Source organism: Enterobacter cloacae complex sp. P42RS (assembly GCF_014930595.1).
In the GTDB taxonomy this organism is placed as follows: domain Bacteria; phylum Pseudomonadota; class Gammaproteobacteria; order Enterobacterales; family Enterobacteriaceae; genus Enterobacter; species Enterobacter bugandensis.
Genome location: NZ_JADBRK010000005.1, coordinates 397,159 through 454,829, shown reverse-complemented (window position 1 = coordinate 454,829; position 57,671 = coordinate 397,159). Strand labels below are relative to the sequence as shown.

The following is a 57,671-nucleotide window of genomic DNA, read 5'->3' as shown; positions in this document are numbered from 1 at the left end:
GCATCACTTTTTCGAGCATCGGTGCCAGGCTTGGCATCTGCTGCGCGGTTGCTGCCGACGACGCGGTCTCGGCTGCAGTAGCAGTCAGAGGAGACAGCGCTAAACCTAAACTCAGAGCCAGTGCACTCATTGCTAATGTGGTTTTTTTCATGTTTCTCAATCTCGATTTACAGGTAACGCAAAATTGCTGTGTAACTCAGATTCATTTTATACCGCTTAGTTCCGGCCATAAGTTTATGGAAAAGGTAAAAATTTATTGGCCTTCTTTACAAAACTCCGGAATTATTCCACGGCCATGAGCTTGCGGTATTCATCCCAGGCATACAAATCGGTCATGCCGCTGATATAGTCCTGGATTAGACGGCAGCGATAATAATATTCCATCACCGGCCATTCCAGAGCGTGGCGATCCAGCTTACCCATCGCTTCGACATACGCCAGCCGATGGCGGGTAGAAAGTTTCTGATAAAGCCGGGATTCGATAGGAATTCGCCGCACGCGTTCTTTTTCCACCAGCTCGCTAAACTCCTCGACGGAGAGTTGAAGCAACGGGGAATAAATTTCCAGTAATCCACTGATTACACGGTATCCCTGCAGTTCCAGCTGCTCGACATCAGGATGGCTGAACACATGCCGCATCGCCACATGTTTATAAAGCTCAAGCAGTTGGCTGAAACTGCTGTCATCTTCAAGCAGCGCATGATTGAATTCCCCGCTAAAGATTTGCGGCAAATTATCAATAAAGCGCGAGGCGGCATACGGCACCATTTTATTTAATGTATTGACCCGCAAATACATAAAGAACTGATCTTCCGTACTGCGGCTCAACGTATTTGAGCGCGATTTTTCCCAGGCATTTTCGACAACCTGCGCAAACAGCGATCCTTTTTCATGGGTTCCCCATGCCGCATAAAGATGCTGATAAAGCTCCTCGACGCTGAATATTCTTTTCTCAACGGCATCTTCCAGGTCAGCCACGCAATAGGAAATATCGTCGGCGGCTTCCATAATCCACGTCAATGGGAATCGGCCGTTTGGCGTCAGGGAAAGTTCTTTACGCAGCCGTTCTATATAGGCCTCTTCGGAAAGGTAATAGCCCGGTTTTTTCATTAAATAGCTATGGGATGCGGGCGTCTCCCCCATCCACCACGCGGGACGCGTATATTTCAAAATGCAGCCAACCTGCGCCCAGGTCAGGTTCATGCGCATCAGGGAGTGCACCAGCCGGATCCCCTGCGCGTTGCCCTCAAAGTGACAGAGATCCTGGCGCACTTTGCGGCGCAGATCGTTCAGCCCTTCTTCGCCTTCACGCAGGCGTAAATCGCGCACGATGCAGCGGTCATCGCTGAGTGGCTGGCTTGCCGCATCCGACGGATAAAGCCGTTGTTTAAACCAGTCATTAATAGCCGCCTCGCCAAAATGGCCAAAAGGCGGGTTGCCGATGTCGTGCATCAGGCAGGCCATCTCAACGATGCTCTCGAAAGGCCCCGTCAGCTCATCCAGGCCATAGGTTTCCAGTAAACGCTGCTCTTTGAGGCGGCTTAAAATCTCTTTGGCAATATAACGCCCGACCTGCTGCACTTCCATGGAGTGGGTTAAGCGCGTGCGCACCGCGGCGTTACGCTCCAGCGGGAATACCTGGGTCTTTTGCTGCAGACGCCGGATGGCGGGCGAGTTAATAATCCTGCCGCGATCGCTTTCGAAGATACGCAGGATCTCATGTTCGCTCTTTTCGCCCTGCGGCGAACGGAAACGTCGGTGCCAGTTAATTTTGGTACGAAAATCGATTGGTGACATGTGCTCCCCCGCGTGAGAATGCGTTTCCCCTTAACCGCATGATAGACTATGCCTCTTAACAAGGCACATCGCGAGTAAATCTATGAAAATCGGCATTATTGGTGCAATGGAAGAAGAAGTTACGCTCCTGCGTGACAAAATTGAGAACCGTCAGACCCTCTCTCTCGGGGGTTGTGAGATCTACACCGGGCAGTTGAACGGTGTTGAGGTGGCTCTGCTGAAATCAGGCATCGGTAAAGTGGCTGCTGCGCTGGGTGCGACCCTGCTGCTTGAGCGCTGCAAGCCGGACGTCATCATTAACACGGGCTCAGCAGGCGGTCTGGCACCGACGCTGAAAGTGGGCGATATCGTTGTCTCCGACGAAGCGCGTTACCACGATGCTGACGTCACCGCGTTCGGCTACGAGTATGGCCAGCTTCCGGGCTGCCCGGCAGGGTTTAAAGCTGACGATAAACTGATTGCGGCGGCTGAAGCCTGCATTGCTGAGCTCAATCTCAACGCGGTACGCGGCCTGATTGTCAGCGGTGATGCGTTCATCAATGGCTCCGTCGGTCTGGCGAAAATCCGTCATAACTTCCCGCAGGCGGTTGCCGTAGAGATGGAAGCGACCGCGATTGCGCACGTTTGCCACAATTTCAGCGTACCGTTCGTGGTGGTTCGCGCCATCTCTGACGTGGCAGACCAGCAGTCTCACATCAGCTTCGACGAGTTCCTGGCCGTTGCGGCAAAACAGTCCACCGTGATGGTGGAACGCCTGGTGCAGAACCTGGCGCGTGGCTAAACGGTCTATCAGGGCGCTGGCCGCCCTGCTGCTGCTTGCACCGGCGTGGCTGTTCGCCGCGCCGCGTGTGATTACCCTCTCTCCCGCTAACACCGAACTGGCGTTTGCCGCCGGGATCACCCCCGTTGGCGTCAGCAGCTTTTCAGATTACCCCCCACAGGCGGCCGGCATTGAGCAAGTGGCAACCTGGCAAGGGATGAACCTTGAGCGCATTGTGGCGCTTAAGCCGGATCTCGTGCTGGCCTGGCGCGGCGGTAACGCCGAGCGGCAGGTTAACCAGCTCACCTCGCTTGGCATCAAGGTCATGTGGGTTGACGCGGTAAGTATTGAGCAGGTCGCTCAGGCTCTGCGCGCCCTGGCCCCTTATAGCCCTGCGCCTCAAAAAGCCGAGAGAGCGGCGAACCAGATGCTCAGCGACTATGCCGCGCTGAAAGCCCAATACGATACGCCTGTTAAAAAGCGCATCTTCCTGCAGTTCGGCAGCCAGCCGCTGTTTACCACCGGAAAAGGCTCGATTCAGAACCAGGTGCTGGAAGTGTGCGGCGGTGAAAATATCTTTGCTGCCAGCCGGGTACCGTGGCCTCAGGTCAGCCGTGAGCAGGTTCTGGCGCGCCAGCCACAGGCCATCGTCGTGGTCGGAAATGCGAGCGAGATTCCTAAAATTAAACAATTCTGGCAGAGCCAGCTAAAAATTCCGGTGATCCCACTCAACGGTGACTGGTTTGAACGCGCCAGCCCGCGTATTATCCTCGCCGCAAAACAGCTCTGTGCCGCCCTGGCAGAGGGTCATTAACATACGTTCGAGGATTTAACGATGCTCGTTTATTGGCTGGATATTCTTGGTACAGCCGTTTTTGCTATCTCCGGCGTCCTGCTCGCCGGAAAACTACGCATGGATCCGTTTGGCGTGCTTGTGCTTGGCGTGGTGACTGCCGTTGGCGGCGGGACAATCCGCGATATGGCGCTGGCAAATGGCCCGGTGTTTTGGGTGAAAGATCCTACAGACCTGGTCGTGGCGATGGTGACCTGTCTGTTGACCATTGTGCTGGTTCGCCAGCCCCGCCGATTACCCAAATGGATATTGCCGGTACTGGATGCCGTCGGTCTGGCCGTGTTTGTCGGTATTGGCGTCAATAAGGCGTTTAATGCGGGCACCGGCCCGATGGTGGCGATCTGCATGGGCGTGTTAACCGGCGTGGGCGGCGGCATCATTCGCGACATTCTGGCGCGTGAGGTGCCGATGATCCTGCGTACTGAAATTTACGCAACGGCCTGTATTGCGGGCGGCATTGTCCACGCGACCGCATACTACACGTTTGCACTTCCGCTGGAAAACGCCGCGATGCTGGGGATGGTCGTTACGCTGGTGATACGTTTAGCGGCGATACGCTGGCACCTGAAGCTGCCGACGTTTGCGCTGGATGAAACGTCAAGATAGGCGTCGTTTATAAGCCCGGTGGCGCTTCGCTTACCGGGCCTACAATCCGCATTCAGGCTTAAATGCTGAACGAAGAACCACACCCGCAGGTGCTTGTTGCGTTCGGGTTGGTCACCACAAAACGCGAACCTTCCAGACCTTCGGTGTAATCCACCGAACCGCCCACCAGATACTGCAGGCTCATCGGGTCAACTACCAGCGCGACGCCCTGCTTCTCGATGGTCATATCGCCGTCGTTCACCTGATCGTCAAAGGTAAAACCGTACTGGAAGCCGCTGCAGCCACCACCAGTAATATAGACACGCAGTTTCAGATCCGGATTGTCTTCGTCGGCAATCAGGGTTTTCACTTTGTTGGCTGCTGCTTCGGTAAACTCCAGCGGCACAGCTACGTCATCACTCATCTTATGCTCCCATGAATACTGCTATTGGGTAAAATTCACCCAATTCTTTTCGTCATTATCTAATACCCTGGTAATTCATTCAAGTATTCTGCGTGGCGGCCCGCTCCGCCTCTTGTTTTGCCAGGGTACGCGCGAGGATGGTGGAGTATAGCGGTTTTCCACCCAGGAATTGGGCTAATAGTGTCGCGCCGAGACAGGTAATGATCATTGGCAAAATGAGCTGGTAATTATCCGTCATCTCCAGCACCAGCACGATGCCGGTTAACGGCGCGCGCAGGGAGGCGGCCAGCAGCGCCCCCATTCCGGCCACTGCAAAGGTGCCGGCGTCCAGGTGGTAAGCGGGGAAACCTGCCTCAGCCGCCATACCAAACGCGGTGCCGAGCAGCGTTCCCAGCGCCAGCATCGGGGCAAAAATCCCGCCGGGCGCGCCGGAGGAGAAGCACAGTACCGTCGTAATGACCCTGGAGAAAAACATAAACAGCAGCAAACCCACGCTGAAATTCCCGGCTGCGGCAATGGGAATCAGCCCGAAACCGCCGCCCGCGGCATTCGGTTCAATAAAGCCGAGCACGCCACAAATGCCGCCCAGCAGGCCGCCCATCAGCACCCATTTCGTGGTATTGCCGCCGTGAACGCGCTGGAACATATCCTGAGCGCGTAAGATAAAGGTGTTAAACAGCGGGCCCACCACACCAAAAATCATGCCGAGGATCAGGTATAGCCACAGGGTGTTAACCGGTGCGTTGGTCAGTTTACCGACTTCAATCACCGCCCCTTCGCCATTAAAGATGCGAAAGACGATGCTCGACATAATGACGCCGGTAAACACCGCTTTAATGGAGATCAGGTTGTAGCGGAACTGCGCGCGCATCTCTTCGATGATGAACAAAATACCGGCCAGCGGCGCGTTAAACGCCGCAGAAAGCCCCGCCGCTGCACCGGTGGCCAGCAGCGTATGGCGCGCCTCGGCGCTGCGCATGCGGAACAGATCGCCCACCATGCGGCCGACGTTCCCCCCCAGTTGCACCGTTGGCCCTTCCCGGCCGAGCACCATCCCTGCGCCCAGCGTCCCCATGCCGCCAATAAACTTAACCGGGATCACCCGCCACCAGCGCACCGGGCGCAGCTCTTCCAGCGCGCCTTCAATTTCCGGGATGCCAGACCCGCCCGCCTCCGGGGCGAATTTACGCACCAGAAAATACCCCACCATGGCAAACAGCGCAGACAGGCCGAATGCCGCTACCCAGACCAGCCATTCGCGATCGGCAAAACCGGCTACGGTACCGACTCGCCAGTTGAGTACGGCATTAACCGCTTTTTCAAACGCCACGCCAACCAGCCCTGCAAGGGTACCCACCACGGCAGCGGCCAGCAGGATCGCCAGCGGCGTTTTATCGCGATTGAGCAGCCGCCGAATGCTGATTCGGTGCTGGGCGCGCGTAAACTGTTGTTCTTCGAAAGACGGGGAATCTGATTTCATGTCCTGTTCTTATTCGTCATACAAAAAGCCGCGAAGATTTTACCAGAGACCTTCCCTGCGACGCCTGAAAAATACTTAACAAATCTTAAAGCATTAACAGGCTAAAAATTTCATAACCTTCTGCGGATCACTTAGAATAGTGTGCTTAATCATTTTATACGAACCAGGAACGACGCCATGAGCAAGTCTGAAAACCTCTACAGTGCAGCCCGCGAGCTAATCCCCGGTGGCGTGAACTCGCCAGTACGCGCCTTTACCGGCGTGGGCGGCACGCCGCTGTTTATTGAACGTGCTGACGGCGCGTATCTGTATGATGTCGATGGCAAAGCCTATATCGATTACGTCGGTTCCTGGGGGCCGATGGTTCTCGGACATAACCATCCTGCCATTCGTAACGCGGTCATCGAAGCCGCGCAGCGCGGCCTGAGCTTCGGTGCGCCGACCGAGATGGAAGTGAAAATGGCGGAGCTGGTTACCGAACTGGTGCCGACCATGGACATGGTGCGTATGGTGAACTCCGGTACCGAAGCCACCATGAGTGCCATCCGTCTGGCGCGCGGCTTTACCGGTCGCGACAAAATCATCAAATTCGAAGGCTGCTACCACGGCCATGCGGACTGCCTGCTGGTGAAAGCGGGCTCCGGCGCGCTGACCCTCGGCCAGCCAAACTCGCCTGGCGTACCTGCTGATTTCGCGAAGCACACCCTGACCTGCACCTACAACGATCTAAACACCGTTCGCGCGGCGTTCGAGCAGTATCCGCAGGAGATCGCCTGCATTATCGTTGAACCGGTTGCGGGCAACATGAACTGCATCCCTCCGCAGCCTGACTTCCTGCCGGGCCTGCGCGCGCTGTGCGATGAGTTCGGCGCGCTGCTGATCATCGATGAAGTGATGACCGGCTTCCGCGTGGCACTGGCGGGCGCCCAGTCTTATTATGAGGTTGAGCCGGACCTGACCTGCCTCGGCAAAATCATCGGCGGCGGCATGCCGGTCGGTGCTTTCGGCGGTCGTAAGGACGTGATGGAAGCCCTGGCGCCAACCGGACCGGTTTACCAGGCGGGCACGCTATCCGGTAACCCAATTGCCATGGCTGCAGGCTTCGCCTGTCTGACCGAAGTGGCGCAGCCGGGTATTCATGAAACCCTGACGGACCGTACCACGCAGCTGGCAAACGGTCTGCTGGAAGCCGCAGAAGAAGCGGGAATTCCGCTGGTTGTTAACCACGTGGGCGGCATGTTCGGGATTTTCTTCACCGATGCGAAAACCGTGACCCGCTATCAGGACGTGGTGAAGTGCGACGTTGAACGCTTCAAGCGCTTCTTCCACCTGATGCTGGAAGAAGGCGTGTACCTGGCACCGTCCGCGTTCGAAGCGGGCTTTATGTCCGTGGCGCACAGCGAAGAAGATATCAATAACACCATCGACGCGGCGCGTAAGGTATTTGCGAAGCTGTAAGATGTGCGGCTTGATGCCCTCACCCCAACCCTCTCCCACAGGGAGAGGGAGCAAACACTAAAACGGCAATCTAAAGATTGCCGTTTGCTTTTATTACCGACTCTGCTTTCTCAACAGATAGATAAAGTAAGGCGCACCGATAAAGGTCGACAGCAGGCCCGCCGGGATCTGATACGGGAACAGCACCATCCTTCCACACCAGTCGGCAAACACCAGAATGACCCCGCCCGTCAGGGCCGACATCACAATATGTGGCATCGTCCGTCGGAAACCCATCATTCTGGCGATATGCGGCGCCATCAACCCTACAAAGCTTAGTGGACCGATGGTCATGGTGGCGGTTGCCGTCAGACACGCCGCCAGCAGAAGAAGCGCGACGCGCGTTGGCGTCAGCGCTAAGCCAACCGCACGCGCGGTTTCGCCCCCCAGCGGCAGAATGGTCATCCAGCGACGGCACAGCGGTACCATCGCCAGCAGCACGATCATAACGCTTCCTGACCAGGCAACCTGGCTGGCGGTGGCGTTGTACGTTGAGCCGGAAATCCAGGTCAGGATCTTCGCCATGCGCGGATCGCCGCTCGCCTGCAGCATCATCAGCAACATAGTAAAGGCGGTGCTGAGCGCCATACCGGCCAGCAGCATGCGGTGCGGAGAAAATCCGCCGCGGCCAGAGGCAACCAGAATAATCATCAACGTGGCCGCCGCACCGATACTCCCGGCAGGCATCAGCCAGCCAAACGCATTGCCCGGCACCAGGAAGAGCATCAGCACCACGCCAAAGGCTGCGCCGGAGCTGATCCCCAGCACTTCAGGGCTTGCCATCGGGTTACCGGTCAGACGCTGAATAATACAGCCCGCCACCGCCAGCATCACCCCGGCAATCAGCGCGGAGAGAATACGCGGCCAGCGCCACTGCAGCAGTTCGTTGAGTAAGTCACCCGTTGCCCAGTGCCAGCCTGCGGCATCGCGCCCAAACGCGAGGGCGGCAAACGAGGCGATAAGCAACACCGCCAGACCGGCAAGGCTGAACCACAGCACCGACTGACGTTCAGCGTAGACCTTATCGCCCGCGTCCATCGCTGGGGCGCTGATGCTGCGCAGACGGGGGAGCAGCCACAGCAGCAGCGGCGCCCCAATAAGCGCCGTTGCCGACCCGGTAGACACTTCCATCCAGACGCGCGCCAGCCAGATAATGATCTGATCGGAAAGCCAGAGGATCAGCGCCCCGATCAGCGGCGCCAGCAGCAGACGTGCCAGAAGGCGACGCGCCCCGAGCATTTTCGCCAGCAGCGGCGCAAAGAGGCCGATAAACCCGATGATGCCAACCGCGTTAACCAGCAGAGCGCTCAGCACAATCGCCAGCGTGAGCGCCGCCAGACGAGCCAGCGACAGCGCCAGCCCCAGGTTGCGCGCCACGCCATCATCCAGCCCCATCAGAGTGAGCGGGCGCAGCAGCAGCAGCGTGAGCACCACGCCGCCAAACAATTGTGGCCACAGGCGCTGGACGATACTCCAGTCGGTCTGGGTGAGCGTGCCGGTGCTCCACATAAACATGCTTTGCAGCTGGTCGTGGTGAAACAGCACCAGAAGCTGGTTGATCGCGCCGCAGTAGAGGCTGACGACCAGCCCGGCGAGGATCAGCGTGACCGGCGAGAGACGTTTTCCCCAGGCCACGCCAAAGACCAGCGCGCCCACGACGCAGGCGCCTGCCAGCGCGGCAAACTGCGAGGTTAATGCTCCCGGCAGCGTCCAGAGGGTGGTGATGGTGATCCCCAGCTGTGCCCCCGTCGCCACGCCCAGCGTGGTTGGCTCCGCCAGCGGGTTACGCAGCACCTGCTGGAACAGCACGCCCACCAGCCCCAGCCCCGCCCCGACCAGCAGGGAGATGCTAAGACGCGGCAGCAGGCTGTAGTGGAACAACATCTGCTGAATATTGTCGATATCCGGGGTGGCAAACGCGGCCGCCCACTGCTCGCGCGGCAGTGCCGTGGAGAGGTTGAACCCGGTTAGCGCCAGCGCCGCCAGAAAAATCAGCCCCAGCAGCAGCGCCGGGAAACGGGCAATACGCGTACTCATGCTTTGCCCCCCATCACGTTGTCCAGCACGCGGGCAAAGTGCATTGCCGACAGCGTCGCGCCGTAAAACCATACCGCAGGGGCGCGCAGGAAGCGCTGCTCGCGCACGAACGGCATCGCCTGCCAGAGCGGGGTCGCCATCAGGGTTTGCATTTCACGCTCGTTGCCGTGGTCAAAGCACAGCACGTCGACGTCGCGAAACGCCGCCAGGCGGTCGATGCCCACGGCGGTGCTTCCCCAGAACGTCATCTCGCCTTCCCAGGCGTTGCGAATGCCGAAGTTGTCGAGCACTTCCTGGAACAGGCAGTTCTTTCCAAAGACCAGCATATGGCGGGCATCCAGCAGCGTCACCATCAGCAAAGGCCGATCGCCACGGCGGGCAAAGCGCGGCTTAAGAGACTCAATCAGCGCGTCAAACTCATCGAGATGCTGTTTTGCTTCCGCTTCCCGGTTGAGGAACTGGGCCATCTCGTGGATGGAATTTTTTGCCATGGTCAGCGGCTTTTTACCGTCGCTAAAGGAAAAGCCTCGTCCCGGCGCAATCTTCGCCATGATCTCTTCCGACGGGCCATACCCCGCAGACCAGAATAAATAAGACGGTTTCATCTGCGTGAGAAGCTCAAGGTTTGGCTCCGTGCGCAGACCGATGTCGATGACCGAGTCCGGCAGTTTTGGCTCATTCACCCACAGGGTGTAGTTGGGAATGTCGGCCACGCCGTAGGGCGTGATACCCAGGGCCATCATCAGCTCGACGGGTAACCACTCCAGCGCCACGATGCGGTGCGGATCGATAGCGGCGGCGCGGGCCGGGGCCATCTTCAACAGCAGCGGCGAGAGCGCCATGGCCGTCAGCAGGCGACGGCGGCTAATGTATATTGAATCCAGCATCAGTAGACAAAGCTCACGGGAGCAGCCCCGGCCGGGTGAGGCAGAATACCCATCGGAATACCATAAATCTGTTCCAGCGTTTCGCTGCGCATCAGCTCAGACGGCGTGCCCTGAGCGATCATTTCACCGCCGCGCAGCGCGACGAGGTAGTCACAGTAGCGTGCCGCCATGTTGATATCGTGCAGGACAGCGATCACCGTCAGGCCGCGCTGCTGGCTTAAGCGATGCACCAGCGCCAGCACGTCGACCTGATGGGCGATATCCAGCGCAGAGGTCGGTTCATCCAGCAGCAGGCAGCGGCTGTCCTGCGCCACCAGCATCGCAATCCACGCCCGCTGACGTTCACCGCCGGACAGACTATCCACCAGGCGATGCGCCAGCGGTTTTAGCCCTACCAGCGCAATCGCCTCTTCTACTTTCTCCCGGTCGGCGACGCCGAAGCGGCCAAGCGCCCCGTGCCACGGATAGCGGCCAATCGCTACCAGCTCACGCACCGTCATCCCTTCCGCCTGCGGCAGCTGCTGCGGCAAGTAGGCCACCTTGCGGGCAAAGGCTTTACTGCTCCAGCCCTCCAGCGGCCGATCGTCCAGCAGAATATCCCCTTCAGAAGGTGGCTGGTGGCGTCCCAGCATCTTGAGCAGCGTGGATTTACCGGAACCGTTGTGGCCAATCAGGCCCGTCACTTTACCGGCAGGAAACGTCAGAGAGAGCGGATGCAGCAGGGTGCGCCCGGGTACGCGAAAGGAGAGATTATTGAGCGTAAAGGTGGTGTCGGATTGCGTTTTATTATCCTGCATGTCAGCCAACTTAAATAAAAAGGGCACGGCGAACCGTGCCCATAAAGAGGTTAGAAGCGGAAGGTCGCGGTGGCGACAACCTGGCGTTCAGCACCCCAGAAGCAACCGTAGGTGTTGAAGCAGCTGGCAACGTACTCACGATCGAACAGGTTGTTCACGTGAAGCGCGACGTTTGATCCGGCCATGCCTACACGCGCCAGATCGTATCTGACCAGTGCATCAACCAGTGTATAGCTTCCAACAGTGAAGCTATTCGCCGGGTCACCTTTGCTGGAGCCGGTATAACGCACACCGGTACCCAGCGTCAGGCCAGACAGTGGGCCGTCAAACATTGTGTAATCACCCCACAGGGATGCCATATGTTTTGGCACCTGCGCCGGCGTGTTGCCTTTGTAGTTGGTGTCGGTGGTGTATTCCGCATCGGTATAGGTATAAGAACCGACAACGTTCACGCTTGCAGAGAGCGCCGCTTTCGCTTCCAGCTCTACGCCACGGGCGCGGATTTCGCCACCCTCAACGGAGAAGGGTGAGCCCGCCGGGTCAGCCATCAGGTTGTTGGTTTTGGTCAGCTGATACACTGCACCGGTGATCACGATCGGACGATCGTTAGGCACGTATTTCACGCCCGCTTCGTACTGTTTGCCTTTAGACGGTGAGAATGGTTTACCTTGAGCGTCGGTCAGGGAAGCCGGTTCAAAGGATTCGCTGTAGCTGAAATAAGGAGTTACCCCGTTGTCGAACAGGTAGTTAACGCCGCCACGCCAGGTGAACTGAGTATCATCACGCTTGGCGGTGGTATTTAATACGCGGTTGTAGGACTCCTGATCGGCCCAGTCGTAACGGCCGCCCAGTGTCACCAGCACTTTATCCCATTCGATCTGATCCTGAGCGTAAACGCCGGTCTGCTTCTGCTTGTTCAGCACCTGGTAAGCACCAGACGGTCCAGGGTGTGAACCGAAATCGAAATCGCCACGATCGAGATCGTAAATATCGGATGGCGCAACGGAGCCGGCGTAGCCGAACCAGGAGTTAATATCATTACGCATGCGCATGAAATCAACGCCTGTCAGCAGAGTATGGTCGAGAGCCCCCGTCGCGAACTTGCTCTGAAGCTGCGTATCAACGGTGAAGTTTTGCAGCTTCTCGTCATCGATCACATACTGGCGAGTCAGCGTATGCCCCCATTGTGACTGAGGAATGCTCGCGCAAGGACTGGATGCCGGATTACTCGAATAGAGCGGATCGGAACACATGCCGTAGCCGTAAACGCTGTTTTGCGAGGTTTTGTTCTCGGCAAAGCGCAGATTCTGACGCACGGTGAAAGTGTCGTTGAATTCGTGGTCGAAGCTGTATCCCACCATTTTCTGGTTTCGGGAATAGGTGTTGTTCTTCGCGCCTTCATTGAAGTTCGTCGGCAGACGATCGCCGTTTGGCAGCGGGTCAACCGTCCCCTCTTTTGGCAGCCAGCCGTAGTAGCCCGTTTCAGGCTCGTTCTGGAAGTAGGAGAGGAACGTGAAGGTAGTTTTATCATCCGGACGCCAGGAGAACGATGGCGCGATAGCGTAACGCTGTTCGCCTTTACCTTCCTGCTGGGAATTGTTCGAGCGCGCAACACCCGTCAGGCGGTATGAATAGACGCCGTCATCGTCGATCGCATCGCTAAAGTCAAAGCCGGTCTGGAACAGGCTGTCCGTACCCACTTTAAACTGGATCTCTTTCAACGGCTCGGTTGTTGGGCGCTTACTTACCATGTTCAGCAGGCCGCCCGGGCTGCTTTTACCGTACAGAACGGAAACCGGACCGCGCATGATTTCAGCGCGCTCCAGCATATACGGGTCAATCACCGCGTCGTTGTAGAAGTTGCCCTGCAGCTTCATGCCGTCGAGGTAGTTATTCTGGCTCTGGCCGTCGGCCGCGAAACCGCGGATCACGAGGTAGTCATAGGTATTCGAAGCACCTCGGGTACCCACCGCAACGCCCGGCGTGTAGCTCAGGGCTTCTTTCACCGAACGTGGCTGATGCAGCGCCATCTCTTCGGCAGTTACCACAGAAATAGACTGTGGAACCTTTTGAATTGGGGTGTCTGTTTTGGTACCGGTCGCAGATTGGCGAGCGGCGATAGTCGCAGCAGGTCCCCAGGCACTTTCCTGTGCAGCAGGTGCGGCTGTAACGGTAATGGTTTCTTCTTTTTTAGGGGTTTCGGCAGCGTGAGCAAATGCAGACATGCCGGCAACCGCTGTGGCTACGACAACCGCGACTTTACGCAGCGACGTGTTAATTGGCTGAGCAGTATTGGAAAGCGCCATGTTTATCTCTGATGGAAAAGTGAATGATAACGTAAACGAGAATTATTATTATGACCGCAGAATAATATGCGAAACGCTGGTTGCATAGCAAGCAGTAAGCGCCCCTACAAGATTTAAGGGTTTAAGAATTAACCAGATGAAAAGAGAGGGTTAATGAGGTTAGCGAAATGATCGCTTAAGCCCGCCGAAACGGGCAGAGAGAATTAACGGTAAAACACCTCGAACGTGGCGACGGAGTCGACTTTGCCCGCTTTAACCTCTCCCGTTTTGACGTAGCGCGCCTTGAGGGGAATTTCGACAGGAACCTTGTCCTGCGTGCTGGTTATCGCCGTGTAGTTCCGATCAAACTGCAGCACGGTATTATTCTGGTCGAGGATCTGAATGCCAACGCCCTCGGCGGCAGAGTCTCCGCTGGCGATGCCCAAAATATTGCCGTTCGTTACGCCCGTCGAGCCCGCGCTGGTGAACTGATAATCAACCTTCGTCCCTGCCGCGCAGTCGGTGATTTCAATCTTAAAGCTACCGTCAGTGAGTACGTCGGAATATTGGCCGGTAAAATCCTGCGTATTGACCGTTCTTAGCGGCACATAGATGTTCCGGTCGACCAGATTACAGGTATTGGTCGTAATGTGGACGCTGGCAGGAGAAAAGCGCATTTCACCGATCGCCGCGTTGCCCAGGATATCCATTGACGTTAATCGCGACGTATCCAAATCCCCCTCCTGGATATCGCCCGTCACGACCAGCTGTGCAGCGGCGCGAAACGTCGATGTGCTCTGCGAATAACCATGTATCGAACCCAGATAGTGGATAGGCCGGACAATATCCTCTTCATTGTAACCGGGAAAGCGTTCGCTCGACGCAGCCGCGCGGATGCCAATACCCGGCACATTAGTCTGATAAACCCCGGGCATGACATCTTCTCGTGCATCGGTATCCGTGAGGTACAGATACCCTCGCCGTACTTGCGCATCACCGCTACAGTCCACCGTCACCGCTTTACTCTCAACGCTGGCGTCATAAATGACGGTGCCGACGGGCGTGTCGGGCGCAACAACGATCACCGGAGGAAGTTGAAACGTCACCACGGCATCCACATCAGAACTGCCGTTAAAGGTGCAGTCTGCTCTGGCTGTATGGAAAAAGGCCCCCGTCAGCACGAGCAGAACGGGTAAAAGAAAAGTGTTGACCGAACGACATAGATGCATGAAATACCTCTGTTAATAGCAGTTGACCGTGGCTTTCACGATCCCTGTCGGGCTCTGCGTGGAAATGTCCAGCGTCCCCTGGCACTGCCGATCGCGCTCTTCTCCCCACTGCACGCTAAACGTTGTTTTGCCGGACAGCCCGGTGAGGTAAACCTCGCCGTCATCCCCGACGATGGCCGTGGTGTTATCCAGCGCCACCACGGCACCAAACGGCACGGGCTTACCCGCGTAACGCAGCGTCACCAGCGCGCGTCGTCCAACGCGCGCATCGAAGGTTGCGCTCAGCGCAGCGCCTTTTGTCGGCACGAGATCCAGCGTTGCCGCGTCGATATCAATATCTTCCCGATCCTGGGTATTGACCGTGACGATGTTGTGCCGATAGGCGCTCAGGGAGGGAACAATGGCGTTACCAAAACGGTCCGTAGAGATGCCGCGTCCGTTTTGCACTTTGACGTTATCGCCATCCTTAATGTGCACAATGGCGAATGCGTCGCGGACGGGTTGTCCCAGCGTTACACCATGCTCGTGGGCAACGATTGAGCCCTGCGCGTTGTAGTTCCATTGTCGATTGTCGCCACCATAGCTGTAGCCCATTCCCACCTCACCGGAAGATCCGCGATAACGTCCTGACAGGCTGCCGCCGTAGCCCGTATCCTGGTTGGCATAGGTCTGCTGGAGGTTATAGCTCAGCTTATTGTCCTCAAGCGCGGTACCGCCGAGCCCGACCTGGTGCGAGACAAACCCGCCGCTGGCGGTGTTGGCGCTGTAGGTTGCCCATGAATCAGGCAGCCACGTTGATAACGGAATGTTGACCGTCAACGCCATTTGCCGGTCGGTATCAGCGTCCGGCGTGCGAGTCAGGTTGTAGCTTATCGACCAGGTGATATTGCGCCAGCTGGAGCTCAACCCCGCGGTGACGCTACGCTCATGACCGTCCATATCCCAGTAATCCTGCTGATACCCGTTGAGATAGGCCGAGCCCCAGTCAGAAACCCGCTGGGAAAGGTTGAGCTGCATGCGGCTACGGCGGTTATTAGTTCTGCGGTAGGTATAAATGCCGTCATCGATTTCGCTGTCACGCTGATCGATAGCTTCCTGAAAGGTATAGAACCCCGATGTGGAGTAGCGATAGCTGGCAAGCGTGATGGTGGTATCCGTGTCGGGAATATCTTTTGAATACTGCGCCCGCCAGGATAAACCGCTGGCATCGTCGCGCCCGTCATCAAACGCGGTACGAGCGGCCGTGAGGTCGACAGAGGCGGAGCCGAAATGCCCCAGATCGGCACCGAGCCCCAGCAGCAGCGCGTGATACAGTGATGAACCCAGCGCGCCGGTATACGCCGTGACGCCGTAAGGCAGACCATAGATGGCTGTGCCTTGCGCAAAGGTGGGTTCGTCTTCACCTTCATTACCGCGATAGCGCCCTGCGGCCAGCGAATACTTAAAGCCGCCTTCCCGCTGTAACACCGGCACCGACGCGCTGGCCTGGATGAAGCTATGCTCGCTGCCGTCCGCCTCTTCGACGGTCACTTCCAGATCGGCTCCGGATGTTACCTGGCTTAAATCGCGGATCTCGAACGGCCCCGGTGAGACGTTTGTCTGATAGATGGTGTAGCCGTTTTGCTTGATAGTGACTTTCGCATCGCTATTGGCAATACCGCGCACGACGGGGGCAAAGCCCTGCTGACTAACAGGCAGCATAGAAGTATCCGTTTCCAGCTTCACGCCGGTCATCTGGACGCTGTCAAAAAGTTCACCATTGGTATATGTCTGACCAATCTCAAGCTGGCTTTTCAGCGTTTTGATGTCGCGTTGTAACGTGCTGGCAATGCCCTCCCAGCCAGAAGCGTCGCTCCAGGTGCTGTTATTCCGCAGCCGCCACGCCCCAAGGTTAATCCCCGACTCCAGGCCAAGCCAGGTCGAAGAGGTTTTGCCCGAACTGTAGTGCTGCTGAGAACCGCTGAGTTGATAGCTTGTCCAGGCGGCAGGCGCGCCGTCATCCCAGAATTTTGGATGTATCGCGCCAGCGGCAGCATGGTCGCGGTACGCCTGCGGGATGACCAGCTTCAGGGTCTGGTCATCCTGATTGTATTCGTAACGGGCATTTTCAATGAAATGGGAGATATCGCGGACGTAAGCGCCGTCATCCAGATCTTTTAAGTCCGGGATCGTGTCGACTTTCACGCCGTAATCGCGCAGATCCGCTTTCGTCAGCTCCGGCAGCAGGCGCTGTTTATCGTCAGACAGCACGAAAGCGATGGGACGTTTATCCACAACGTTCCGATCCCACATAACAGTCGTAAGGTAGCTTCCGGCAAGTAGCCCGTTATCGTTAATGAAGTTTTTTAATGTAAAGGTATTTTCGAGGGGCGTATCCAGCTCAAGGATCCGCAGGTTAAATTCGTCATCAGCACAGGCAGGCTGGATCGCGGCGAGCAGCGTCAGCGCGATCCCGTACAGTACCTGTTTGTGAAGCAGAGGTGACGACATAAAATACCAACATGATGATTTAAAGAGCCTGCTTGCGCTGTGGGGTTTGCCCACCGAAATCATTGATTGCCGTCCAGGTCACCGCGCCCTTTGCTGAATTCGGTAACGCGAAACGCTGCTCGCTGAACGGAGCCACCATCATTGAAATGGCGCCTGGCGTGGTTTTGGTCTCTTTCACCGGAACACTTTTCCCACCAACGGCAAGCTCGCCAAACGAGACGTAAAACGGGGTCGGGTTGTTTGCAATTAGCGTGTCGCCCTGACGCTGGAATGTGATTTTTGCGTAGGCTTCCAGGGCATCGCTTTCCTTCAGCTGAGCCGGACGCCAGAAAAGCTTCAGGCGCGTTTTCATCGCAAATTGCAGCGTGTTTTTCTCTTTCAGCTCCGGCGAGAGTGCCGATACGGATTTAACGTTTGCCAGAAACAGAGATTCCCGGTCTGCGGGCAGGCTTTTTTTATCGCCGGTAAAAATAACGTGCAAAAGGGTTTGACGATTTTCCTGCAATTTGTAAACAGGGGGAGTAATAATAAACGGCGCTTTCGCATCATTGGGGTAACTGACCCAGCTTTGCACCAGATAACGTGTATGCGGATCTTTATTTTTAAGTGCTATCTGAACTTCTGATTTATTCGATGGATAAATAATTCGCGTACCACCGAGAACAACACTTGCCTGTACTGAACAGCAGGAAATAATTAAACAACCACATAACAATTTAAATAAAGTCTTCATACAATGTTCCAAAAAGGCAGCCGTTCAGGCTGCCCGTCATTGCTTAGCGATAGACAACCTCGAATGTTGCAGAGGAGGAGTAATGGCCCGCGGTTGGCGCGGTATCACCCACCTGAATCACTTTCGCGGTGTAGTTAAAGACAGAAGCCGTTGCCCCGGTCGCGTCGTTATTCACATCCGTACCCGCATCCGGTACTGAGCCATCGAAAACCACATCGCCTTTCGCGCCGTTCTCATTGCTGACGATGATCCCTACGTTGGTGGCATTACCTGCGCCACTAAGATCGTTCTGGAGGCGCTTATAGGCTGCATCTGTGGTCGTGCCACTGAACTTGAGGTTCAGTTTAGCGACCAGCGGGTCACATTTTTTCACTTCAATCTTAAAGGCTTTTGAGGTGCCAACCGTACCGTCAGCGCCAAAATCCGAAGGATAGGTATCTGCGAAAGTGACGGTGGAAGCGTTAGTCCCTGTGCCATCAACGTTAATTTCACAGGTATCGGCAACAATTTTTCCGGCGAAGTTCACCGTACCGGAATCGTTTGATGCAAATACAGGCAGAGACAGCGCGGCCATAACGCTTCCGGCTAAAAATGTAGCGACAATTTTTTTGTTCATGAAAAATATCCTTATATTTGACAATTGTGGCATCCATTCGCACTACAAATATTTTGAGTCGAAATGTTATCCAGCATGTTACACATGACTGACTAAATAGGAATATCCTTTGAGCCAGTGAATTTCTTATGGCGATTACATCAGATTATTCTTCATTGTGTCCAGAGAGGATAAAGTTACGCAACATGTAGAAGATTTCAAATGCATGTTTTAGATGAAAAAAATGAGAACTTAAAAATTCTAAATTTGATATTTAATTTTTTTAAAAATTGCAGAATGTAAAAAACAAAAAAGCCGCTTTATATTAAAGCGGCTTTTTATTCAGGGAATTAATTAATTCCCACCAAACATATCCTTGATCCAGCCGGCCACGCCATCACTGTCTTTCTTCTCGTTCTGCTGCTGGGCCGGTTGTTGCTGCGGCTGCTGCGGCTGAGAAGATTGATCGAACGGGTTGCCCGTTGGCTGTTCAGGCTGGCTCTGCTGGCACAGTGAGTCCGGGTTGGTCGTCCAGACCGGGAGGGTTCGCATCCCGCCGCCGCAGATAAAGTTCCCGGAACCATCCACGCCCATATCGACGATATCTTCCGGCGCGACCAGGTTCAGCGGCACAGGTGACTGGTTCGCCAGGTAGCGCTGGTAAATCGACATCGCCCCGCTCGCCCCGTAAAGTTTGGTCGGCTGGTTGTTGTCACGGCCTACCCAGGTGATCACCACTTCACGGCCATCAATACCGGCAAACCAGGTATCGACGTTGTTGTTGGTGGTCCCGGTTTTACCCGCCAGATGCAGACCAGGATACTTCGCCCCCAGTTGACGACCGGTACCGCGCTGCACAACCTGCTGCATCGTCCACAGCGTCATGTAGGCCGCCTGCGCAGGAACGGCACGTTCAGCCTGCGGGAAGCTCTGATACAGGACAGAGCCATCTTCGGCAATCACCGAACGCAGGGCAGAGAGCGGTGCGCGGTTACCCCCGCTGGCAATGGTCTGGAACGCCTGCGCCACTTCGATCGGCGTCAGGTTAAGCGCCCCCAGAATCATCGCCGGAACAGGGTGCAGCTGATCTTTCGGTACGCCCAGCTTCTGCCAGGTGTCGACAATGGCCGGCAGGCCCAGCGCCATACCGAGGTTAACCGTAGGTACGTTCATGGAGCGGGTTAACGCATCCACCAGCATCACCTGGCCGCTGAACTGTTTATCATCGTTCTGCGGTGACCAGACCTGGCCGTTAGGCTGACGCAGGGAGATTGGCGCATCGGCGATCCAGGTGTTCAGGCGATACAAATTCGGCTGGCTCAGCGCGGTGAGATAGGTCGCCGGTTTAGCCAGAGAGCCAATCGAACGACGCGCCTGCATCGCGCGGTTGTAGCCCGCATACTGCGGCTCTGCGCCGCCCACCATCGCGCGCACTTCGCCGGTGTTACGGTCAACCACCACCATCGCGGTTTCCAGATCGCTCAGCTTGCGCTGTTTCTTCAGCGCCGGAATGCCTTCAACCGCCGCTTTTTCTGCCGCGTCCTGGGCTACCGAGTCAAAGGTTGTGAAGATCTTCACGCCGGAGAGATCTTTGACCTTATCACCGAGCTTGCTTTGCAGCTCCTGGCGCACCATCTGCATGAAAGCAGGCTGCGGAGAGATCACCCCACCGCGCGGCTGCACGCCCAGCGGACGTGCGCTAAGCATGTCGTATAATTCCTGGTCAATCACCTGCTGCTGTTGCAGCAGACGCAGTACCAGGTTACGACGCTCCAGCGCCAGTTTCGGGTTGCGCCACGGGTTATAAATGGACGCCCCTTTCACCATGCCCACCAGCAGCGCCTGCTGGTCAAGGCTGAGCTCTTCCACCGGACGGCCAAAGTAGTACAGGCTCGCCAGCGGGAAGCCGCGGATCTCGTTATCGCCGCTCTGGCCGAGGTACACCTCGTTCATGTACAGCTCAAGGATACGATCCTTGCTGTAGCGCGCATCCATCAGCACGGCCATGTACGCTTCGTTGGCTTTACGCCAGTAAGAACGCTCGCTGGAGAGGAACAGGTTCTTCACCAGCTGCTGGGTAAGCGTACTCGCCCCCTGCACGGTACGACCCGCAGTCAGGTTCGCCAGCACCGCACGGCCGATGGAGTAGAGACTGATACCGTCGTGCTCGTAGAAATGGCGGTCTTCGGTTGCCAGCAGGGTATCCACCAGCAGATCCGGGAAGCCGTTACGCGCCACGAACAGGCGCTGTTCGCCATTGGCGGACGAGAGCATGGTGATCAGACGCGGATCAAGACGGAAGAAACCGAACTGGCGGTTATTGTCCATGTTCTCAATGGTTTCCAGCCGATCGCCGTCAAAAGTCAGACGCGCGCGCACCTGCCCCTCTTTGCTGTCCGGGAAGTCGAACGGGCGGCGGATCATCTCAATGCTCTTCGCCTGGACGGTAAATTCGCCCGGGCGGGTCATTTTCGTGACCTGACGATACTGCGTAGCTTGCAGCAGTTTCACCATCTCGTTCTTGCTGATGGACATGTCCGGCTCAAGGTTCACCATGCGACCATACACTGCCGCCGGCAATTGCCAGACTTTCCCGTCGATACGGCTGCGGATCTTCTGATCCAGATAAACACCGTAAATCGCGATCAGCACAACAAAAACAATGAACAGCTTCAGCAGCAGCCAGAACCAGCCGCGCTTCCCACGAGGCTTACGCCCTTTGCCTTTTCCTTTACGCGGCATGGGTTCTTCATCCTCATAATCGTCTTCATAGTCATCGTCATACTCCTCATCTCTGAGGCGACGACGGCTTACCTTTTCTTTCGCCGGACGTGCGGGTTTTCCCTTACGTCCTATTGGCTCGCGGTCATTCCCCGCCATGCTTTTTCTCCGCAACTTTCAGGCGCAAAGGCCAGATTTTCTTTTCTTCCACAGGCCTGTGAAAGAAGAAATCTCTCAAAATTGGTTTTCTCCCTCTCTCCGTGGGAGAGGGCCGGGGTGAGGGCATCAGGCCGCACTTTCCCCACTACGAATATTTCTTCGTCCGCCGCGTCGGCGCCGTATTCGCCGGATCGTCCGGCCATACGTGTTTGGGGTAGCGCCCCTTCATCTCTTTCTGCACTTCACGGTAGCTTCCCGCCCAGAACGCCCCCAGATCGCGGGTGATCTGCAACGGACGATGCGCAGGCGAGAGCAGCTCAAGCACCAACGGCACCCGCCCTTCCGCAATAGACGGCGTGGCAGCCTCGCCAAACATCTCCTGCATACGAACCGCCAGCGCCGGAGGATTATCCTCATGATAACGAATGGCAATCCGGCTCCCGGTGGGCACAGTGTAATGCCCAGGAAGCTCACTATCCAGACGTTGACGTAATGACCAGTCCAGTAAATTCTGTAACGCGGTCTTAACATCAAGCGCCTTAAGGGCGCGCAGAGAGTGCACGCCGCTCATTTGCGGCAGCAGCCACTGCTCAAGCGTCGCGAGCAGCGTCTCATCATCCACCGCGGGCCAGCCGTATTCCGGTAGCCACTTCGCGGCGCAGTGCAGACGAATGCGATACTGTTCAGCTTCCGGCGTCCAGTTCAGAACGTTAAGGCCCTTTTCCCGAATGCCGTTCAGCATTGCCTGGTGTAACTCTTCTTCCGACGGCTTCGCCAGCGGTTTCGTCCCGAGGATCAGTTTGCCAATCTGACTACGCCGAAACGCCTTTAGCGTCCCCTGAGCGTCATCCCATTCCACGATGTCCGATTGCTGGAGCAGCTGCGGGCAGGTACGCGTCAGGGCATCTATGTCCACGGCAATCGCCTGTAAAATACGGGCATCAGGAGACTGGCTGCCCTGAAGCAGGAGCGGCGCGATCAGCCATTCATGTCGCGTCAGGGCATCATCGCTGTCCAGCATCGCCCCCATGCCGTTTGCCAGCTGGTAGCGTCCATCCAGCCCGCGGCGGCGCGCAATCCTGTCCGGGAAGGCCAGCGCCAGAAGGGAGGCAATCTTATCGCCGTCAGGTGAACCGCCCCGGCAGTTCAGGCGTTTGCACAGCTGCTGCGCCCGCTGCTGCCAGTTTCCCTGATTGCGCGAAAACGCCTGCCCCAGATCGCTGCTGCCTCCGCGCGGCGGCTCCTCAAGAATAGCCGCCAGTTTCGCCGCTGTGGCAATTTCATCTTCGCCCTGCGCGGCCACCAGCATCGCCGCCAGACGCGGATCGTTGCCCAGCGCCGCCATTTTCTGACCGCGCGCCGTCAGACGTTCACCTTCCAGCGCGCCAAGCTGGGTGAGCAGGCTGCACGCGGCGGCGAGATTCACGGCAGGCGGTGGATTAAGCCAGGTGAGCTGTTCAGGATCCGGGCAGCCCCACAGCAGGAGATCCATCACCAGCCCGGAGAGATCGCTTTGTAAAATCTCCGGCGTGCTTTGCTGTGCCGCGCGTTCAGCCTGCTCCGCGCTGGTCAAATGCAGGCAAATACCCGGCTCAAGACGCCCCGCACGGCCCGCGCGCTGCACCATTGACGCCTGACTGATGCGTTGTGTCAGCAGTTTAGTCAGCCCGGTGCGCGGATCAAAGCTCGCCACCCTCTCCTGCGCGCTATCCACCACCAGGCGAATGCCTTCGATGGTCAAACTGGTTTCGGCAATGTTGGTTGCCAGCACGACTTTACGCTGCCCCGCCGGGGCGGGAAGGATGGCTTTACGCTGTTCGGTCAACGACAGGGCGCCATAGAGCGGGCAAAGCAGTACGTCACTGCCCACCCTGGAGGCCAGCCGCTCCTGCACGCGCTGAATCTCCCCCACGCCGGGCAAAAACAGCAGCAGCGAGCCGGGCGCCTGGCGAAGCAGGTCAGCAGTGGCAATAGCTACCGCTTCGTCAAAGCGCTGATGGGCAGGAAGCGGCTGATAGCGACGCTCAACAGGAAATGCCCGTCCTTCTGAGCTGATGACCGGCGCATCGGGTAATGTCTGTCGTAGCCGCTCGTTATCCAGCGTCGCCGACATAATCAGCAGCCGCAGATCGTCGCGCAGCCCCTGCTGAACGTCGAGCAACAGCGCGAGGGCCAGATCGGCCTGCAGGCTGCGCTCGTGGAATTCATCCAGGATCACCAGCCCGACGCCGTTCAACTCCGGGTCGTTTTGCAGCATGCGGGTAAGAATGCCTTCGGTGACCACCTCAAGCCGCGTGGACGGGCCGACGCAGGTTTCGGCGCGCATCCGGTAGCCTACCGTTTCGCCCGGTTTTTCATTCAGCAGTTCCGCCAGGCGCTGCGCCACGTTGCGCGCGGCCAGCCTGCGCGGCTCCAGCAGGATAATTTTCCCGGCAATCCTCCCCTCTTTAAGGATCTGCAGCGGCAGCCAGGTAGATTTACCCGCCCCCGTAGGCGCGTTAAGCAAAACCTGCGGGGCATGTTGTAAGGCAGCGAGAAGCTCAGGAAGAACGACGGCGACCGGCAATGAGGACACTAACAGCTCCAGAGGGTTAACATTAGTCGGCGTACATTGTAGCATCGGCGAATATCATTACCGAGTCCCCCGTATGTCTGAGTCGAAACGGCTGTTTTTTGCCATTGAATTGCCCACCACCCTACAGCGGCAAATCGTTCGCTGGCGCGCGGAACATTTTCCACCGGAAGCGGGCCGGCCCGTTGCGGCGGCAAACCTGCACCTGACGCTGGCCTTTTTGGGTGACGTGAGCGCCGAAAAACAGCGGGCATTAGCCGCCATGGCCGGACGTATTGTCCAGCCGGCGTTTACGCTGCACCTTGACGATGCGGGTCAGTGGCTGCGTTCGCGCGTGGTCTGGCTGGGTACGCGCCAGCCGCCGCGCGGGTTGTTACAGCTCGCCAATATGTTGCGCGCGCAGGCAGCGCGCAGCGGCTGTTACCAGAGCCCGCAGCCGTTTCATCCGCACGTCACGCTGCTGCGCGATGCCGGTCAGGCTGTTGCCATTCCGCCGCCGGGTTTTCACTGGGCTTTTCCGGTTAATGAATTCGCGCTTTATGAATCCGTCTTTGCACGGGGACGCACCCGCTACAGGCCGCTACAGCGCTGGACGTTGGGCGACACCACAAGGAATTCCGATGAAGTTTAGTCCTGCACTCCAGTCCGCCACGCTGATCCAACGCTACAAACGCTTCCTCGCCGACGTGGTGACGCCGGAAGGCGAAGAGCTCACCCTGCACTGCCCCAACACCGGTGCCATGACCGGTTGCGCCGCACCGGGTGACACGGTCTGGTATTCCACTTCAGAAAATACTAAACGCAAATATCCCCATACCTGGGAAATAACCGAAACGCAAAACGGGGCGTTTATTTGTGTTAATACTCTGCGTGCAAATCAGCTGGTTAAGGAAGCGCTGACGAATGGCGCCATTCCCGAACTGGTGGGTTACGGTACGCATAAAACAGAAGTGAAATACGGCGATGAAGGCAGCAGAATTGACTTCATGTTACAGGCGGAAGGCCGTCCTGAGTGCTATATTGAAGTAAAATCAGTGACGTTAGCGGAACAGGAAAACGGCTTCTTTCCGGATGCGGTAACGCTACGCGGGCAGAAGCATCTGCGAGAGCTAATGAGTGTTGCGGCGGCGGGCAAACGCGCCGTATTGCTGTTTGCGGTGTTGCATACAGCGATTGAACGGTTTTCCCCTGCCCGCCATATCGATCCTAAATACGCACAACTGTTGAATGAGGCACAAAAGCAGGGGGTAGAGGTTTTAGCTTATAAAGCGGAACTTTCTGCCGATAATATGACTCTGAGATCGTCTCTTCCCATTGTCTTATAAGGGATTAGACGATTGATGAATAAGTGTTCTGGCCGCGTGCGCAAATACGCTTTTCCTCACAGGCTTGTCAAGTGTTACGTTTAGATAATTGCCATACGGAAAAGCATCTGCTATTTATAGCGACCTGATTTTTCCCCCAACACGGGGATCGATAGTGCGTGTTAAGGAGAAGCAACATGCAAGAAGGGCAAAACCGTAAAACATCGTCCCTGAGTATTCTCGCCATCGCTGGGGTGGAGCCGTATCAAGAGAAGCCGGGCGAAGAGTATATGAACGAAGCCCAGCTGTCGCACTTCAAGCGTATTCTTGAAGCATGGCGTAATCAACTCAGGGATGAAGTGGATCGCACCGTTTCGCATATGCAGGATGAAGCTGCTAACTTCCCGGATCCGGTAGACCGTGCCGCTCAGGAAGAAGAGTTCAGCCTCGAACTGCGTAACCGTGACCGCGAACGCAAGCTGATCAAAAAGATCGAGAAAACGCTGAAAAAAGTCGAAGACGAAGATTTTGGCTACTGCGAATCCTGCGGTGTTGAAATCGGTATTCGTCGCCTGGAAGCGCGTCCAACCGCCGATCTGTGCATCGACTGTAAAACGCTGGCCGAAATCCGCGAAAAACAGATGGCCGGCTAACGCCAGCGCTGTTTATACACTTCAAAGGCGGGAGTCTCTCCCGCCTTGTTAATGTTGATATGTCTGAATCACACTATATTGGGCGCTTTGCGCCATCTCCTTCCGGTGAATTACACTTCGGCTCATTAATTGCCGCGCTTGGCAGCTACCTGCAGGCTCGCGCCAGTCAGGGTAAATGGCTCGTCCGCATCGAAGATATTGACCCTCCGCGTGAAGTTCCCGGTGCTGCAGACACCATTCTGCGTCAGCTGGAACATTACGGTCTTCACTGGGACGGCGACGTTCTGTGGCAGTCACAACGACATGAGGCTTATCGGGAACGTCTGGCCTGGCTCAGCGCTCAGGGGCTCTCCTATAACTGCACCTGCACCCGCGCGCGTATCCAGAGCGTGGGAGGTGTGTATGACGGCCACTGCCGCACGCTGAATCTTCCCCCGGAAAATGCCGCCGTACGCTTGCTACAGCGCGCGCCCATCACTCGCTTCCACGATCGGCTCTCCGGTGAGATTAGGGCGGATGAACGTCTGGCATGTGAAGATTTTATTATTCACCGTCGTGATGGTCTGTTTGCGTATAACCTGGCGGTGGTCGTCGACGATCATTTCCAGGGCGTGACGGAAATTGTGCGCGGGGCGGACCTGGTCGAACCGACCGTACGGCAAATCTCGCTTTATCATCAGTTTGGCTGGACGGCGCCGGATTACATTCATCTGCCGCTGGCGGTCAATGCGCAGGGCGTTAAGCTCTCCAAGCAGAACCACGCCCCGGCCCTGCCAGACGGCGATCCGCGTCCTGTTTTGATCGACGCGCTGCGATTTCTCAACCAGAATGTAACCAACGAATGGCAGGATCTGCGCATTGACGAATTGCTGAAAATAGCCATTGCCAACTGGACGCTCGCGGCAGTGCCAAAAATCCAGCATTCTCAAATGCGTTGCGCTGAGCTATGATTAGCCGCTTTTTTCATAACAAAACACACTACGAGGTGTACCATTTTTACCCGAGTCGCTAATTTTTGCCGTAAAGTGCTAAGCCGCGAAGAGAGCATGGCGAACGACGCTATTGCACAGCCACACATGTCGGTTATTCCGCGTGAGCAGCACAATATTTCCCGCAAAGATATCAGTGAAAATGCCCTCAAAGTACTCTATCGTCTGAATAAAGCGGGCTACGAGGCCTATCTCGTTGGCGGTGGGGTGCGTGATTTACTGCTGGGCAAAAAACCGAAAGATTTCGACGTGACGACCAGCGCCACGCCCGAGCAGGTGCGTAAATTATTCCGCAACTGCCGTCTCGTTGGCCGCCGTTTCCGTCTGGCTCACGTGATGTTTGGGCCGGAAATCATCGAAGTGGCGACCTTCCGCGGCCACCACGAAGCGGGTGCATCCGACCGCACCACGTCACAGCGCGGCCAGAACGGTATGCTGCTGCGCGACAATATCTTCGGCTCTATCGAAGAAGATGCCCAGCGTCGCGACTTCACCATCAACAGCCTTTATTACAGCGTGGCGGATTTCACCGTGCGTGATTACGTCGGCGGCATGCAGGACCTGAAAGAGGGTCTGATCCGCCTGATCGGCACGCCGGAAACGCGCTATCGCGAAGATCCGGTGCGCATGCTGCGCGCCGTGCGTTTTGCCGCCAAGCTGAACATGCGCATCAGCCCGGAAACCGCAGAGCCGATCCCGCGTCTGGCGACGCTGATTAACGACGTGCCGCCTGCCCGCCTGTTTGAAGAGGCGCTGAAGCTGCTGCAGGCCGGCTACGGGTTCGAAACCTACAATCTGCTGCGCGAATACAACCTGTTCCAACCGCTGTTCCCGACCATTACCCGTTACTTCACCGAAAACGGTGACAGCCCAATGGAGCGGATGATTGCGCAGGTGCTGAAAAATACCGACACCCGCATCCATAACGATATGCGCGTGAACCCGGCATTCCTGTTTGCGGCAATGTTCTGGTACCCGCTGCTGGAAACGGCTCAAAGAATCACCCAGGAGAGCGGCCTCGCCTATTACGATGCCTTCGCGCTGGCCGCGAACGATGTATTGGACGAAGGGTGCCGCACGCTGGCTATCCCAAAACGTATTACCACGCTGGTGCGCGACATCTGGCAGCTTCAGCTGCGCATGTCCCGCCGTCAGGGCAAACGTGCCTGGAAGCTGATGGAGCATCCAAAGTTCCGCGCCGCCTTCGACCTGCTGTCGCTGCGTGCGGAAACTGAACGCAATCAGGAGCTGCAGCGCCTGGCGCAGTGGTGGGCCGAATTCCAGGTTTCCGCCCCGCCGGAGCAGAAAGATATGCTGACCGGGCTGGATGAAGAACCTGCCCCGCGTCGCCGTCATCGTCGTCCGCGCAAACGCGCACCGCGTCGTGAAGGGACAGCATGACCCTCGCGTATATCGCCATCGGCAGCAATTTAGCCTCTCCGCTGGAGCAGGTTAATGCTGCCGTACAGGCGCTGGGCGAGATCCCACAGACCCGGATCGTAGCGGTCTCCTCGTTCTACCGCACCCCGCCGCTAGGTCCGCAGGATCAGCCTGATTATCTGAACGCTGCGGTGGTGCTGGAAACTACCCTTGATGCCGAAACGCTGCTGGATAACACCCAGCGCATCGAACTGCAGCAGGGGCGCGTACGCAAAGCCGAGCGCTGGGGACCGCGCACGCTGGACCTCGACATTATGCTGTTTGGAGATGAGGTCATAAACACCGAACGCCTCACCGTTCCGCATTACGACATGAAAAATCGCGGGTTTATGCTCTGGCCGCTCTTTGAAGTTGCCCCCGATCTCATCTTTCCGGATGACATCCCACTCAAGTCCATTCTGGACAGCCTCAAAGCGGAAAAACCTGCCCGCTGGTAACACTCTTCCCTTATCGATTAACCATTAATATTTTGTGGCTAATCGGTTACCTAAAATCATTGTTCCCTCGAATGTTACTGTTAGAATGCGCAAAGATTCGCTTTTGGGCTATCAGGAAACAGTATGAAACCAACCACCATCTCCTTACTGCAGAAATGCAAACAGGAAAAAAAACGCTTCGCCACCATCACCGCGTATGACTACAGCTTCGCCAAACTGTTTGCCGAAGAGGGTATCAACGTCATGCTGGTCGGAGATTCGTTAGGGATGACGGTACAAGGACATGATTCCACCCTGCCGGTCACGGTTGAAGATATTGCATATCACACCCGTGCGGTACGCCGCGGTGCGCCAAGCTGCCTTCTGCTTTCCGACCTGCCGTTTATGGCTTATGCCACGCCAGAGCAGGCATTTGAAAACGCGGCGGCAGTGATGCGCGCTGGCGCTAACATGGTCAAAATTGAAGGCGGCGCCTGGCTGGTGGAGACGGTGAAAATGCTCACCGAACGCGCCGTGCCGGTGTGTGGTCATTTGGGCCTGACCCCGCAGTCCGTCAACATCTTTGGCGGGTATAAGGTGCAGGGCCGCGGCGACGCAGCGCAGACGCTGTTTGAGGATGCCCTGGCGCTGGAAGCCGCAGGCGCCCAGCTGCTGGTGCTGGAGTGCGTGCCGGTTGAGCTGGCGAAACGCATCACCGACGCACTCTCCATTCCGGTGATTGGTATTGGTGCAGGCAACGTGACCGACGGTCAGATTCTGGTGATGCACGACGCCTTTGGTATTACTGGCGGGCATATCCCGAAATTTGCCAAAAATTTCCTCACTGAAGCGGGCGACATGCGCGCTGCGGTCAGGCAGTATATTGCCGACGTTGAATCCGGTGTTTACCCGGGTGAAGAACACAGTTTCCATTAAGGAGTCTCGTTGTGCTAATCATTGAAACCCTGCCGCTGCTGCGCCAGCATATCCGCCGCGCGCGTCAGGAAGGTAAACGTATCGCACTGGTCCCGACCATGGGCAACCTGCATGACGGCCACATGAAGCTCGTCGACGAAGCCCGTGCGCGAGCAGATATCGTGGTGGTCAGTATCTTCGTGAACCCCATGCAGTTTGACCGCGCCGACGATCTGGCACGCTATCCGCGCACTCTTCAGGAAGATTGCGAAAAGCTTAAAAAACGTCATGCGGATATCGTGTTCTCTCCGGCACCTGCCGATGTGTACCCGCAGGGTACGGAAGAGGCGACCTATGTGGATGTCCCGGGGATTTCGACCATGCTGGAAGGTGCAAGCCGTCCGGGCCATTTCCGCGGCGTTTCCACCATCGTCAGCAAGCTGTTCAACCTGGTGCAGCCGGATATCGCCTGTTTCGGTGAAAAAGATTTCCAGCAGCTGGCGCTGATCCGCAAGATGGTTGCCGATATGGGTTACGATATCGAAATCGTCGGCGTGCCGATCGTACGAGCCAAAGATGGCCTGGCGCTCAGCTCACGCAACGGTTACCTGACCGCCGATCAGCGTAAAATCGCGCCGGGCTTAAGCAAGGTGATGAACACCATGGCAGAACAGCTGCTGGCGAAAGAGTTGGCCGCAGAAGAGATCGTCGCCCTTGCAGAGCAGGCGCTGAACGACAAAGGCTTCCGCGCTGATGATATTCAAATCCGCGATGCTGATACCCTGCTTGAGCTGACGGAAACCAGCAAACGCGCGGTGATTCTGGTGGCGGCATGGCTCGGCCAGGCACGCCTTATCGATAATAAAGTGGTTGAGCTGGCGTAGTTCTTTCACCCTTGATAATTATAGGTATACGTAATGATTCGCAAAATGCTGCAAGGTAAGCTTCACCGAGTGAAAGTCACCCAGGCCGACCTGCACTATGAAGGTTCCTGCGCCATTGACCAGGATTTTCTCGACGCGGCGGGTATTCTCGAAAATGAAGCCATTGATATCTGGAATGTGAATAACGGCAAGCGTTTTTCCACCTACGCGATTGCCGCCGAGCGCGGGTCTAAAATTATCTCCGTCAACGGCGCGGCGGCACACTGCGCGGACGTCGGCGATATCGTTATTATCGCCAGCTTCGTCATGATGTCTGACGAAGAAGCGCGCCGCTGGCAGCCCAAAGTCGCTTATTTTGAAGGCGACAACGAGATGAAACGCACCGCGAAGGCGATTCCAGTTCAGGTTGCCTGATTTTTAAAGGGCTGTGGTATTATCACAGCCCTGAATAATAAACACCGCCCCAAAAATATTTATTTTAATAGTGAGCCAGACCTCACACATTAAAATCCATATTGCATTCAAAATACACCCCCTGCCAATATAGAAAGCACTAACAATTAAACACAACCCTTTGATTCCCTCGTCAAAACAAACATCTTTAAATTTACTTCATTCATTTTATAGCAAAACTTATTTAAAACCACCATGAAACAATAATATATTGAGCCAGTTTTATGCGTTAACCATAAACATCATGAATGATACTTTTTAATAAATGGATATTTAAAATATGTTCAAGAAAACAATTCTGGCTACAAGTGTCGCTGTATTAGCACTGGGTTCTGTTTCTGCAATGGCTTCTGACGTTGGCCTGATTACATTCGATGGCGCAGTAACCGATACCACCTGCGTTATTACCTCTAATAACGGTGTTGATGCCAACAACGTAACGCTAACTCTGCCAGTGGTCAAAAAAGCCGATGTAGAAGGAACCACTGTTGATGCAGGCGTAGGTTCAAAAGAGTTCGAACTGCACCTGAGCAAATGCCCGGAATCCCTGACCAAAGCGTCTGCCACCTTTACCTCTCAGCAGTTCGCTGAACTGTCTAACGGTACGCTGAAAGCTGACCCAACCGTAGCGGGCCATGCCAATAACGTCGCTCTTGCGCTGTACAACAACAGCTCAACCAGCACCGACCGCATCAAAGTGGGTCAGCCGAGCAATAACACTCAGAAAGCCACTCTTACCGCAGGCACGGGTACTCTGGCTTACCGCGTTGCTTATGTCCCTGCAGCAAACTGGGTCGCCACCACCAATCCAGTCAGCGCCGGTAAAGTCAGCAGCAACGTGACCTTTACCATGACCTACGAATAACAATTGATTGTTATTTCATGCGCTCACGGATGAGGTGGGCGCATTTCTTATTTAATGGATGAATATTATGCGCCCTTTTAATACCTGTATTACTGCACTCATGGTTTGTGCCGCTGTGACCGTTTCCCACGCAGCTTATGCCGACATTGTCATTTCAGGCACACGAGTCATTTACCCGGCATCCGCTAAAGACGTCACCGTGAAAATGGAAAACCGCGGCAATAAGCCATTATTGGTACAAACCTGGCTCGATGATGGCCGCGACACAACGAACCCTCAAGAACTCAAACTGCCGTTTATCGTCACGCCACCGGTCTCACGTGTCGATCCTGCCAAAGGACAGACGGTACGTATTACCTGGCTTGGCCAGCCGTTGCCAACAGACAGAGAGAGGTTGTACTGGTTCAACGTGCTGGAAGTACCGCCTAAAGCAAAAGCTTCTGAAGAAAATCAAAACATGCTGCAACTAGCGTTTCGCACACGTATTAAAATGTTCTTCCGTCCGGACGGCCTAAAGGGCGACCCGGCAATAGCCGCAGCACAATTGAAATGGTCCCAGCAGGCAAATGAGCTGGTGGCTAAAAATGATTCGCCATTCTACGTCTCCGTCGCCAAAATCGAAACGACCGTCGGCGGGAAGAACATCGAAATAGAGCCGCACGTGGTTGCGCCCTTTACCAGCCAGTCCTTCAGCCTTAAACCAGGCGATTCCGCACGCATTACGAAATTAACCTATACCTCGATTAATGATTTCGGCGGCGCAGAGAAACACGACGCCCCGGTTAATTAAAAATATTAAAAGTTTGCCCATAAATATTAGCAGCTAATGGATTAGTGATAGCAATGTTATTTCGCCCCTCAATTCTTTGTATTGCCATATGCACAGCATTTCAGTCTGCATCCTTCGCGGCTGAAGAAGTTGCTACGCCATCGTCGGGTAATGAAGAGGTCGAATTCAACGATCAGTTCCTCTTTAATACAGGAAACAGTATTGACGTGAGTCGTTTTTCACACGGAAACCCTATCGTACCCGGCACGTTTAAAACTCAGCTAATTTTGAATGGGCAAAAAAAAGCGCTGACAGACTTTACCTTTAAAGATAATGCTACGGTGCGTGCTGCCCCCTGCTTCACGCCAAAAGTATTGATGCAAATGGGCATTAAAGCGGATGCCCTGCAAAATGCGGTAGCCAACAAAAAGCCTGGAGAGAGTGATGAAACGGTCTGTATTGATATCAACAAGGCCTTCCCGGGTGCGTCCTGGGATTATAACTCCGGCTCACAGGAATTAAGCCTTAGCATGCCGCAAATTTATATCGAGCGGCACCCTGGTGGCTATGTTGATCCTTCTCTTTGGGAAGACGGTATTACTGCAGGCATGCTCTCCTACGACCTCAACGCATGGCATTCGGACAGCACAGACGGTGGGCGCGACACCGCTTATGCAGGGTTAAAGTACGGTATCAACATGGGCCCCTGGCGTTTACGCTCACGCGGCACGCTGAACTGGGATGACGCAGAGGGTACCGACTACGCCAGCCAGGATATCTACCTGCAACGCGACATTACGCCATTGCGCGCTCAACTCTTGCTGGGTGATTCCTATACCCGCGGCGACACCTTCAACTCCATCAACCTGCGTGGCGTGCGCATGTATAACGACGATCGCATGTTGCCCGGGGGGATTTCAACCTATGCGCCCGTTATTCGTGGCGTCGCTAAAAGTAATGCGAAGGTCACAATTTCTCAAAGCGGAAACAAGATCTATGAATCGACGGTCCCACCGGGTGCGTTTGAAATTAACGACCTCAGTACGACGGGCTACGGTAGCGATTTGGTTGTCACCATTGAGGAGTCTGACGGCAGCGTGCGCACCTTTTCCGTCCCCTACTCTTCGGTCAGCCAGATGCTTCGCCCCGGATACAGCCGCTGGGACATTGGCGTGGGTGAGCTGAATGACAACGGACTGCGCGATAAGCCGCGTCTGGGCTATGCCACGGGTTATTACGGCCTCAGCAACATTTTCACCGGCTATGCTGGCTTCCAGTATATGGATACGGGCTATTACTCCGGGCTGCTCGGTATTGCCGTGAGCACAGGCGTAGGTGCTTTTGCGCTGGACGTAACGCATTCAGATGCAGACATCGACGGCATCGGCAATCTGACGGGGCAAAGTTACCGTCTCTCCTGGAGCAAACTGCTGGAAGAAACCAACACCTCCTTCAACGTGGCAGCGTATCGCTTCTCAACGGAAGACTACCTGACCCTCAATGATGCGGCATCGCTGACGGAAAGCATTAAATATCGTGACAGAGGCCGTAATCCGGATCATTCGGACAGCGATGTGTATAACCATTTCCAGCGAATGAAAAATCAGGTGCAGATCAACGTAAGCCAGCCGTTGTCGTCAGGAAAAACGGATTATGGTTCGCTGTATATGACCGGAAGCTGGCAGGACTACTGGTCAGAATCGGACTCAACGTCCCAATACTCAATCGGCTACAACAACGCATTCTGGTTGGGCAGCTACAGCGTATCGCTCCAGCGCAGCTACAACGAGTATGGCGATAAAGATGACAGCGTCTATCTGAACATCAGCATTCCTCTGGAAAACCTGCTGGGCCGCGGTAAGAAGCCGGGCGGTTTCTCCAGCGTGAACATGAGCGTCAACTCGGATTTCAAAAACAACTCGACCCTCAATGCCAGCGCGAACGGGAACACAGACGATTACCGCTTTAGCTATAGCGTTAACACCAGTTCCAGCCAGGGTGACAGTAGCGATCTTAACCAGATTGGCGGCTACGGCAGCTACAGCAGCGCGTATGGGCCGCTCAGTATATCGGCCTCCGCCACCGACGACAGTAGCCAGCAGTACTCCCTGAGCTACAGCGGCGGCATGGTGCTGCATTCCGGTGGCATCACGCTCTCCTCGGGCAGCATCGGTGATACCGATACTCTGGCGCTGGTCAGCGCGCCGGGCGCGAAAGGCGCGCAGCTTTCCATTGGCGATGGAGTCATCGGCAGCTCAGGCTACGCGATCATGCCGTATCTGTCGGCTTACCGTGAAAACACCATCGGCATTGATATTTCTAAGCTGGAATCTGATGTGGAGGTGAAGAGCACCAGCTCAATCGCTGTACCGCGCAGCGGTGCGATTGTGCGCGTGGATTTCGAAACCGACCAAAGCCGCTCGCTGCTGCTTGATTTGCACCGCTCTGATAACGGCTTTATTCCGCTGGGCGCTGACGTTCTGAATGAACAGGGGCAATCCGTCGGCTCTGTAGGCCAGGCCGGGCAGGCTTATGTACGCGGTGCGGAAAATAGCGGTCATCTGCGTATTGTCTGGGGCAGTGATGTAGAAAGCGCGTGCACCGTGACCTATACCCTCACCCCTTCAGCCAGGAAGGTGGGTCTGACAACCATGCTGGATAACCAGACCTGTCAGATGTAATCGTTTTTTAACAAGGAGTTAATTTTAATGAAGAAAACAAGCCTAAGCGCGTTGCTTTTCGCGGCACTCAGTTCGCAGGCAATGGCAACGTCCACCAATCTGGATGTGACTTTTACCGCAACTCTGCGTGAAACCACCTGTGATATGGCCATCGAGGGCGGTACCGGCGACGGAAAAAATAATACGATTCCGATCGGTGCGGCAGGTAAAACGGCCCTGTCGGACATTATCAATAAAACAGACGGCGCCAGCACCGCGTTTAAGTTAAAAATTACTGACTGTCCGTCGAGCCTTGCAGCACTGAAGACGACAATTTCAGGCTCGAAATCAGGATACCTTGATACGGCCATCTTAAATGGTGCTACAGCCGGACCAGCTGATTATATGGGGGTCTCCATCGCACGCGCGTCAGCACCTACAGCGCCATTTACCATTAACTCAACTGACGATGCGAAACGCTTAGTCTGGACCACGGCTGAAATTAACAGCAAAGAAGTTCCTCTGGTTGCCCGTCTTGTGGAAACCAAATCCGGCCTGGCGACAACCGGCAGCTTCAGTGCTATAGCCACATTCAACTTCGAATACCAATAAGCGGAAGGAAACGCGACGATGATTAAAAAATCTTTCCCCCTGATTGCACTGGCTGTCTCTGCGGGTCTGTTTAGTGCGGCATCACATGCCATTACCGGCACAAGCAGCGTGCAGGCGACATTTACCTCCACCATTGAAGCGGGCACCTGTACCGCACAAATCCAGAATGCCGGAGGCCAGCCAATCAGCACCCTGGCATTTGGTGACGTCTTCAAATCCGATCTGGTTGCCCAGACGCGCAGTGAACCTTTTAAAATCGCCTTTAGCGGCTGCGCTGGGGTGAAATCTGCAACCGTACAGGCCACCAAGGGAACGGGAGGCAGCTGTTCCGGCGCAGCGTTAACGGGTGACTCTTTTGCTGGTGGGCACGAAACTGGCTTTGAAGTGTGGAAAGGCACAGCCGGAACAGGAACGCTGTTGAGCTGTAACACCACGCCCGTGCAGAACGTCACCATCAGTGGCGCAACGGCAAATGTCGATATGGCCGCGCGTATCGTTATCGCTAGCGGTAAAACGATCGCCGATGTCACCACGGGCGACGTCAGCGCGCCGGTGACGTTTGTTGTGACTTACCAGTAATACTGAGCAAGGGCAGAGCAGTCATGTCGCATCCCTATAGAAAACGAGTTTTCGGCAGATATACGCTTCTGGCCGGGCTTATAAGCTGGCACTGGTCTGCCCCCTGCCTGTCCGCAGAGGCAGGCATGGACGTTACGCTTAACGCCAATATTGTTGAAAACACCTGTCAGGTTTCCATTCCTGGCGATGGCAAGATCCACCTGCCTATTGTAGGCAAAAACTGGTTCTACAACGCGGACGGCAGTACGCGTCTGCAGCCGAGCGATGCGGCTTCCGGTACGGCGTTTACGGTTAAGGTCGACAGTTGCCCAGGTGAGGGAACCCAGGTTAACAGGCTGAAATTCAGTTTTCAGCCGCAAAGCAAAACATGGCCAGCCGATAGTCGACAGATCTTTATTAATGAAACATCCGTTGATGAAGGCGGCGCGGCCAATACCGGCGTGGTTATTTTTTCAACCGACCTGAATACCAACGTGCTTAATACCGATGGCAGTTCAAGCGTTGTATTGAATGCAAAAACTGTATGGGCGACAGAATATGATTTCTACGCCCGCTTGCAGAATTTCGGCCCGGTCAGCGCCGGAAAAGTGACCAGTCGCGTGCTGGTCAACGCCACATATGAATAAATCAGAACAGGAAACAGGATGAGAATGTTCAGAAACATGACAGGACGTTGGTCTTTTCTCTCGTTTATAAAAATGGCGCTTGTAGGCTGGCTAAGTTTACAAGGGCAAGCATGGGCAAAGGAGTGTAAATTTTCCGACGGTGGGGGCGGTACAACCACCCTCGTAAACGGCAGCTATCCACAGGGCATCCGCTGGGCCGCCTGGGATGGCGTGAGTAACATGCGAGAACTGGCCACGTTCGAACTCAACCTTAGCCCGACGCTAACATCAAAATGTACATTCGCAGGGAATGATGGACAGCAGTTAAAGGAAAAAGATCCCAACGACTATACCTACCTTCATGGTCGCGGCCCTCAGGTTGACGGCGGTATGGGTAACTATTATTCCACCAATATTGAAGGCGTTGTATTTTCAGTGAAAATATTCTCCAGCGCAGGCGGGGGCTATTTTGGTGATGGGAATATGGAACCTAGCGGTTGGTCGACACTGGTTAGTCCCGGCCCTGATTACTACTGGGACAATCAAACCTGGAAAGCTAAAGTGACAATCTGGCAGGACGCCCGAGAGTTCCTCTATGCTAACGGCAACCGGAATAATAATCGCTACATTACGCCCGCGGCATCGTTTCCGCTGGGGCAGATGGCGATTGGCACACCTACTGACAGTAATAACCAACCCTGGACATTTATGGTCACACCCACAACCTTCCAGGTTCCCATCGTGACGTCGACCTGCCAGACCGCACAGCTGGATAAAGGCAATAACATCGATCTGGGCGAATACATGATGTCTGACTTTAACGTATCGCCCCGCACCACCAATTTCCGGGTGCAAATTTTGGGATGCGATAACGTCTGGGCGGTGGATGTAAAACTCCAGGCAAACAAAACCACGGGTTCACAGAATGAATTGCTGGGGAACACGCTGACGGGAGGCGCCGAAGGAGTGGGGGTTCAGCTTTACGCTTACAACTCAACGCCGTTACCGCCTAACGGGCTTGCTTTTACGCGTTATACCACTGCGACAGCGCCAGGGTCCGATTTCGGCATGATGGACTTTTCCGCCCAGCTCGTAAAAGACGGTAAACCGATGAAAGCAGGCGAATTTAAAGCCGTCGCGACCATCAACCTCTCCTACTATTAAGCTACCCCTGCGGCTGATTGCTGATCAGCCGCGACATCGTCTCCAGCGAATCCGTTCTTAATATATACAGGCGTTTCAGTAAGAACGGATTATCCCCCGGCTTCACCTTCCCTTTCACCGTGGTCACCGCCAGATGGAAACCGGCGTCGTTTGCCGCTTTTATCGCTTTATTGTCATAGCCACCAAAAGGATACGACAGATAAAGCACCCGCGGGTTGAACTGCGCCAGCGCGCGGCGGGAGCGCTCAAAATCAAACAGGATCACATGATAGCTGCGGCTCAATAATATGGGGTGTTTATACCCATCCACGCGATGCAGAAAGTGGGTGTGAGACTGAATGTCAAAGACATCCTGGATACTCTTGATCTCCTGGACGCTCATAAACTGCAGTGATTTAGGATCCCACTTCTGCGCATGGCCTTTGATACGTGACGAAATGATAAACGCCGTGGCGTTGAAGCCATATTCTTTCAGAACAGGGTACGCATAGCGGCTGACCGATTTCAGGCCATCATCAAAGGTGATCACCACCGCCTTAGCGGGCAGGTTCATTTTATTACGCACATACCCTTCCAGCTGATACATCGTCAGCGTGGTGTAGCCCTGGTCGCGCAGCCAGGCCATCTGGTTATTGAACGCCCTTACGCTGGTGGTCGTGGAGGTATGTCGAAAGCGCGTGTTTTCTTCATCACGCAAAATATGATGGTAGGTGAGGACCGGAAGCCCGTTATCTTCCTGCGCATCCAGGCTGCTGATCCATGCCAGGCGGTTGCCGATGCGGATCTGATACCAGGTCTGGTTCAGGCGATCTTTCAGTTTAGTCAGGATCGGATAGCGGAGGTTGGCGCTTAGCGTGCCAAAAGGCGCGCTGCCGCTGCTGGGGGCGTTAAAGACCGGCGTATCTTTCCAGGTAATCAGGTTCTGGTTACTGAGCGGCTTGTTCAGATCGCCCAGGCTGTCTTCAACGCGCTGTTTTCCCTGCACCTCATCCAGATGTCCTTTATCAATAAATCCGGTTCCGAAGCCGAAGCGAAATTCGTAATAATCGGCGGCAGTGGGAACAACGGCTAAGATCTGCCCGGCGCGGATATTGCCGACGTTCACCACGTCGTTACCTACCTTAGCCCAAATGGCAGCATCTTCAGTGGTTTGCATATATCGGGCGGGAAGCCCTTGCTGACTGATCAGACTGGCAGATGCGCCGCCGGATATCAGCAGTAACAGCAGGAAAACAACGCGCATGAGCATGGGATATAAATCGATACGGGAAATCAGTCGCCATTGTAACAAATGCGACATCAATACCAACGTTTAATGCTTATACAGATCGTGAAGCAGGACGAAAGGCGGGTTTTTCTGCTGCTGATGCCACAGGCTACTTAAGCCCGGAACCTGCATATTAACGAGGGTATTGCGAAATTCGGCGCTGCTCAGCGTCTCACGCAGCGGGTACATCGCTTCCAGCAGCGCATAGCTGATGCCGGAAATAACTTCGCAGTTTTCGTGCTTGTGGCTTAACAGCGCGGCGGAACGATAAGGCGCCGCGCCGGACTTATCGGTCAGAAAGATCACGCCATCGCCCGTGTCGGTTTCATGCAGCGCATCGCACATCATGCGGCTCAGCATGTTGGTGCTTAAACCGCGCCAGTAATTCACCGCACGGCATTGCGCCAGCGGACCAAATTTAGCTTCAAGCTTATCCAGCATATCCTGCGCGTGTTCATCGTGGCAGGTGATAACCCATCCCAGCATATCGTCTCTCCTTAGCAGGCGAGTAGTTTATCCAGGTGAAGGTTAGTTTACGGTGATAACTGTCAAAGAAAATGCCCGGCAACCAGAACGTCACCGGGCAGAAGGTTAGCTACGCAGCCCACGTCCGCGCTGGATCAGATACCAGCACAGCAGGTAGAAGACGATGATGAACACTACCAGCACCGCCACCGTGGTAAACAGCGGCACATCGGTGATGCCGAGGAAGCCAAAGCGGAAACCGCTGATCATGTAGACGATCGGGTTCAGGTGCGACAGCGCCTGCCAGAACGGCGGCAGCAGCGTCAGGGAGTAGAACACCCCGCCGAGATAGGTCAGCGGCGTCAGCACGAAGGTCGGGATCAGGCTGATGTCGTCAAACGTTTTGGCAAACACGGCGTTCAGCAGACCGGCCAGCGAGAAGAGGATCGCCGTCAGGAGCAGGGTCAGAGCCACGAAAAGCCATGAGTGCACCTGGAACGGCACAAAGAACAGCGAAATGGCCGTCACCAGGATCCCAACACACAGACCGCGCGCCACGCCGCCACCGACGTAACCGGCAATGATCACATGCGTTGGCACCGGTGCCACCAGCAACTCCTCAATATTGCGCTGGAACTTGGCGCTGAAGAACGACGACGCCACGTTGGCATAGGCGTTGGTGATCACCGCCATCATGATCAGCCCCGGCACGATAAACTGCATATAAGTAAAACCGTGCATCTCACCAATCCGGGAGCCAATCAGGTTACCGAAGATGATGAAATAGAGCGTCATCGTGATGACTGGCGGCACCAGGGTTTGCACCCAGATGCGCATAAAACGGTTAATCTCTTTCGCCCAGATACTTTTCAGCGCGACCCAGTAAAGATGCGTCATGCCTTGTCTCCTTGTTTATCCTGCACCAGAGAAACAAACAGCTCTTCCAGTCGGTTCGCTTTGTTACGCATACTTAAAACCTGAATACCCTGCGCGCTCAGCTGGGAGAACACGCTGTTAATGCCCTGCTCGCGCAGCACCTCTACTTCCAGCGTCGAGGTATCGACCAGGCGATACTGATACCCTTCCAGCTTCGGCAGGGCGCTTTTCGCCGCCAAATCCAGAATAAAGGTTTCGGATTTCAGCTTGGAGAGCAGATTCTTCATCGAGGTGTTTTCCACCAGCTCGCCGTGCTGAATGATGCCGATGTTGCGGCACAGCATCTCTGCTTCTTCAAGGTAGTGGGTGGTCAAAATGATGGTGGTGCCTTTGTCATTAAGATCCTTTAGGAAACCCCACATAGAACGACGCAGTTCGATATCCACGCCTGCGGTGGGTTCATCAAGGATCAGCAGCTTCGGCTCGTGCATCAGCGCGCGGGCAATCATCAGGCGGCGCTTCATCCCCCCGGACAACATCCGCGCACGTTCGTTACGCTTTTCCCACAGATCGAGCTGTTTCAGGTACTTTTCGCTACGCTCAAGCGCCTCTTTACGCTCAACGCCGTAATAACCCGCCTGGTTAACGACAATCTGCTGCACCGTCTCAAACGGGTTGAAGTTGAACTCCTGCGGCACCAGCCCCAGCTGGCGCTTGGCGTTTACCACATCTTTTTGCAGGTCGTAACCAAAGACGCTCACCCGTCCGGACGTTTTATTCACCAGCGAGCTGATGATCCCGATGGTGGTGGATTTCCCCGCCCCGTTCGGCCCCAGAAGCGCGTAAAAATCCCCGGCCTCTACTTTTAGATCTATTCCGCGCAGCGCCTGAACGCCGCCCGGATAGGTTTTTTTAAGCTGCTCAAGCTCCAGTGCAATTGCCATGAAATTAACTTACCTTCAGTTCTGACACACGTTGTGTGGTTTCATTAAAAGTCGGGTTACCCTATAGTAGCGCAACGCAATTACTTGGTTACAGGTCGCTAACCTCCATGAACGACATAGATACACTCATTAGCAACAATGCACTATGGTCAAAAATGCTGGTGGAGGAAGACCCCGGATTTTTTGGAAAACTCGCACAAGCCCAGAACCCGCGCTTTCTCTGGATTGGCTGTTCAGACAGCCGCGTACCTGCCGAGCGCCTGACCGGCCTCGAGCCCGGCGAACTGTTTGTTCACCGCAACGTTGCCAACCTGGTGATTCATACCGATCTCAACTGCCTTTCCGTGGTTCAGTATGCCGTTGACGTTCTGCAAGTCGAGCACATCATCATCTGCGGCCACTACGGCTGCGGCGGCGTGCAGGCGGCGGTTGAAAACACGGAGCTGGGGCTCATTGATAACTGGCTGCTCCACATTCGCGATATCTGGTTCAAACATAGCTCACTGCTGGGCGAAATGCCGCAGGAGCGCCGCATGGATACCCTGTGCGAACTCAACGTGATGGAGCAGGTGTATAACCTTGGCCACTCAACGATCATGCAATCGGCGTGGAAGCGCGGGCAGAAGGTCTCGATCCACGGCTGGGCGTACGGTATTCATGATGGTCTGCTGCGCAACCTAGAAGTGACCGCCACCAACCGCGAAACGCTGGAGCAGCGTTACCGTTCAGGCATTGCCAACCTTCAGCTTAAGCACGTAAACCATAAATAAACAAAGCCGGGTGGCGGCTGCGCCTTACCCGGCCTACATGTGCCCATTCGTAGGCCCGGTAAGCGCAGCGCCACCGGGCAACAAACCGCAATTACTCGTCCAGCAATACCACTTTCCCAACGTATGGCAGATGACGATAACGCTGCGCGTAGTCAATACCGTAACCGACGACGAACTCGTCCGGGATAGAGAAACCAACAAACTCCACCGGCACCTGCACTTCACGGCGGTCAGGCTTATCCAGCAGGGTGCAAATCGCCAGCGATTTTGGCTCACGCAGGCTCAGGATCTCGCGCACTTTTGACAGGGTGTTGCCGGAGTCAATGATGTCTTCAACGATCAACACATCTTTGCCACGAATATCTTCATCCAGATCTTTCAGGATTTTCACATCACGGGTTGTGGACATGCCGCTGCCGTAGCTGGAAGCGGTCATAAAATCGACCTCGTGCGGTACCTGCACTTCACGGCACAGGTCTGCCATGAACATGAAAGAACCGCGCAGCAGACCAACCAGCACCATTTCGCTGCCGCTGTCCTTGTAATGCTCGGTGATTTGACGACCCAGTTCGGCGATACGCGCTTTGATCTCGGCTTCCGGGATCATCACTTCAACAGTATGTTTCATATTACTAACCAAATGATTTTGATGAAAATCTTTCAATGCGGATGAATCTTGCTCCGGCATCGATACGCAAGCCGGCCATTATATCAGTAAATGGATAAGCCTGGCGTATGAGTTATAAAAAGCAAATATTGTGATTCCGATCACACTTGTTAATACCTATAATTAGTTGCTAGCAAATTATTAACAAAAACTGACGAGTACACTTTCTATGGCTGAAACAAACTCTAAACAGCCGCGTCTACTGGTGACACTAACAGCGTTATTCGCCGCCTTCTGCGGCCTGTACCTGTTAATCGGTGGCGTCTGGCTGGTCGCGATCGGCGGCTCCTGGTACTACCCGATTGCGGGCCTGGTTATGCTTGGCGTAACCGTCCTGCTCTGGCGTAGAAAACAATCTGCACTGTGGCTGTATGCCGCACTCCTTCTTGCCACCATGATCTGGGGCGTCTGGGAAGTCGGCTTCGACTTCTGGGCGCTGACGCCGCGCAGTGACATCCTGGTCTTCTTCGGCATCTGGCTGATCCTGCCGTTTGTCTGGCGTCGTCTGATCGTCCCTTCCAGCGGTGCCGTGGCCGGTCTGGTTGTTGCCCTGCTGATTAGTGGCGGCATCCTGACCTGGGCCGGTTTTAACGACCCGCAGGAGATCAACGGTACGCTGAACGCGGAATCGACGCCGGCTGCGGCTATTTCGCAGGTGGCGGACGGCGACTGGCCTGCCTATGGCCGTAACCAGGAAGGTCAACGCTACTCCCCGCTGAAGCAGATCAACGCGGACAATGTGAAAAACCTGAAGGAAGCCTGGGTATTCCGTACCGGCGACCTGAAGATGCCGAACGATCCGGGCGAGCTGACCAACGAAGTGACCCCGATTAAAGTGGGCAACATGCTCTACCTGTGCACGGCGCACCAGCGTCTGTTCGCGCTCGACGCGGCCACCGGTAATGAGAAATGGCACTTCGATCCACAGCTGAACTCCAACCCATCCTTCCAGCACGTGACCTGCCGTGGCGTCTCTTATCACGAAGCGCGCCCGGATAATGCGAGCCCGGAAGTTATTGCCGACTGTCCTCGCCGCATCATGCTGCCGGTGAACGATGGTCGTCTGTTCGCCATCAATGCCGAAACGGGCAAGCTGTGTGAAACCTTCGCCAACAAAGGTATCCTGAATCTTCAGACCAACATGCCGGACACCACGCCGGGTCTGTATGAGCCAACCTCACCGCCAATCATCACCGATAAAACCATCGTGATTGCCGGTTCGGTAACGGATAACTTCTCCACCCGCGAAACCTCCGGCGTTATCCGTGGTTTCGACGTGAACACCGGTAAACTGCTGTGGGCCTTCGACCCGGGTGCGAAAGATCCGAACGCGATCCCGTCTGACGAGCACACCTTTACCTTCAACTCGCCGAACTCCTGGGCACCAGCCGCGTATGACGCGAAGCTGGACCTGGTCTACCTGCCGATGGGCGTATCCACGCCGGATATCTGGGGCGGTAACCGCACGCCGGAGCAGGAACGTTATGCGAGCGCTATCCTGGCGCTGAACGCAACCACCGGTAAGCTGGCGTGGAGCTATCAGACCGTTCACCACGATCTGTGGGATATGGATATGCCGTCCCAGCCGACGCTGGCGGACATTACCGTTAACGGCAAAACCGTGCCGGTCATTTACGCTCCGGCTAAAACCGGCAACATCTTCGTGCTGGATCGCAGCAACGGTAAGCTGGTTGTGCCTGCCCCGGAAAAACCGGTTCCGCAGGGTGCGGCCAAAGGCGACTACGTCAGCAAAACCCAGCCGTTCTCTGACCTGAGCTTCCGTCCGAAGAAAGACCTCAGCGGTGCAGACATGTGGGGTGCCACCATGTTTGACCAGCTGGTGTGTCGCGTGATGTTCCATCAGCTGCGCTATGAAGGCATCTTCACGCCGCCGTCTGAGCAGGGTACGCTGGTCTTCCCGGGCAACCTGGGAATGTTTGAGTGGGGCGGTATTTCCGTCGACCCTAACCGTCAGGTGGCGATTGCCAACCCAATGGCGCTGCCGTTCGTTTCCCGTCTGATCCCACGCGGTCCGGGTAACCCGATGGAGCAGCCGAAAGACGCGAAAGGCAGCGGGACCGAAGCCGGTATCCAGCCGCAGTATGGCGTACCGTTTGGCGTTACCCTGAACCCGTTCCTGTCTCCGTTTGGTCTGCCGTGTAAACAGCCTGCCTGGGGTTACATCTCCGGTCTGGATCTGAAAACCAACCAGATCGTCTGGAAAAAACGTATTGGTACCCCGCAGGACAGCATGCCGTTCCCGATGCCGGTTCCGGTGCCGTTCAATATGGGTATGCCAATGCTGGGTGGTCCAATCTCCACAGCCGGTAACGTGCTGTTCATCGCGGCAACCGCAGATAACTACCTGCGCGCGTACAACATGACCAACGGTGAAAAACTGTGGCAAGGCCGTCTGCCGGCCGGTGGACAGGCAACGCCGATGACCTATGAAGTGAATGGCAAGCAGTACGTTGTCATTTCTGCGGGTGGTCACGGTTCGTTTGGTACGAAGATGGGCGACTATATTGTCGCGTATGCATTGCCGGACGAAGGCAAATAAAAGCAAAACGGCAACGAAAGTTGCCGTTTTTAGCAATCCAGGCCGGGTAAGGCGAAGCCGCCACCCGGCTTTTTTTATACGGTAAAACCGAGCATCATCCCCGTATCTTCATGCTCCAGCAGATGACAGTGCGCCATATAGGCAAACTCTTCAGGCGCTTCGTGGTCGAACTTCACCAGCACCTCGCTGACGCCGCCCTCCACTCTCACCGTATCTTTCCAGCCTGCTCGATGCGCTTCCGGCGCTTTACCGTTCTCAGACAGAATACGGAACTGCGTGCCGTGGATATGGAACGGGTGCAGCATCATGTCCCCTTCCCCTGAAACCACCCAGCGCTCAAACTGCCCCTTCGTGGCGGCAAACATCGGCGTGTTCATATCGAACGCTTTGCCGTTGATCTTGTTGGCGTTGTGGAAATCGAACCCGTGACCGCCGTGATCCATACCGCCCATTTTGCCGTGATCCATATTCATGTGGCCCATCATCTGGCCGTGGTGCATTCCCGCCATGGCCTGATTGCCATACTTTTTCATCAGCGCCTGCATGCCCATCATGTCGAGCATCGGGTCCATGGAGAGCTGAAGCTTACGCTGCGTGAGCCCATCCAGCGACGGGAGAGCTGGCAGCGTGGCTAAGGTGTCCGGCAGCGTACCGGAGGCCGTGACCTGTAGCGGCTGAATGCGCAGCACCGGATGCGGTTTATCAAACGGCGCCACTGCCATCCCCATCTGGCTGACAGGCAGCGTTACCAGGTCAAACGGCTTGCCGTCGCTGATGTCCACCAGCACTTCGAAGCGTTCGCCCATCAGCATCGGCAGCTCGCTCACTTTTACCGGTTCTGGCAGCAGGCCGCCATCGCTTGCCACCACGTAAAGCGGGCGCTTATCGCTGGTGGCGAAGTTCAACGAGCGGGCGTTACAGCCGTTAAGCAAGCGCAGGCGCAGCCAGCCTTTCGGGGCGGCGTGCTGCGGATAGATCGCACCGTTGGCCAGCAGCGTATCGCCAAACCAGCCGACCGCCGCGCTCATCACGTCCAGCTGGTAGTCAATCTGCCCGTCCGCGCTGAATTTTTTGTCCTGCACAATCACCGGCACATCGTCGATACCCCACTGTTTTGGCAGGCGCAGGAGACGGCTTTCGTCATCCTCAATCAACACCAGTCCGGCCAGCCCCATTGCCACCTGATGGCCCGTTTTGCCATGCTGATGCGGGTGGAACCAGCAGGTTGCCGCCCGCTGGTCAGGGGTAAAGGTTACGCTGCGTTTACCCCCAGGTTTGATAACGCCCTGGGGACCACCATCCACTTCGCCCGGAACTTCCAGCCCGTGCCAGTGCAGCGTGGTCTCCTCGGCAAGCGTATTGTGGATATCCACCGTCACCGCTTTCCCTTTGCGTAACTGAAGTGCCGGGCCGAGCAGATTGCCGTTGTAGCCCCAGGTAGTAGCGCTGTGCCCGCCGAAGGAGGTTTTACCGGCCTGAACAACGAGTTGAATACGGCTACGGGCGTCTGCGGTCAGTAAGTCAGGAATGGGTAAGGCAGGCCTTTCAGCCGCAAAAACCGCGCGGCTCCAGAGTGGTAATGCGCTGGCAACCCCCAGCACAGCGGAATATTTTAAAAAATCACGACGTTGCATGTTCATTTCCTTATTTCCAGCAGGCGATCTTTTGAGCATAAACCTTCCCCTTACCGGAAGGTCAAGTAAAGCGGCAATAATAAAGATCGTCGCACTGGCATCAAGTGTGCTAACGTTAATTTTCCGTGAAGAAGTGGTAGAAGCAATGAAGACGTTTTTCAGGACAATTTTGTTCGGAAGCCTGATGGCAATGTGTGCGAACAGCTATGCGCTCAGTGAAAATGAAGCGGAAGATATGGCCGATTTAACGGCGGTTTTTGTATTCCTGAAAAATGATTGTGGCTACCAGAATTTACCCAACGGGCAAATTCGCCGCGCGCTGGTCTTTTTCGCCCAGCAGAACCAGTGGGATCTCAGCAATTACGACAGCTTTGACATGAAGACGCTCGGTGAAGACAGCTACCGTGACTTGAGCGGTATTGGCATTCCCACGGCTAAAAAATGCAAAGCGCTGGCCCGCGATTCACTCAGCCTGCTCGCCTACGTGAAATAACCTTCCCGACGCCCCCTGTTCAACCTATACCCGTGCAACCACGGTTATAGTTAGCTATCATGTTTCGCTCATTTTTTGTGAGCGTTACGGATGTTAACAAAGGAGGAGTCCGCGTATGGCCGACCACACGTTGTGGCATGAAACACTGCATGACCAGTTTGGTCAGTACTTTGCCGTTGATAACGTGCTCTATCATGAGAAAACCGATCACCAGGATCTCATCATCTTCGAGAATGCTGCCTTTGGCCGCGTCATGGCGCTGGACGGCGTCGTGCAAACGACCGAGCGCGACGAGTTTATCTATCATGAGATGATGACCCACGTTCCGCTGCTGGCCCACGGACACGCGAAGCATGTTCTGATTATCGGCGGCGGCGACGGCGCAATGTTGCGCGAGGTTTCACGTCATCGTTCCATTAAAACCATCACCATGGTTGAGATCGATGCGGGCGTGGTCTCTTTCTGCCGCCAGTACCTGCCCAACCATAATGCCGGCAGCTATGACGATCCGCGCTTTAATCTGGTTATCGACGACGGCGTTAACTTTGTTAACCAGACCACGCAGACCTTCGACGTGATTATCTCTGACTGCACCGACCCCATCGGCCCTGGCGCGTCGCTGTTTACCTCCTCGTTCTACGAAGGCTGCAAGCGCTGCCTGAACCCGGGCGGGATCTTCGTCGCACAAAACGGTGTCTGCTTCCTGCAGCAGGATGAAGCCCTCGACAGCCATCGCAAGCTCAGCACCTATTTCGGTGACGTCAGCTTCTATCAGGCGGCCATTCCGACGTACTACGGCGGGATCATGACCTTTGCATGGGCAACGGATAACGACGTGCTGCGTCATCTCTCTACCGAAATAATCCAGGCCCGCTTCCATCAGGCCGGGCTCACGTGCCGCTACTACAATCCGGCTATTCATACCGCAGCGTTTGCTCTGCCGCAGTATCTGCAAGACGCATTATCCACTAAGGGGGTGAGCTAATTGAAAAAGCTTAAACTACATGGCTTTAACAACCTGACCAAAAGCCTGAGTTTTTGTATTTACGATATCTGCTATGCCAAAACAGCGGAAGAACGCGATGGTTACATCGCCTATATCGATGAACTCTACAACGCCAACCGTCTGACCGAGATCCTGTCAGAAACCTGCTCGATCATCGGTGCCAATATTCTGAACATCGCCCGACAGGATTATGAGCCCCAGGGTGCCAGCGTCACCATTCTGGTCAGCGAAGAGCCGGTCGACCCGAAGCTTATCGACAAAACTGAACACCCGGGTCCGCTGCCGGAAGTGGTCGTCGCCCACCTCGACAAAAGCCATATCTGCGTTCACACCTACCCGGAAAGCCACCCGGAAGGCGGGCTGTGCACGTTCCGCGCGGATATTGAAGTGTCGACCTGCGGCGTGATTTCCCCGCTGAACGCGCTGAACTATTTAATCCACCAGCTGGAATCGGACATCGTCACGATTGATTATCGCGTGCGCGGTTTTACCCGTGATATCAACGGCATGAAGCACTTCATCGACCACGAGATTAACTCCATTCAGAACTTTATGTCTGAGGATATGAAATCGCTGTATGACATGATGGACGTGAACGTGTACCAGGAAAACATCTTCCATACCAAGATGATGCTTAAGGAGTTCGACCTTAAGCACTACATGTTCCACACGAAACCGGAAGATTTAAGTGAAGAAGAGCGCAAGGTCATCACCGACCTGCTCTGGAAAGAAATGCGCGAAATCTACTACGGCCGCAATATTCCGGCCGTGTAAGTGTTGCCCGGAGCAGGGACGCTTCGGGGAGTTACTTCTGTTTCATGAACTCACGATAGGCATTCACTACCTGCAGGAAGTCTTCCACGCCGCACAGCGACAGGCTCTCTTCGTCGTAGTAGCTCATCCCCTCTTCCATCTCATCCCCTGAAAACTCAAGCTGGTTGGCGCGCACCATCACCTCTTCGCCGTCCATCCACAGGGTGTACTCATGCCCGGCACGTTGCCAGGAGCGCTCACTGCCTTTCACCGTATTTGCCGCCTGTTCGACTTCATCAAGAAGGGCGAGATTTTCTTTCACCTCTTCGTTAAACCAGTGTCCAACGGCTTCGTGCCCCATCGACATGCGCACTTTCACCACGCCGGTGATGTCGCGCAGAAATTCGTAATCCATAGCGTTTTCCTCTGCAAAGCCATTAGGGTAATTATCGCAGCAGAGGGAAAGAAAAAAAGCGGGAGAGGTGGGAGGAATGAAAATAAAAAGGTGAGAGCAAGACCCTGCGGCCTGATGCCCTCACCCCGTCCCTCTCCCACGGGAGAGGGTGCAAACACTAAAAACCGTCTCGTAGAGACGGTTTTGCTGTTTATACTGCCGTCTGGAAGATAACCCCGTCAGCCTTCTCGGTGTACTGAGAAAGCTGGTCGAAGTTCAGATAGCGATAGGTATCCACCGCCGTCTTATCCACCTGCGCCACAAAGGTCTGGTACTCTTCCGGCGTTGGCAGTTTGCCAATCAGCGCCGCAACCGCCGCCAGCTCCGCAGAGGCCAGGTAGACGTTCGCACCAGTACCTAAACGGTTCGGGAAGTTACGGGTAGAGGTGGAAACCACCGTCGCACCGTCGGCCACGCGCGCCTGGTTACCCATACACAGGGAGCAGCCAGGGATTTCGATACGCGCCCCGCTCTTACCGAACACGCTGTAGTAACCCTCTTCGGTCAACTGAGCCGCGTCCATACGGGTTGGCGGTGCCACCCACAGGCGGGTCGGCAGCTGGCCTTTGTGGGTATCCAGCAGCTTACCGGCGGCGCGGAAGTGGCCGATGTTGGTCATGCAGGAGCCGATGAACACTTCGTCGATCTTATCGCCCTGCACGTCAGAGAGCAGACGCGCATCGTCCGGATCGTTCGGCGCACAGAGGATTGGCTCTTTAATATCCGCCAGATCGATGTCGATCACCGCCGCGTACTCTGCGTCAGCATCGGCTTCAAGCAGCTGCGGATCCGCCAGCCATTTCTCCATGCCCTGAATACGCCGCTCCAGCGTACGACGATCGCCGTAGCCTTCCGCAATCATCCACTTCAGCAGCACGATGTTGGAAGTCAGATACTCAATGATCGGCTCTTTGTTCAGCTTGATGGTACAGCCAGCCGCAGAACGCTCGGCGGATGCATCGGTCAGCTCAAATGCCTGCTCAACTTTCAGATCCGGCAGACCTTCAATTTCCAGGATACGGCCAGAGAAGATGTTTTTCTTGCCTTTCTTCTCAACGGTCAGCAGGCCCTGTTTGATGGCATACAGCGGGATCGCGTGAACCAGGTCGCGCAGAGTGATGCCCGGCTGCATTTTGCCCTTGAAGCGCACCAGCACGGATTCAGGCATGTCCAGCGGCATTACGCCGGTCGCTGCAGCAAACGCCACCAGGCCGGAGCCCGCCGGGAAGGAGATACCGATTGGGAAACGGGTATGGGAGTCACCGCCGGTACCCACGGTATCCGGCAGCAGCATACGGTTCAGCCAGGAGTGGATGACGCCGTCACCCGGACGCAGTGACACGCCGCCGCGGTTCATGATGAAGTCTGGCAGCGTGTGGTGCGTGGTCACGTCAACCGGCTTCGGATAGGCCGCCGTGTGGCAGAAGGACTGCATCACCAGGTCAGAAGAGAAGCCCAGGCACGCCAGGTCTTTCAGTTCGTCACGGGTCATTGGGCCAGTGGTGTCCTGAGAGCCCACGGAGGTCATCTTCGGCTCGCAGTATGCGCCAGGACGAATACCGGCGACGCCGCAGGCACGACCCACCATTTTCTGTGCCAGCGAGAAGCCGCGGTTGCTTTCTGCCACGTCTTTCGCGTGACGGAAAACGTCGGAGTGCGGCAGACCCAGCGCTTCACGCGCTTTGGTGGTCAGGCCGCGCCCGATGATCAGCGGAATACGGCCACCGGCACGCACTTCGTCAATCAGCACGTCGGTTTTCAGTTCGAAGCTTGCCAGCAGCTCGTTGGTTTCGTGGTTGCGCACTTCGCCTTTATACGGGTAGACGTCAATCACGTCGCCCATGTTCAGGTTGCTCACATCTACTTCAATTGGCAGCGCGCCCGCATCTTCCATGGTGTTGAAGAAGATTGGCGCAATTTTACCACCGAGGCACAGGCCGCCGCCGCGCTTGTTCGGCACGTGCGGAATGTCGTCGCCCATGAACCACAGTACGGAGTTGGTGGCGGACTTACGGGAAGAGCCGGTACCCACAACGTCACCGACGTAGGCCAGCGGGAAACCTTTCTTCTGCAGCGCTTCGATCTGTTTGATCGGGCCAACCACGCCCGGCTGATCCGGCTCAATGCCTTCACGGGCGTTTTTCAGCATCGCCAGGGCGTGCAGCGGGATATCTGGACGAGACCACGCGTCCGGAGCCGGAGACAGGTCATCGGTGTTGGTTTCACCGGTCACCTTAAAGACGGTCACGGTAATTTTTTCCGCCAGCGCAGGGCGGTTCAGGAACCATTCGGCATCGGCCCAGGACTGCATCACCTGCTTCGCATAGACGTTGCCCGCTTTGGCTTTTTCTTCTACATCGTAGAAGTTATCGAACATCAGCAGCGTGGAAGAGAGCGCTTTAGCGGCAATCGGTGCCAGCTTGTCGTTATCCAGCGCGTCAATCAGCGGATGAATGTTGTAACCACCCTGCATGGTGCCGAGCAGTTCAATGGCTTTTTCAGGAGTAACCAGTGGGGAGGTGGCTTCGCCTTTGGCGATAGCAGCAAGGAATCCGGCTTTTACGTAGGCAGCTTCATCTACGCCAGGCGGTACGCGGTTGATCAACAGATCTAACAGGAATTCTTCTTCGCCCTTAGGCGGGTTCTTCAGCAGCTCGACGAGCGCGGCCATTTGGGTTGCATCTAAAGGTTTGGGTACAATTCCCTCGGCGGCACGTTCTGCTACGTGCTTACGGTATTCTTCTAGCACGACGGTTCTCCTCGCTCTCATTGTCATATGCGGCGGGCGTTCTCTTCACGCTCCTGTGAGACAGCAGTTTGTAGGGTAAATGCCCGATACCGCGTCGGGCAGCATAGCAGGATTTCTGCACAGTGTTAATCCGTTTACAAAAAAGCAACATTAAAAAGTTTGCTGAATCGTTAAGCATGGTGTAGCGGGGAGACGAGGTGAATTTTGGGGACAAAAAAACCGCCTGATAGCGGTTATTTTGTTGCCTTGCGGTGGTAGCACACCGGGTTGGCAGGTTTGCGGCAACCCCAACGCAATGAATTTTGCATCACACCCTGCAGGCTTGCAAGCCATTATGTCAATTTTGCGTAGCACCTTCCTGTTTCGAATGAAAAACCGGTTAACTTCATTTATCAACTTCAGAATTCCCACTGAGTCGATTACGCTTCATCTCGGCCTGCTTCGCTGGTGTAGCAACCAGTCACCGGGCCCGGGAGCAGTTCCGTAACCTACGCGGCAACACCAACTTGCCTGGTTCAGTCTTTCCCGGTGAAGAATGAACCCGCGTAGCCTGTACAGGAACGCACGCAATGGAGATGCGAGTCTATGCGCTGATCGTTGTGACCGGTTTACTGCTTACCGCACTGCACGGTGGCTGGAACATATCCGACATCACGGTGCTGTTTGTGGTTAACCTCGGCAACTAGCTGCTGGCCGCTCGCAAGAGCGGCCTTCTGAATTCCCGGCGCCTTTTCCCGCATCGCATATAATTGTGTAATAAATACTCACACTCTTTATCCGGACGTACCGGACGCTTCCCAATAAAAGTCAAAACAGTAAAAGACGGGTGAATAATACTCACGCCAACCGTAACGCCTCACGGCACAGCGCCTGTCTCGTTGGAGTCATTTTATGAAGTTGCCCTTTAAGCCACATCTGCTTGTCCTTCTGTGCAGTGCCGGGCTGTTTGCCGCCTCAGGCGTCATGTTTGTCAAAAGTCGTGCAACGGAACCCGTTGCGCCAGCCCCCGTCGCGCAACAGCCAGTTGCTTCGGCTACGCCGGCAGTAGCACAACCCGCCCCTGTGGTCGCGCCAACCTACACTGCCGCGCAAATCGATCAGTGGGTTGCCCCCATCGCGCTCTACCCGGATGCTCTGCTGTCACAGATCCTGATGGCCTCGACCTACCCGGCCAACGTGATTCAAGCGGCGCAGTGGTCCAAAGACAACCCCAAAATGGAAGGGGACGCCGCGATTCAGGCCATTGCCAGCCAGCCCTGGGATCCCAGCGTAAAATCCCTGGTCGCGTTTCCTCAGCTTATGTCGCTGATGGGAGAGAATCCGCCGTGGGTACAAAATCTGGGCGATGCGTTTCTCGCCCAGCCGAAAGATGTAATGGATTCTGTTCAACGCCTGCGCGCGCTGGCGCAGAAGACCGGCGCCTTGCAATCTACGCCTCAGCAGACGGTCACCACGGTAACGAAACCCGCACCGGCAAAAACCAGCACCACCGAGTCAACGTCAACCACCACGTCCGCACCGGCCCCGACGGTGATCAAAATTGAATCTGCCGACCCGCAGGTGGTTTACGTCCCCACCTATAATCCCAATACGGTTTACGGGACCTGGCCCAACACCGCCTATCCTCCCACCTATCTCCCGCCCACGCCCGGAGAGCAGTTTGGCAACAGCTTCGTCAACGGCTTAGGTTTCAGCCTGGGTGTCGCCACAACTTATGCCATCTTCAGCAACATCGACTGGGATGATGACGATGACTGGGACCATCATCATGACGGTGACTGGGATAATCACGGCGGCTACAACCGCAACGGTGATAACAACATCAATATTAACGTTGAGAACTTCAATAAAATCAGCGGACAACGCCTGACGGACGCCAACCGTATCTGGCAGCACAACCCGGCCTATCGGGAAGGTGTCCCCTACCCGACAAACCAGCTCAACACGCGTTTCCACTCCACCAACACGGCCACGGGGCTTAGTGCAACGCAACAACCGGTTAATCGCGATAGCCAGCGTCAGGCGGCGCTGAGCCAGATGGAGAAATCGACAGGTAAAACCTTCCCACAGACTGCTCGCCCGGGCACGAAAGCGGCGCAGCGACAGGCCTCAAGTGAACAGCTGAAACAGATTTCTCAGCGCAATAACTACCGTGGCTATGACACCAAACCGCAGACGGCGAAGCGGGCCACCACGCAGCAGCGAGAAAACCGCCAGACCACCGCGCAGAGACAAGAGAAACGGGTTCAGCCCTCTCAGCAACGTCCCTTCCAGCAGCGAAACAGTCAGCTCCGGGCCAATGCACTGAGCGGCAACGACAGCCGTTCCGCCAACTGGCAGGCGCAGCAGCAGCGTGGGGCGCAAAGCAGACACCTCGCCTCTCGTCAGCAGCAGCTACGCCCGGCAGCGGCTGGACGTGCTGAGCACCGTGAATTCCGTCATCGCTAAGGGAGCCGACATGAAACGTAAATTACTCAGTGGAATGGTGTTGTTCATGGTCTCGGCGACCGTCATGGCGCAGCAATCCTTCAGCTCACCAGAACAGGCTACCAATGCGCTGGAAAGCGCCATCCGCGAGCAAAACGAAAGCGCTATGAGCAACCTGCTCGGTGAGAACTGGCGCGACTTCCTGCCCCCTGAAGGCGTTGATCCTGACGCAGTCGATCGCTTTCTGCGCGACTGGAAAGTCCGTCATAACACCATTGTCGAAGGCGATAAAGCGCATCTGGTTGTCGGAGACAGCGGCTGGCAACTTCCCATTCCGGTGATCAAAACCGCCTCCGGCTGGCAGTTTGACATCAAAGAAGGCGCCGAGGAGATCCTGACCCGCGAAATTGGGCGCAACGAACTTGCCGCCATCGAAGCCCTGCATGCTTACGTGGCCGCTCAGCAGAGCTATTTTGCGATGAATCAGAAATACGCGCAGAAGATTGTCAGTTCTGAGGGGAAAAAGGACGGTCTGTACTGGCCCGTCTCGCCCGGCGAAGCGCCAAGCCCGCTTGGCCCGGCATTTAGCCCTAAAGAGCCAGGCGCGGGTTACCATGGCTATCGCTTCCGCATCCTGCCAGATAATCACGGTTTCGCGATGGTGGCGTGGCCTGTCAGCTATGGTCAGACAGGCGTCATGAGCTTTGTGATAAACCAGGACGACAAGGTGTACCAGTCCGATCTCGGCAGCGATTCGGAGCAGAAGGCCCGGGCGCTGGCCTCATACGCACCTGATAACTCCTGGCAGCCTGTAGTCCCCTGAACGCCGCGCATAAAAAAAGCGGCCTCAGGCCGCTTTTTTCATCTGAAGAAACTTATTTCTTCTTCGCTTTCGCGTTTGGCAGGTCGGTGATGCTGCCTTCAAACACTTCTGCCGCCAGGCCCACAGACTCGTGCAGAGTTGGGTGCGCGTGGATGGTCAGCGCGATGTCTTCCGCGTCGCAGCCCATTTCGATAGCCAGACCGATTTCACCCAGCAGCTCGCCGCCGTTGGTACCGACAATCGCACCACCGATTACGCGGTGAGTCTCTTTGTCGAAGATCAGTTTGGTCATACCGTCTGCGCAGTCGGATGCGATAGCACGGCCAGAAGCAGCCCACGGGAAGGTGGCGGTTTCGTAGCTGATGCCTTTCTCTTTCGCTTCTTTCTCGGTCAGACCTACCCACGCAACTTCTGGCTCGGTGTACGCGATAGATGGGATGACTTTCGGATCGAAGTAGTGCTTCATGCCGGCGATAACTTCAGCGGCAACGTGACCTTCGTGAACACCTTTGTGCGCCAGCATTGGCTGACCGACGATATCGCCGATAGCAAAGATGTGCGGCACGTTGGTGCGCAGCTGTTTGTCAACGCGGATGAAGCCACGGTCGTCCACTTCCACGCCAGCTTTGCCCGCGTCGAGGTTTTTACCGTTCGGCACACGGCCGATAGCCACCAGCACGGCGTCGTAACGCTGTGGTTCGGATGGGGCTTTTTTGCCTTCCATGGAAACGTAAATACCGTCTTCTTTCGCTTCAACGGCAGTCACTTTGGTTTCCAGCATCAGGTTGAATTTCTTGCTGATGCGCTTGGTGAAGACTTTAACGATGTCTTTGTCAGCAGCCGGGATAACCTGGTCGAACATTTCAACCACGTCGATCTCTGAACCCAGCGCATGGTACACGGTACCCATTTCCAGACCGATGATACCGCCGCCCATCACCAGCAGCCGCTTAGGAACGGTTTTCAGCTCAAGGGCATCAGTGGAATCCCACACGCGTGGATCTTCATGTGGAATGAATGGCAGTTCGATTGGGCGAGAGCCTGCCGCGATGATCGCGTTGTCGAAGTTGATAACGGTTTTGCCGTTTTCGCCTTCCACTTCCAGGGTGTTCGCACCGGTGAATTTACCCAGACCGTTAACCACTTTGACCTTACGGCCTTTCGCCATACCCGCCAGACCGCCGGTCAGCTGAGTGATAACTTTCTCTTTCCAGGTACGAATTTTGTCGATATCGGTTTTTGGCTCGCCGAAGACGATACCGTGTTCAGCCAGCGCTTTGGCTTCTTCGATAACTTTCGCTACGTGCAGCAGCGCTTTAGAAGGGATACAGCCGACGTTCAGACAAACACCGCCGAGGGTGCTGTAACGCTCTACGATGACGGTTTCCAGACCTAAATCCGCTGCACGAAATGCTGCGGAGTAACCTGCCGGGCCTGCCCCAAGTACTACGACCTGAGTTTTGATTTCTGTGCTCATCATGACCTCTTAGTTTATACCCGTCGTCCACCGGGTCGTTCTATCCGCCCGCAGTTTACAAAATTGTTAACAATTTTGAAACAACAAACGGCTCACG

50 protein-coding genes (1 of these 50 running past the window's edge) are annotated in these 57,671 nt (G+C 55.6%); 27 read left to right on the top strand and 23 right to left on the bottom strand.

Translation table 11 applies throughout. The features are described from left to right. A protein-coding gene (gene degP / locus IM314_RS09990) for a serine endoprotease DegP (protein ID WP_047363510.1) crosses the window boundary here: on the bottom strand, positions 1-151 show its 5' end (the start). The gene continues 1,286 nt to the left of window position 1, outside the view; 151 of the gene's 1,437 nt are visible here — the first part of the coding sequence; its start codon is at positions 149-151; the stop codon falls past the left edge of the window. A 131-nt stretch (positions 152-282) separates the two neighbouring features. Further along, a complete protein-coding gene (dgt, locus tag IM314_RS09985) occupies positions 283-1,797 on the bottom strand; it encodes a dGTPase (protein WP_163332628.1) in 1,515 nt (504 codons plus the stop codon). Between the two features lie 82 nt (positions 1,798-1,879). Between dgt and mtnN the strand changes: the two genes are divergently transcribed. Genes mtnN through IM314_RS09970 form a run of 3 tightly spaced genes read left to right on the top strand, consistent with a single transcriptional unit; the run spans position 1,880 to position 4,016 of the window. Next, positions 1,880-2,578, top strand: coding sequence for a 5'-methylthioadenosine/S-adenosylhomocysteine nucleosidase (gene mtnN, locus IM314_RS09980; protein WP_028015570.1), 699 nt, complete (start codon positions 1,880-1,882; stop codon positions 2,576-2,578). Further along, the gene (gene btuF, locus IM314_RS09975; protein WP_041911199.1) at positions 2,571-3,371 is read left to right on the top strand and encodes a vitamin B12 ABC transporter substrate-binding protein BtuF; all 801 of its coding nucleotides are present in this window, start codon (positions 2,571-2,573) and stop codon (positions 3,369-3,371) included. Before mtnN ends, btuF begins: the two co-directional genes overlap by 8 nt. 21 nt (positions 3,372-3,392) lie before the next feature. Next, positions 3,393-4,016 (top strand): TRIC cation channel family protein, encoded by a 624-nt coding sequence (locus IM314_RS09970; protein WP_028015568.1) that lies wholly within the window; start codon positions 3,393-3,395, stop codon positions 4,014-4,016. A gap of 58 nt (positions 4,017-4,074) precedes the next feature. On the opposite strand, the gene erpA is transcribed toward IM314_RS09970, so the two are convergent. After that, positions 4,075-4,419, bottom strand: coding sequence for an iron-sulfur cluster insertion protein ErpA (erpA, locus tag IM314_RS09965; RefSeq protein ID WP_008501923.1), 345 nt, complete (start codon positions 4,417-4,419; stop codon positions 4,075-4,077). Between the two features lie 79 nt (positions 4,420-4,498). Continuing rightward, positions 4,499-5,899: a H(+)/Cl(-) exchange transporter ClcA gene (clcA, locus tag IM314_RS09960; protein WP_041911200.1), complete on the bottom strand. Its 1,401-nt coding sequence runs from the start codon at positions 5,897-5,899 to the stop codon at positions 4,499-4,501. Positions 5,900-6,076: 177 nt separating this feature from the next. Here clcA and hemL point away from each other — a divergent pair, with 177 nt between their 5' ends. Next, a complete protein-coding gene (gene hemL, locus IM314_RS09955; RefSeq protein ID WP_041911201.1) occupies positions 6,077-7,357 on the top strand; it encodes a glutamate-1-semialdehyde 2,1-aminomutase in 1,281 nt (426 codons plus the stop codon). Between the two features lie 93 nt (positions 7,358-7,450). Here hemL and fhuB read toward each other — a convergent pair whose 3' ends face one another. The 10 genes from fhuB to hrpB all read right to left on the bottom strand — a co-directional run bounded on the left by fhuB (position 7,451) and on the right by hrpB (position 23,904). Continuing rightward, positions 7,451-9,433 carry a Fe(3+)-hydroxamate ABC transporter permease FhuB gene (gene fhuB, locus IM314_RS09950; protein ID WP_193358508.1) on the bottom strand — a complete coding sequence of 661 codons (1,983 nt, stop codon included), beginning with the start codon at positions 9,431-9,433 and terminating at the stop codon, positions 7,451-7,453. Beyond that, positions 9,430-10,320, bottom strand: coding sequence for a Fe(3+)-hydroxamate ABC transporter substrate-binding protein FhuD (gene fhuD, locus IM314_RS09945; protein WP_193358509.1), 891 nt, complete (start codon positions 10,318-10,320; stop codon positions 9,430-9,432). Before fhuD ends, fhuB begins: the two co-directional genes overlap by 4 nt. Continuing rightward, positions 10,320-11,117: a Fe3+-hydroxamate ABC transporter ATP-binding protein FhuC gene (gene fhuC / locus IM314_RS09940; RefSeq protein WP_059354876.1), complete on the bottom strand. Its 798-nt coding sequence runs from the start codon at positions 11,115-11,117 to the stop codon at positions 10,320-10,322. Before fhuC ends, fhuD begins: the two co-directional genes overlap by 1 nt. Before the next feature lie 50 nt (positions 11,118-11,167). Next, the gene (gene fhuA, locus IM314_RS09935) at positions 11,168-13,423 is read right to left on the bottom strand and encodes a ferrichrome porin FhuA (protein WP_193358510.1); all 2,256 of its coding nucleotides are present in this window, start codon (positions 13,421-13,423) and stop codon (positions 11,168-11,170) included. A gap of 203 nt (positions 13,424-13,626) precedes the next feature. After that, positions 13,627-14,631 (bottom strand): fimbrial protein, encoded by a 1,005-nt coding sequence (locus IM314_RS09930; RefSeq protein WP_188245744.1) that lies wholly within the window; start codon positions 14,629-14,631, stop codon positions 13,627-13,629. A gap of 12 nt (positions 14,632-14,643) precedes the next feature. Further along, a complete protein-coding gene (locus tag IM314_RS09925; RefSeq protein WP_041911204.1) occupies positions 14,644-17,121 on the bottom strand; it encodes a fimbria/pilus outer membrane usher protein in 2,478 nt (825 codons plus the stop codon). A gap of 19 nt (positions 17,122-17,140) precedes the next feature. Continuing rightward, entirely contained in the window at positions 17,141-17,854 is a 714-nt protein-coding gene (locus IM314_RS09920) for a molecular chaperone (RefSeq protein ID WP_041911205.1), read from the bottom strand. 43 nt (positions 17,855-17,897) lie between these two features. Then, positions 17,898-18,470, bottom strand: a complete 573-nt coding sequence (locus tag IM314_RS09915; protein ID WP_193358511.1) for a fimbrial protein — start codon at positions 18,468-18,470, stop codon at positions 17,898-17,900. A 333-nt stretch (positions 18,471-18,803) separates the two neighbouring features. Beyond that, complete coding sequence (mrcB, locus tag IM314_RS09910) at positions 18,804-21,329, bottom strand: bifunctional glycosyl transferase/transpeptidase (RefSeq protein WP_045631651.1); 2,526 nt, start codon at positions 21,327-21,329, stop codon at positions 18,804-18,806. Positions 21,330-21,474: 145 nt separating this feature from the next. Then, entirely contained in the window at positions 21,475-23,904 is a 2,430-nt protein-coding gene (hrpB, locus tag IM314_RS09905) for an ATP-dependent helicase HrpB (RefSeq protein ID WP_193358512.1), read from the bottom strand. Positions 23,905-23,977: 73 nt separating this feature from the next. On the opposite strand from hrpB, the gene thpR reads away from it, so the two are divergent. The 16 genes from thpR (at position 23,978) to IM314_RS09825 (ending at position 38,209) form a co-directional block, all read left to right on the top strand. Further along, a complete protein-coding gene (gene thpR, locus IM314_RS09900; protein ID WP_045259483.1) occupies positions 23,978-24,532 on the top strand; it encodes an RNA 2',3'-cyclic phosphodiesterase in 555 nt (184 codons plus the stop codon). Next, on the top strand, positions 24,522-25,226 hold the full coding sequence (gene sfsA / locus IM314_RS09895; protein WP_041911210.1) for a DNA/RNA nuclease SfsA: 705 nt from the start codon (positions 24,522-24,524) through the stop codon (positions 25,224-25,226). Before thpR ends, sfsA begins: the two co-directional genes overlap by 11 nt. Before the next feature lie 176 nt (positions 25,227-25,402). Then, positions 25,403-25,858 (top strand): RNA polymerase-binding protein DksA, encoded by a 456-nt coding sequence (gene dksA / locus IM314_RS09890; protein ID WP_013095632.1) that lies wholly within the window; start codon positions 25,403-25,405, stop codon positions 25,856-25,858. Positions 25,859-25,917: 59 nt separating this feature from the next. Continuing rightward, on the top strand, positions 25,918-26,808 hold the full coding sequence (gluQRS, locus tag IM314_RS09885; RefSeq protein ID WP_041911211.1) for a tRNA glutamyl-Q(34) synthetase GluQRS: 891 nt from the start codon (positions 25,918-25,920) through the stop codon (positions 26,806-26,808). Between the two features lie 42 nt (positions 26,809-26,850). Then, positions 26,851-28,248: a polynucleotide adenylyltransferase PcnB gene (pcnB, locus tag IM314_RS09880; protein ID WP_028015552.1), complete on the top strand. Its 1,398-nt coding sequence runs from the start codon at positions 26,851-26,853 to the stop codon at positions 28,246-28,248. Then, entirely contained in the window at positions 28,245-28,724 is a 480-nt protein-coding gene (folK, locus tag IM314_RS09875; RefSeq protein ID WP_045631648.1) for a 2-amino-4-hydroxy-6-hydroxymethyldihydropteridine diphosphokinase, read from the top strand. The genes pcnB and folK overlap by 4 nt, the downstream gene beginning before the upstream one ends. Positions 28,725-28,847: 123 nt before the next feature. Then, positions 28,848-29,639 carry a 3-methyl-2-oxobutanoate hydroxymethyltransferase gene (gene panB, locus IM314_RS09870; RefSeq protein WP_041911213.1) on the top strand — a complete coding sequence of 264 codons (792 nt, stop codon included), beginning with the start codon at positions 28,848-28,850 and terminating at the stop codon, positions 29,637-29,639. A gap of 11 nt (positions 29,640-29,650) precedes the next feature. Further along, a complete protein-coding gene (gene panC, locus IM314_RS09865; RefSeq protein WP_041911214.1) occupies positions 29,651-30,502 on the top strand; it encodes a pantoate--beta-alanine ligase in 852 nt (283 codons plus the stop codon). 33 nt (positions 30,503-30,535) lie between these two features. Further along, a complete protein-coding gene (gene panD / locus IM314_RS09860) occupies positions 30,536-30,916 on the top strand; it encodes an aspartate 1-decarboxylase (RefSeq protein WP_003856284.1) in 381 nt (126 codons plus the stop codon). Positions 30,917-31,235: 319 nt separating this feature from the next. Next, positions 31,236-31,820, top strand: a complete 585-nt coding sequence (locus IM314_RS09855; RefSeq protein WP_041911215.1) for a fimbrial protein — start codon at positions 31,236-31,238, stop codon at positions 31,818-31,820. A gap of 100 nt (positions 31,821-31,920) precedes the next feature. Next, complete coding sequence (locus IM314_RS09850) at positions 31,921-32,610, top strand: fimbrial chaperone (RefSeq protein WP_227008579.1); 690 nt, start codon at positions 31,921-31,923, stop codon at positions 32,608-32,610. Positions 32,611-32,663: 53 nt separating this feature from the next. After that, positions 32,664-35,270: an outer membrane usher protein gene (locus tag IM314_RS09845; protein WP_041911217.1), complete on the top strand. Its 2,607-nt coding sequence runs from the start codon at positions 32,664-32,666 to the stop codon at positions 35,268-35,270. Positions 35,271-35,297: 27 nt separating this feature from the next. Continuing rightward, the gene (locus IM314_RS09840) at positions 35,298-35,861 is read left to right on the top strand and encodes a fimbrial protein (protein WP_041911218.1); all 564 of its coding nucleotides are present in this window, start codon (positions 35,298-35,300) and stop codon (positions 35,859-35,861) included. Positions 35,862-35,879: 18 nt separating this feature from the next. Then, entirely contained in the window at positions 35,880-36,440 is a 561-nt protein-coding gene (locus IM314_RS09835; protein WP_045631169.1) for a fimbrial protein, read from the top strand. 23 nt (positions 36,441-36,463) lie between these two features. Further along, a complete protein-coding gene (locus IM314_RS09830; protein ID WP_072201797.1) occupies positions 36,464-37,066 on the top strand; it encodes a fimbrial-like protein in 603 nt (200 codons plus the stop codon). A 24-nt stretch (positions 37,067-37,090) separates the two neighbouring features. Continuing rightward, positions 37,091-38,209: a fimbrial protein gene (locus IM314_RS09825; protein WP_157844798.1), complete on the top strand. Its 1,119-nt coding sequence runs from the start codon at positions 37,091-37,093 to the stop codon at positions 38,207-38,209. A gap of 1 nt (position 38,210) precedes the next feature. Here the strand turns inward: IM314_RS09825 and IM314_RS09820 are convergent, their stop codons facing one another. The 4 genes from IM314_RS09820 to IM314_RS09805 all read right to left on the bottom strand — a co-directional run bounded on the left by IM314_RS09820 (position 38,211) and on the right by IM314_RS09805 (position 41,761). Continuing rightward, positions 38,211-39,458 (bottom strand): polysaccharide deacetylase family protein, encoded by a 1,248-nt coding sequence (locus tag IM314_RS09820; RefSeq protein ID WP_193358637.1) that lies wholly within the window; start codon positions 39,456-39,458, stop codon positions 38,211-38,213. Between the two features lie 63 nt (positions 39,459-39,521). Then, positions 39,522-39,962 (bottom strand): PTS sugar transporter subunit IIA, encoded by a 441-nt coding sequence (locus IM314_RS09815; RefSeq protein ID WP_041911222.1) that lies wholly within the window; start codon positions 39,960-39,962, stop codon positions 39,522-39,524. Positions 39,963-40,067: 105 nt separating this feature from the next. Further along, the gene (locus IM314_RS09810; RefSeq protein ID WP_008501945.1) at positions 40,068-40,838 is read right to left on the bottom strand and encodes an ABC transporter permease; all 771 of its coding nucleotides are present in this window, start codon (positions 40,836-40,838) and stop codon (positions 40,068-40,070) included. After that, positions 40,835-41,761 carry an ABC transporter ATP-binding protein gene (locus IM314_RS09805; RefSeq protein ID WP_041911223.1) on the bottom strand — a complete coding sequence of 309 codons (927 nt, stop codon included), beginning with the start codon at positions 41,759-41,761 and terminating at the stop codon, positions 40,835-40,837. Before IM314_RS09805 ends, IM314_RS09810 begins: the two co-directional genes overlap by 4 nt. 107 nt (positions 41,762-41,868) lie before the next feature. Here IM314_RS09805 and can point away from each other — a divergent pair, with 107 nt between their 5' ends. Continuing rightward, complete coding sequence (can, locus tag IM314_RS09800) at positions 41,869-42,531, top strand: carbonate dehydratase (RefSeq protein WP_041911224.1); 663 nt, start codon at positions 41,869-41,871, stop codon at positions 42,529-42,531. A 91-nt stretch (positions 42,532-42,622) separates the two neighbouring features. Here can and hpt read toward each other — a convergent pair whose 3' ends face one another. Then, complete coding sequence (gene hpt, locus IM314_RS09795; RefSeq protein ID WP_014882585.1) at positions 42,623-43,159, bottom strand: hypoxanthine phosphoribosyltransferase; 537 nt, start codon at positions 43,157-43,159, stop codon at positions 42,623-42,625. Positions 43,160-43,367: 208 nt separating this feature from the next. Between hpt and IM314_RS09790 the strand changes: the two genes are divergently transcribed. Continuing rightward, positions 43,368-45,758, top strand: a complete 2,391-nt coding sequence (locus IM314_RS09790; protein WP_193358513.1) for a glucose/quinate/shikimate family membrane-bound PQQ-dependent dehydrogenase — start codon at positions 43,368-43,370, stop codon at positions 45,756-45,758. A gap of 74 nt (positions 45,759-45,832) precedes the next feature. Here the strand turns inward: IM314_RS09790 and cueO are convergent, their stop codons facing one another. Next, a complete protein-coding gene (cueO, locus tag IM314_RS09785) occupies positions 45,833-47,392 on the bottom strand; it encodes a multicopper oxidase CueO (protein WP_048957892.1) in 1,560 nt (519 codons plus the stop codon). A 145-nt stretch (positions 47,393-47,537) separates the two neighbouring features. Between cueO and IM314_RS09780 the strand changes: the two genes are divergently transcribed. From IM314_RS09780 to speD, 3 genes are all read left to right on the top strand, one after another. Beyond that, complete coding sequence (locus IM314_RS09780; protein WP_069598938.1) at positions 47,538-47,885, top strand: YacC family pilotin-like protein; 348 nt, start codon at positions 47,538-47,540, stop codon at positions 47,883-47,885. A 115-nt stretch (positions 47,886-48,000) separates the two neighbouring features. Further along, positions 48,001-48,870, top strand: a complete 870-nt coding sequence (gene speE, locus IM314_RS09775; RefSeq protein ID WP_049000521.1) for a polyamine aminopropyltransferase — start codon at positions 48,001-48,003, stop codon at positions 48,868-48,870. After that, a complete protein-coding gene (gene speD, locus IM314_RS09770) occupies positions 48,871-49,665 on the top strand; it encodes an adenosylmethionine decarboxylase (RefSeq protein ID WP_041911227.1) in 795 nt (264 codons plus the stop codon). A gap of 31 nt (positions 49,666-49,696) precedes the next feature. Here the strand turns inward: speD and yacL are convergent, their stop codons facing one another. Next, complete coding sequence (gene yacL / locus IM314_RS09765) at positions 49,697-50,059, bottom strand: protein YacL (protein WP_041911228.1); 363 nt, start codon at positions 50,057-50,059, stop codon at positions 49,697-49,699. A gap of 190 nt (positions 50,060-50,249) precedes the next feature. Beyond that, positions 50,250-52,847 carry a bifunctional aconitate hydratase 2/2-methylisocitrate dehydratase gene (acnB, locus tag IM314_RS09760; RefSeq protein ID WP_045631164.1) on the bottom strand — a complete coding sequence of 866 codons (2,598 nt, stop codon included), beginning with the start codon at positions 52,845-52,847 and terminating at the stop codon, positions 50,250-50,252. Between the two features lie 891 nt (positions 52,848-53,738). On the opposite strand from acnB, the gene IM314_RS09755 reads away from it, so the two are divergent. Then, a complete protein-coding gene (locus IM314_RS09755; protein WP_193358514.1) occupies positions 53,739-55,295 on the top strand; it encodes a DUF3300 domain-containing protein in 1,557 nt (518 codons plus the stop codon). A 10-nt stretch (positions 55,296-55,305) separates the two neighbouring features. Then, positions 55,306-56,097: a DUF2950 family protein gene (locus IM314_RS09750; protein WP_193358515.1), complete on the top strand. Its 792-nt coding sequence runs from the start codon at positions 55,306-55,308 to the stop codon at positions 56,095-56,097. A gap of 52 nt (positions 56,098-56,149) precedes the next feature. Here IM314_RS09750 and lpdA read toward each other — a convergent pair whose 3' ends face one another. Continuing rightward, positions 56,150-57,574, bottom strand: coding sequence for a dihydrolipoyl dehydrogenase (gene lpdA, locus IM314_RS09745; protein WP_003856313.1), 1,425 nt, complete (start codon positions 57,572-57,574; stop codon positions 56,150-56,152). Between the last annotated feature and the right edge of the window lie 97 nt (positions 57,575-57,671).

Excerpts from the sequence above, each read along its gene's own strand:
- IM314_RS09755 (WP_193358514.1), top strand. The coding sequence starts at position 53,739 with ATGAAGTTGCCCTTTAAGCCACATCTGCTTGTCCTTCTGTGCAGTGCC.
- IM314_RS09970 (WP_028015568.1), top strand. The coding sequence starts at position 3,393 with ATGCTCGTTTATTGGCTGGATATTCTTGGTACAGCCGTTTTTGCTATC.
- thpR (WP_045259483.1), top strand. The coding sequence starts at position 23,978 with ATGTCTGAGTCGAAACGGCTGTTTTTTGCCATTGAATTGCCCACCACC.
- hemL (WP_041911201.1), top strand. The coding sequence starts at position 6,077 with ATGAGCAAGTCTGAAAACCTCTACAGTGCAGCCCGCGAGCTAATCCCC.
- IM314_RS09845 (WP_041911217.1), top strand. The coding sequence starts at position 32,664 with ATGTTATTTCGCCCCTCAATTCTTTGTATTGCCATATGCACAGCATTT.
- speE (WP_049000521.1), top strand. The coding sequence starts at position 48,001 with ATGGCCGACCACACGTTGTGGCATGAAACACTGCATGACCAGTTTGGT.
- IM314_RS09780 (WP_069598938.1), top strand. The coding sequence starts at position 47,538 with ATGAAGACGTTTTTCAGGACAATTTTGTTCGGAAGCCTGATGGCAATG.
- fhuC (WP_059354876.1), bottom strand. The coding sequence starts at position 11,117 with ATGCAGGATAATAAAACGCAATCCGACACCACCTTTACGCTCAATAAT.
- IM314_RS09850 (WP_227008579.1), top strand. The coding sequence starts at position 31,921 with ATGGTTTGTGCCGCTGTGACCGTTTCCCACGCAGCTTATGCCGACATT.
- IM314_RS09835 (WP_045631169.1), top strand. The coding sequence starts at position 35,880 with ATGATTAAAAAATCTTTCCCCCTGATTGCACTGGCTGTCTCTGCGGGT.
- erpA (WP_008501923.1), bottom strand. The coding sequence starts at position 4,419 with ATGAGTGATGACGTAGCTGTGCCGCTGGAGTTTACCGAAGCAGCAGCC.
- IM314_RS09930 (WP_188245744.1), bottom strand. The coding sequence starts at position 14,631 with ATGCATCTATGTCGTTCGGTCAACACTTTTCTTTTACCCGTTCTGCTC.
- IM314_RS09920 (WP_041911205.1), bottom strand. The coding sequence starts at position 17,854 with ATGAAGACTTTATTTAAATTGTTATGTGGTTGTTTAATTATTTCCTGC.
- hpt (WP_014882585.1), bottom strand. The coding sequence starts at position 43,159 with ATGAAACATACTGTTGAAGTGATGATCCCGGAAGCCGAGATCAAAGCG.
- yacL (WP_041911228.1), bottom strand. The coding sequence starts at position 50,059 with ATGGATTACGAATTTCTGCGCGACATCACCGGCGTGGTGAAAGTGCGC.
- fhuA (WP_193358510.1), bottom strand. The coding sequence starts at position 13,423 with ATGGCGCTTTCCAATACTGCTCAGCCAATTAACACGTCGCTGCGTAAA.
- IM314_RS09820 (WP_193358637.1), bottom strand. The coding sequence starts at position 39,458 with ATGCTCATGCGCGTTGTTTTCCTGCTGTTACTGCTGATATCCGGCGGC.
- IM314_RS09840 (WP_041911218.1), top strand. The coding sequence starts at position 35,298 with ATGAAGAAAACAAGCCTAAGCGCGTTGCTTTTCGCGGCACTCAGTTCG.
- panD (WP_003856284.1), top strand. The coding sequence starts at position 30,536 with ATGATTCGCAAAATGCTGCAAGGTAAGCTTCACCGAGTGAAAGTCACC.
- gluQRS (WP_041911211.1), top strand. The coding sequence starts at position 25,918 with ATGTCTGAATCACACTATATTGGGCGCTTTGCGCCATCTCCTTCCGGT.
- can (WP_041911224.1), top strand. The coding sequence starts at position 41,869 with ATGAACGACATAGATACACTCATTAGCAACAATGCACTATGGTCAAAA.
- IM314_RS09915 (WP_193358511.1), bottom strand. The coding sequence starts at position 18,470 with ATGAACAAAAAAATTGTCGCTACATTTTTAGCCGGAAGCGTTATGGCC.
- mtnN (WP_028015570.1), top strand. The coding sequence starts at position 1,880 with ATGAAAATCGGCATTATTGGTGCAATGGAAGAAGAAGTTACGCTCCTG.
- IM314_RS09830 (WP_072201797.1), top strand. The coding sequence starts at position 36,464 with ATGTCGCATCCCTATAGAAAACGAGTTTTCGGCAGATATACGCTTCTG.
- IM314_RS09750 (WP_193358515.1), top strand. The coding sequence starts at position 55,306 with ATGAAACGTAAATTACTCAGTGGAATGGTGTTGTTCATGGTCTCGGCG.
- IM314_RS09925 (WP_041911204.1), bottom strand. The coding sequence starts at position 17,121 with ATGTCGTCACCTCTGCTTCACAAACAGGTACTGTACGGGATCGCGCTG.
- cueO (WP_048957892.1), bottom strand. The coding sequence starts at position 47,392 with ATGCAACGTCGTGATTTTTTAAAATATTCCGCTGTGCTGGGGGTTGCC.
- fhuD (WP_193358509.1), bottom strand. The coding sequence starts at position 10,320 with ATGCTGGATTCAATATACATTAGCCGCCGTCGCCTGCTGACGGCCATG.
- folK (WP_045631648.1), top strand. The coding sequence starts at position 28,245 with ATGACCCTCGCGTATATCGCCATCGGCAGCAATTTAGCCTCTCCGCTG.
- mrcB (WP_045631651.1), bottom strand. The coding sequence starts at position 21,329 with ATGGCGGGGAATGACCGCGAGCCAATAGGACGTAAGGGAAAACCCGCA.
- clcA (WP_041911200.1), bottom strand. The coding sequence starts at position 5,899 with ATGAAATCAGATTCCCCGTCTTTCGAAGAACAACAGTTTACGCGCGCC.
- fhuB (WP_193358508.1), bottom strand. The coding sequence starts at position 9,433 with ATGAGTACGCGTATTGCCCGTTTCCCGGCGCTGCTGCTGGGGCTGATT.
- IM314_RS09805 (WP_041911223.1), bottom strand. The coding sequence starts at position 41,761 with ATGGCAATTGCACTGGAGCTTGAGCAGCTTAAAAAAACCTATCCGGGC.
- IM314_RS09815 (WP_041911222.1), bottom strand. The coding sequence starts at position 39,962 with ATGCTGGGATGGGTTATCACCTGCCACGATGAACACGCGCAGGATATG.
- panB (WP_041911213.1), top strand. The coding sequence starts at position 28,848 with ATGAAACCAACCACCATCTCCTTACTGCAGAAATGCAAACAGGAAAAA.
- IM314_RS09810 (WP_008501945.1), bottom strand. The coding sequence starts at position 40,838 with ATGACGCATCTTTACTGGGTCGCGCTGAAAAGTATCTGGGCGAAAGAG.
- IM314_RS09790 (WP_193358513.1), top strand. The coding sequence starts at position 43,368 with ATGGCTGAAACAAACTCTAAACAGCCGCGTCTACTGGTGACACTAACA.
- IM314_RS09825 (WP_157844798.1), top strand. The coding sequence starts at position 37,091 with ATGTTCAGAAACATGACAGGACGTTGGTCTTTTCTCTCGTTTATAAAA.
- lpdA (WP_003856313.1), bottom strand. The coding sequence starts at position 57,574 with ATGAGCACAGAAATCAAAACTCAGGTCGTAGTACTTGGGGCAGGCCCG.
- IM314_RS09855 (WP_041911215.1), top strand. The coding sequence starts at position 31,236 with ATGTTCAAGAAAACAATTCTGGCTACAAGTGTCGCTGTATTAGCACTG.
- sfsA (WP_041911210.1), top strand. The coding sequence starts at position 24,522 with ATGAAGTTTAGTCCTGCACTCCAGTCCGCCACGCTGATCCAACGCTAC.
- dksA (WP_013095632.1), top strand. The coding sequence starts at position 25,403 with ATGCAAGAAGGGCAAAACCGTAAAACATCGTCCCTGAGTATTCTCGCC.
- dgt (WP_163332628.1), bottom strand. The coding sequence starts at position 1,797 with ATGTCACCAATCGATTTTCGTACCAAAATTAACTGGCACCGACGTTTC.